The sequence below is a fragment of the Maribacter algae genome (genome assembly GCF_047345745.1).
In the GTDB taxonomy this organism is placed as follows: domain Bacteria; phylum Bacteroidota; class Bacteroidia; order Flavobacteriales; family Flavobacteriaceae; genus Maribacter.
Genome location: NZ_JBLFES010000002.1, coordinates 1 through 57671 on the forward strand (window position 1 = coordinate 1; position 57671 = coordinate 57671).

A 57671-nucleotide genomic window follows, 5' to 3' on the forward strand; every position below is an offset into this window, starting at 1 on the left:
GGACAACGAACTGACGACCACTGTAGTGGAAGGATCGGGAACGGACGTAACCACGAGCGTGGTAGGGAACAACACGGAATATACGGTATCGGCAGAGATCAGCAGTACGGCGGGCAATGCGCTCAGTGTAGATGCGAACGGACTTTATGTCTCTGACGTGGACAACGACACGCAGTACACTGCAGGCAATGGACTGAACCTTGACGGAAGCAACGAGTTCACGGCAGCTATCAGTGGTAATGCAGGCAACGCACTATCATTGGTTGGCGGTGAGCTTTTCGCCACGGATACGGATACGCAGTATAGTGCAGGAACTGGACTTACTTTGAGTGGAACTACATTTTCTGTAGACGCATCGAGTGTTAATACAGACGATCAAAATGCTACAGAAGTTGCGATTTTTCCATCAGAAGATACTAATGCAGACTCGAATATAGACAATCTTGATACTGTTACTTTAGATATGGATGGCGATTTTGGAGTGGATCCAGATGGTGTAGGACCTTTGGCAGCTGGTGTGAGAGAAACGACAGTTCAAGAAGCACTTGTAGCGATAGAACCTATAACATCAAAGGCGGCAAGAATATTTTATCCACCGTCAATTGCTATAGACGTATCTGCATATTCAGGTACTAATATTACTGGAGAAACTAAAGATTTATATCAGGAATATATAAATCAATATGCACCAACTGCACCACCTTTTACAGCCACTTTTGTTGCCAGTACGAATGCACCAACGGCAATACCTACTTATGAAAAAGAAGAATTATATTACTATGTTACTTTTTATGATGACACTGTTTTTGATAATGTGAGTATAGATGCCGATGGTGTAATGACTTACGATATTATTGGTTCACCAGCAGATTATAATTCATTGATTAACGTAGTATTTGTTGTAAAATAATTAAAGCCTACCCAAGTCGATTTGAAATATATTAATCTACATAAAAAAACATTCTTAAGTATTGTTCTTACATTGCTTGGGATTGTAGCATCCAACGCACAGTTTTTGTTACAGGCCCCAGATAGCACCGATGAAAACAATTACAGATGGTATGAGGCTTCGGATACTGCTACAGTCCTTGGAACAGATTCCTTTTATGAGGTAACGGCACCGGGTATTTATTTTGCGACCTATGACGGTACTTTATGCGGCTCCAATGCTACAGGGTACTTTATTGTAACGGATTGTAATGCTCCGGACAATGAAGTGATATTAGATATTTCAGCAAATGTAACATCAGGTGCATCGGTAAACTGGACTCCGGCAGTGTTGGGAGACACATTACAGCCCACGGTTACGGCTACCGAAACGGTAGTACGATACACCGCTACGGTTACCAAAGCCGGTAATGATAAAGCATTGCCAAATTTTACGGTAGTTTGTCTGCAACAAGCTGCTACTTTAATAGATGATATCGTTACTACGGACGAAGATGTCCCCGTTACCGTTGATATTTATGGAAATGATTCCGGTTTGCCAGCTATAGGTACGCTTACGGCAACAGATCCTACTAATGGTTCGGTCTCAATAAACGATAATGGTACTCCTAATGACCCTACCGATGATATGGTTACCTATACCCCAGACGCAGATTATAACGGACCCGATAGTTTTGATTATACGGTTTGTAATGATTCCGGAGCGTGTAGTACTGCAACCGTGGATGTGACAATTCTACCTATTGTTGATGCCTTTGATGATGCTATAGCTACCAATGAAAATACGCCAGTGGATATTGATGTGCTGGACAACGACAATGATATTCCTATGCTTGGAACATTGACTACATCAAATCCAACGAATGGAACAGTTTTAATTAATAATGGCGGTACGCCAAACGATCCGTCTGATGATACGGTAACGTATACTCCTAACCCTGCTTTCATAGGTACGGATACTTTTACCTATACCTTATGTGATGATACAGGAAATTGTGAAACAGCGACCGTTACGGTCATTGTGAATCCTGTGGGTGCCGATTTGGATAGCGATGATGATGGAATTGTAGACAGTTTTGAAGATTTGAACCTTGATGGCGATAATGATCCGTCTTCAAACATCACGGATTCCGATGGCGATGGAATTGCCGATTATTTGGATATAGATAGTGATGACGATGGTATACCTGATAATGTGGAAGCGCAGACCACTGAAAATTACATTGCCCCTAGTGGAGATGATGCCAACGGAAATGGCTTGGATGATGCATATGAAGGACCGGGTGTTCTGGGTCTCTTCCCAATAGATACAGATGGTGACAGTCTTCCGGATTATCTGGATGATGATAGCGACAATGATAATGTACCTGATGCTACCGAAGCACATGATTTTAATCGAGATGGAATCCCGGATGTAGTTTATATCGGTTCAGATAAGGATGATGACGGTTTGGATGATGCCTATGAAGGAGCTATCAGCGTAGATATTGATATCAACGATGAAATAGATGACCCAATCAACCAGTTACCAAATACTGATGGTGATAATGAATCCGATTATAGGGATACGGATGATGACGATGACGGAATTGATACTATTGATGAGGATTCAAACGGTGATGGTGATTATGCCAATGATGATTTTGATGGTGATGGTATTCCTAATTATTTAGACTCGGATCTAGGAGAAGAACAGCTAGAGGAAATAGAGGTATTTAACGTAATTACGCCAAATGGCGATGGCGTTCACGATGTTCTTCAGATTGTAGGCTTGGAAAATTATCCGAACAATACCTTAAGAATCTATAACAGATGGGGTGTTTCTGTCTACACTACTAGGGCTTACAATACAGAAGGAAATGTTTTTGATGGTACTTCAAATGGCCGTGTTACAATAGAGGTAGACAATAAATTACCTGTAGGAACGTATTTCTATATTTTGGACTATGAAATTCCTAATGGCCAAATGAGAACCCGTTCAGGATATATTTATATAAACCGATAGAAAGTAATGTATAACATAAAATCAGTTTTATTAAAATATGACCAACTGCCTAAAAGGCTGTTACTTCTATTGTTTTTTGTAGGCATTTCGGCCTATGGGCAGCAAGATGCTCAATATACCCAGTATATGTACAACACAGTGAGCGTGAATCCGGGGTATGCCGGTTCTAGAGGTCAGATGAGTATTGCTGCCCTGCACAGATCTCAATGGCTAGGATTAGAGGGTGCTCCTGTAACGCAGACCCTAAATGTACATTCCCCTATAGGCTACCGGGGTATGGGACTTGGAATTTCTATCGTAAACGATAAAATTGGACCTACTTCCGAGACTAATTTTGATATCGATTTTTCATATACCATTCCGTTATCTTTTGAAAGTAAATTAAGTTTTGGACTAAAAGGGAGTGTAAATTTATTGGATATTCGTTTTTCAGAGCTAAATCAGTTTGCGCCAGATCAAACGCTACAACAGGATATTGATAATAGACTTTCTCCTAATATTGGAGCAGGTGTTTATTATCATACGGATAGATTTTATGCAGGTCTTTCCGTTCCTAGATTTTTGGAAACCTCCCATTTTGAGGAATCTACGCTTTCAACGGCCAAAGAGCAGATGAATTTCTATTTTATCACGGGATATGTTTTTGAACTGAACCCATTATTGAAATTTAAACCGACCTTATTAAGTAAACTAACGCAAGGTGCTCCGTTACAGGTGGATGTATCGGCCAATTTCATGTTCAATGATAAGCTTATACTGGGCGCAGCTTACAGGTGGGACGCTGCAGTCAGTGCCATGACAGGATTCAATATTTCCAATAAATTCCTTATTGGGATAGCCTATGATCGGGAAGTAACGGAATTGGGTAGTGCGGCCTTTAACAATGGTTCTTTTGAAGTGATTTTAAGATACGATTTCATATCGACCAAGAACAACCTAAAATCGCCTAGATTCTTCTAGTTTTTAAGCCCTATTATTCTCAATTATTTTAAAATCGAACTCACTTAAATTATGTAAAGGTCTTATTTTTACATAATGAAGGAAGAGAGAGTTATACTCGTCAACGAACAGGACGAGCAGATAGGTACCATGCCCAAGATGGAAGCCCATGAAAAGGCAAAACTTCACAGAGCGTTTTCCGTATTTGTTTTAAACGATGCAGGTGAAATCATGTTACAGCAGAGAGCCGGGCACAAATACCATTCTCCATTGTTATGGACAAACACTTGTTGTAGCCATCAAAGAGTGGGAGAGACCAATATTGAAGCCGGAAAAAGACGCCTTCAGGAAGAGATGGGTTTCTCGACCGAACTAAGGGAGTTATTCTCTTTCATTTACAAAGCGCCTTTTGATAATGGCCTAACGGAACACGAATTGGACCATGTAATGATCGGTTCCTATAACTCTGAACCCAACATCAATAAGGATGAAGTTGAAAGTTGGAAATGGATGAAACCAAATGCCATTAAAACGGATATGGAAAATAATCCACGAGAATATACAGTATGGTTCAAGATAATCTTTGAAAAATTCTACCAGCATTTGCTGGATAATATTAAATCCAAATGAAAGTAAAAGTCAGTAGAAGAGCACATTTCAATGCTGCCCATAGATTGTACAGAAAAGATTGGGACGATGATCAAAACAACGCTGTTTTTGGCAAGTGCAACAACCCCAATTTTCACGGCCATAACTATGAACTGGTAGTAAGCGTTACTGGAGAAATAGACAAGGAGACGGGTTTTGTCATTGACGTTAAGATTCTAAAAGATCTTATAAAGTCAGAAGTAGAAAACGCATTTGACCATAAAAATTTAAACGTTGAAGTTCCCGAGTTTCAAGATCTGAATCCTACTGCGGAGAATATCGCTGTAGTCATATGGAATAAATTGCGACCACATATTAAAGCTGAGAATGATCTGGAAGTAGTCCTTTACGAAACACCACGTAACTTTGTAACCTATACCGGATAAATGGGGCTGAAAGTTGGGGATAAAATTCCTTTTTTCTCATTACCGGATACGTTTGGTAATACCTTTTCAATAGAGGATATCATTGGTAAAAAGAATCTGGTTATTTTCTTTTATCCAAAGGATAATAGTCCGGGTTGTACAGCGGAAGCGTGTAGCTTTCGAGATCATTATGAAGATTTTCTGGAAAAAGGAGCGGCAGTCATTGGTATAAGTGCAGATTCTGCTAAAAGCCATGCAAAATTCTCAAAAAGAAATAGGCTTCCCTTCGTACTTCTTTCTGATGAAAACAATAAAGTCAGGAAACTTTTTAAAGTGAAAAATAACATGTTCCTACTTCCTGGAAGGGAAACGTATGTGATCGATAAAGAAGGGAAAGTGGCTATGGTCTTTAATAGTGTAAATGCATCAGGGCATATGAAAAGAGCTTTAAAAGCACTATTAAAACTCTAAAACAAACCAGTAAAACTATCCTTATGAAGTACTATCCGTTAAAGTTCAAACCTATTCTTAAAGAACGTTTGTGGGGAGGAACCAAATTAAAAGAGGTTCTGGAAAAACCAATAGAGAGCAATATTACTGGAGAGAGTTGGGAGCTTTCCACAGTCTCGGGAGATATTTCTGTAGTAGCTAACGGAGCATTGGAAAATACTTCTTTGCAAGAATTGATAGACAAAGATGCAGAGGCTATTTTAGGTAAAAGTGTTGTAGATAGATTTGGAAAAGATTTCCCCATCCTAATTAAATTTATAGATGCAAAAAAAGATCTTTCCATTCAATTACATCCTAACGATGAATTGGCCAAAGAAAGACATGATTCTTTTGGGAAAACAGAAATGTGGTACATTATGGATGCCGACCCTAACGCCGAATTAATCGTAGGATTCAACAAGGACGTAACCAAGGAAGAATATTCCAAAAGTCTCGAAGAGGGCAAACTTATGGAATTGTTGAACTACGAACCGGTCAAGGAGGGCGATACGTTCTTTATAAACACAGGTAAAGTTCATGCCATTGGTGCCGGGGTATTACTGGCGGAAATTCAACAAACATCAGATGTCACCTATCGCGTTTTTGATTTTAACCGAATGGATAAAAACGGAAACTTAAGGGAACTACACACGGATCTTGCTCTAGATGCCATTGATTATAAAAAGAAAAATGATTTTAAGGTAAGTTACGAGAACAAGGAACAGACTTCCAATATCATGGTAGACTGTCCCTATTTTAAGACTAGTTTTCTCAACTTGGAACGGGAATATCTAATAAACACTATCAAAAGGGATTCATTTTCCATTTATATCTGCGTAGCTGGAAATGCTAAAATAATGGCATTAAATGGCGAGGCAGAAATCAAAAAAGGGGAGACTATTTTGGTGCCCGCCTGTACCGAATCCATATCAATCATTACGACCGGAGCAAAATTACTGGAGGTTACAATTTAATGTAGCCCCTTGTTCACAAGGCCAATTGAAAATTGTATTTTTGACAAAAATAAATAGTAATGGCAAGTATTAGAGATTTAAAAAAAGATATCAATAACGTTCTTGGAGATATTATAGAGGCGGTCTATATCGTGGAAGCTGCCAATGGTAAGCAAGACTCAAAAGAGGGTTCTAGAATTATTGATAGTGCAATTGCCACTTTTGATGATTTAATAGCCAAGGTAAACCAAGATGTTGAAAATAGAAAAGCACATTTGAAAGGAGTTCGCGCAGAATTAGAGACCAAAGCAAAAGGCTTGGTCGAAGAAGTGAACAAGTTAAGTTAACGTAAAACGAATTCAATAAAAAGAGCATTCCGAGAAACCTTGGAATGCTTTTTTTATACGCTATTTTTCAAGATAGGCCTGTAGCCCCCTTCCATATTTTGATGCCGCTACTTCCGGAGTAAGTACACTTAAAATAGAGTCCAGATATATGGTGTTGGCATCGGGAATCTCTTTTAGTGCAATATATGGTGCCACATAAGAATCTTTGTTGTTCAAGGCAAAGTTAATCGCAAAGGCATATCCTCTTTGTGTATTTCTGGCACCTAATCGTTCTAGAGAGTCAATAGTTGCTTGATCGAGCGCTTCTTTAGTTTGCGAAGTACCTAACAGAATTTCCAACCCCTTTTTATTGATGTTGGACATCACTTCTTTGTATTCCTCAAACTTTTTATGACTTTTTGAACCTGATATTTTTGCATTCGCATCAAAGGTGTTCCAATTTGTCTGTATGGTAATGGTTCCGGGTTCTCCAAAAAAGGGTATCCGATCGTTAACATCATTGTTGTCTTTTTTGTTCAGATACAGATAAAAGAGTTCTGGGCTTTCAATTTCGGTTTTGAACATAAAGTTTCCATCGCCCTCAATTTCCAAAGAATCCAATGCCACAAGCAATGTATCCGAAACATGTTGTAAGTATAGTTTCCCTTTTTTTAAACCTTTGATGTTCCCGGTAACCGTCATGGTTTTTTCTGTGTCGCTTTGACAAGAACTCAAAAAAAGAACAATACCCGTTAAAACGATCAACTTTTTCATAGTATAAATTTAGGAGGCAAATATCATTATTTTTTCGGAAAAAGTACTATGGATTTTTCTTTCAAATAAAAGAGGATGTCAAAATTCAAAAACCGCTATACCTTGGATGCAATTTCCATGAGGATGGCACAAAAATATGCACCAGCAGTACCCACCACGTAGCCGAACACGGCCAATAGAATACCCACGGAGGTCAAGGAGGGATGAAATTCCGCTGCAACCACGGGTGCGGAGGCAGCTCCACCAACATTTGCCTGACTTCCAACGGCCAAGAAAAAATAAGGTGCCTTGATCAATTTGGCAATGAGTATCAATAAACCGGCATGAACGGAAATCCATATGAGCCCTACGGCGATCAATCCCGGATTCTCAAGGACTTTACCCAAATCCATTTGCATTCCAATAGTGGCTACTAAAATGTAAATGAACATTCCACCGATTTTACTTGCACCCGCTCCTTCATAGTTTTTCGCTTTTGTAAAGGATAGCGATATCCCAATGATGGTAGCAAAAACCACCATCCACAGGAACGTGGAACCTAAAGAGGATAAAATTTTTGTTTTGTCTCTTATAACGTCAAAGGTATCGGTCAAAAACGCAGCAAAATGATTGCCCAAAAAGTGTGCAGCTCCCACGGCAGTAAAGGCCAAGGCCAACAATATCATGTAATCGTGCAATGTGGCAACGCGAGTGATTTTTGCGGTATGCTCGGATACTTTTTTCTTTAAGGTTTCAATTGAGGAAGTATCCGCTTTTAACCAAGCATCGATTTTTTTGCTTTTGCCCACACCTAAAAGAATGATGGCCATCCAAAGATTGGCAATCACGATGTCTACCAGTACCATTCCACCAAATTTCTCGGGATTGTATTCAAAAATCTCGAACATGGCCGCTTGGTTCGCGCCGCCACCGATCCAACTTCCAGCGATGGTCGAAAGGCCTCTCCATACTGCATCCGGGCCAACGCCACCAACAGTTTCCGGCGAAAAAATAGAAACTAAAAGAATGGCAATAGGTCCCCCAATGATAATACCAAAACTACCCGTTAAAAACATGATCAATGCTTTTGAGCCTAAATTGGCTATCGCCTTTAAATCGATACTCAGCGTCATTAAAACTAACGCTGCCGGGAGTAGGTATCTACTGGCTACAAAATATAAATTGGAGGTTTCGTCAGAGATAATACCCAAACTGGTTAAAATACCGGGGAGTAAATAACACATCAGTACCGTAGGGACTACACTATAGAATTTTTTCCAAAAACCGGTTTTTATAGCGGAGGTGTAAAAAACAAACCCAAGACATAATGCGAGCAGGCCAAAGACTATGGTATCATCTGAAATTAGTGGTGTTGGCTTAATTTGTTGTAGTAAGATCATGAAAATTGCTTCTGCTCAAATATAGTCAAAACTCCAAGTGATTGTTTAAAAAGTGCGCCACACCATTGTCGGTATTTTTTAAGGTAATTTCATCCGCTATAGCTTTCACTTCTTCCCTTGCGTTCCCGACCGCAACCCCTAGACCGCAATGTTGCAACATCTCTATATCATTGTAATTATCGCCAAAAGCAATCACATCTTGCAAGGTTTCTTTCTCTTTTAAAAGGAGTTTTATAGCGGATAGTTTAGAAACCGTTTTTGGGGCTATTTCAATCAACGTATCATTGGACCGGTATAAATTGATTTGTCCCGAGAATTTTTCGGACAAAATGGGCATGAGACGGTCCGCACTTTCTTGAGTACCCATAAGCATAATTTTATGGGCACCCACTTTTCTTTCTTTCCAATTGGACAATGTCTCGTTAGTAGCTTTAAAAACAGGCTTCGTTTTAGTATATTTTGTTTCTTTCCGTACCCGTTCGGAATCCTTTGGAACATACCATTCGTTGTTATAGTACAGTCCCAAATCCGTTTTTAGGGCTTCTGAAATTTTATGTATTTCCTGAACGATGTTAATGGGGACGGTTACCGAGAATTTTTTACTCTGGCCATCCAAGATCAATGCGCCATTATAACAAACTATGGGTTCTCCAAAGATATGCAATGCCCTTTGTAGGTAAAACATTCCATTGGGCATTCTAGCGGAAACCAAAATTATACGTCTTGTTTTTTTCAGTTTTTGAAAGGTTGAAATCGTTTCTTGGGAAACGTCACTTTTTGTGGTCAATAAAGTTCCGTCTAAATCAGAACAGATTACCTTATATTTCATATTAAATATTTAACCAATATGTAAGTTTCAAATTTATGGACCTGAATTTTGGTTCGAACAGATTTACGGCGTAATTGTCATTATACACAATAAAAAGGTCGGAAAGCGGGGCAAAACGCCATTGTAATCTTGAATTGATGCCCAAGTTATCCCTTTGATTGCTGTATTGGATAAGTGTGGACCAAAAAACCGATTTGCTAAAGGTTATATCTATTTTTGGGCTGATCAACCAAATATTGGCACTAGGATAAGGTTCCGGTAGATGAATCTGATCATAATTGACCAAAACCGAAACGAAGGCTTTAGGCTGAAAGCGAACGGTCATGTTTCCTTCGACCGAGAATCTATTCCCATTGAAAAATCGGCCTATGGATGATTGTAAATTATAGGAGAAAAGTTTTCGTTGATCGGCGTCGTAACTAAACTCAACACTGTTGTAATGGTAGCCCTGGTTTCCCGGTAGTTCTATGGCTCCATCAGTGCCGGTAGGGTCAAACGAGTCAAATAGGAAGGTGAAACTGTTGGCGAACTCTATTCTTGCTTGGGATTGATTGTTGAATTGAACTTCATATCTGCCAAAAAGGTCATAATCCGTGGTCTTGAAGTCTCTACTTGGACTCCAAAGGACAATCGGTAGAAATTGAAAGGAATGGTTTTGGACCGGTCCTTTCTTGGGCCAAACGACCCGCTCCACGCTTATGATACTTTTTACAATATTAGTCCTCCTTACAAAACCTAAATCTGACCTAAAATCCTCATCGATATAGATTCCTTTTAAAAATAGATTAAACTTTCTGGTATTGTACCGTAAAGTGGAACCTGCGGCCAAATTACCTATATTATCGTCCGGTTGGATGGACTTATGCGCAAAAAACTGCCCTGTCCAAGTATTGTCACGCGAAGCCAAATTGTAATCCATACCTAAAACACGGTTGTATTCATCTTCCCGATCAACAAAATCATAGTCTTTAAAAGATTGTTTGTTGATGAAGAACATACCGATATTAGAACGGGAAAAGACACGTTGTTGTAGGGCCAACATGGTATTATTGTTAGAAGGTATTTCATTCTCCAGATCTTCTGCAGTTTGAATGTTCAAAACACCGATCCTTAAATCCTTGGTCAGTTTTCCACTGAGTCTTACCCCACCAATAATTTTGTTTTCAATGGTATTGCCAGCGGTATCCTGAGCGATTCCGATACGTCGCGAAAAAAAAGCACTTGCATCGCGTTGATCCCCAAAGCTTGCGAACAAATCATTATTATCAATAAAAAACTGTCGTTTTTCTGGAAGTGAGACCTCAAAACGGGTGAGGTTCGTGACTTGGTCATCCGCTTCGACTTGAGAAAAATCAGGATTTATAGTGACGTCTAGATTAAGCGTATTTCCGATGGATATTTTTGAATCCCCTCCAAATCCAAAAGTATTTATGCTTTCGTCATTTTCATAGTCTTTTTGTGATAATCCGTTGATATAGGGAATGAGAGCGAGGGGAGTGCGAGATTTACCGAGGGGTTTTTCAAAGACCATTTCCCCCATAAAGGCCAAGTTATAAATCAATTGGTTCTGTGGGATTTTAGTCCATGTGCTCCGTTCATTTGATTGTGTTTCAATGCGATAGCTATTAAAACGCCATTTAGTGCTGCCTTGTTCAAATTTCAGGGAAGTAAGGGGGATAATCATTTCCGCAGTAAAATAATCGTCTTGAATTTTGGCATCCCCTCTCCATTTCACATCCCAAGAAAGATTAAAATCTTGCCGAGTGGTTCCCCCGTTTGCAATAAGGGCCTCACGTCTTACCCCATACGGATTTATTCCAAATAAAAACGCATTGGTGCCATCGTTAAAAGTGTCAAAAACCAGTGAAAAACTATCACTTCCGCTGCCTCTAAAATCTCTTTTTAATGACTGTGTAGCATAGTTTTTACCGCTTGAGTACGCCTTTATTCCTATGTAGAGATTTTTGTCATCATAAAGCATCTTGATGTGGGACTGTTTTCTCGCCTGAATGGAATCCAAGGGAAAATACTCCCAAAAATCGTCGGCACTTTCTGCTATTTTCCAAATGGCTTCGTTCAAATAACCATCAGGGACAATGATTTCAGAAATATATTTTACATTAAAGGATTTGGTTTCTTTTTGCGAAAAGATATTTGATACAATAAGACAGCACACAAATACGCAAAAGGCTCTTGCCATGAATTGACTTTTATCTACAGATTTATGGCGCTGCGTCTTGGACAACTCCAAAAACCTCTTTCTATTCTGAATCTTACTATGAACTAAATATTTAACCAGTATGTAAGCTTTAAATTTATGGACCTGAATTTTGGTTCGAACAGATTTACGGCATAATTGTCATTATACACAATAAAAAGGTCGGAAAGCGGGGCAAAACGCCATTGTAGCCTTGAGTTGATGCCTAAATTATCCCTTTGATTGCTATACTGGAACAAAGTTGACCAAAAGAGCGATTTGCTAAAGGTAATCCGTACCCTTGGGCTCACCAACCATAAATCCGCGCTAGGGAAAGGGTCTGGTAAGGAAATTTTATCATATCTGACATTAAGGCTGAGCAGTGCCTTGGGTTGTATACGTAACGTAGCTTGACCTCCAATGGAAAAACGGTTACCGTTAAAAAATCCGCCAACAGAACTTTCGGTCTCAAACGAAAAGACTTTTGCCCGGTTTGACTCATAACCAAAAGCAACGCGATTAAAAGAGTAGCCTTGGTTTCCGGGAAGTTCAATACCTCCTTCCGTACCCGTGGGGTCAAAAGAATCCAAAAGGAAAATAAAGTTGTTGGAGAATCCAAAACCGAACTCGGAAAGATTCTTCATATTAAAGCGATAGGCAACTTCATATTCATGATCGGTCTTTTTATAACCTAAGTCACCTTTCCAGGTCACTTTTGGGAAAATCTGCAACCCATGACTGTTGATAGGGCCTTTTTTTGGCCAAAAAATACGTTCAATAGAGGTCACTGCTTTCAAGATATCTTTTCGCCTGATAAACCCAAGATCAGAATTAAAATCTTCATCTACGTAGACCAAGTCTCCGAAAACACTCCAATTTTTTGTATTTTTCCCAAGATTGGCCCCAAAAGAATAATTTCCGGTCTTATCGCCAGGTTGAAAGGATTTGTGCGCGTAGAACTTTCCGTTCCATGTATTGTCCTCGCTTGCCAAATTATAATCCAGGCCCACCACGCGGTTGTACCTTTCTTCGGGCGGACTAAAATCATAATCTTCAAATGTTTCCCTATTGATGAAGAAGAAACTTATGTTGGATCTGGAGAAAAGTTTTTGTTGCAAAGCGAGCATTGTATTGTTGTTCGAGGCAATTTCTTGATCGAGGTCCTCATCGGTCTGGATACTCAAAAAGCCCAAACGTAGGTTTTCACTCAATTTACCGCTCAACCGCAGTCCGCCAATAATTCTATTTTCTACTGAATTGCCTGCGCTATCGGTGGCAATGCCTATTCGTCTGGAAAAAAACGGATTGGCATCCCTACCACCTCCAAAATCCCCGAAAAGGTCATTATTGTCTACAAAAAATTGCCTCCGTTCGGGAAGGGAGATCTCAAAACGGGTGAGATTGGTGAAAATATTATCTACTTCTACATTGGAAAAATCAGGATTTACGGTAATGTCCAAATTCATGGCATTACCAATGGCCAATTTTGCATCACCTCCCACTTTGAATTTGGTTTCACCTTGGTCTATGGTAAAATCCTTATCCGCTAAGGCGTTTACATAGGGAATAATGGTAATAGGGGTTCGTGATTTTCCCAACGGCTGTTCAAAGAACATATCGCCCATAAAGGCAAGACTAAAAATAGATTGATTTTGCGGAACAGGATGCCACACACTGTTTTCATTGTTCTGTTGGTCAAACCGATAACTTTGAAACCGCCACTTGGTCTCCCCTTCACTAAATTTAAAAGAAGTTAATGGGATAGCGAATTCCGCCGTATAATAATTCTCATATCGTTTTACATCGCCCTTCCATTTCACGTCCCAAGAGGTTGTGAACCCTCCTACGTCGCCACCTCCACCGGAAATAAGTGCCTCTCTACGAACACCATAAGGATTTATACCAAAAAGAAAGGCATTGGTCCCGTCATTAAAAGTATCAAAGAGTAGACTTATGTTGTCGTTTCCACCGGCCCTAAAATCACGTTCTAAAGAAGGAATGACCCAATCATTTCCTTTTCCATACACTTTTAGTCCTATGTACAGCGTGGTTTCACTGATGAGCATACGTATTTCCGTCTGATATTCGGCATCTTTACCATCCGCGGGAAAGTATTGTTGAAAAGGGCTGGCCAGTTCCGCCTTCTCCCAAATGGGTTCGTCCAGAACTCCATCCGGAATGATTGTCTCGTTAATTTGTTTTACCTGAAAAGAGGGAGTCTGCTGTGAAAAAAGAGAAAATAATGTAAATGAAAATATAAAAACACTAAGTGTCTTGGTCATTGTTAGCTGGAATTAGTCACTACAAATTTAGGAGATTCTTGCGTTAAAAAAATCCTAAGAAAACACTTTTAAAATAGGAGGATTTATTTTTCTAGAATGAATTGAACAATAGTATTTACCAGTTCATTAGATAGTGGAAAACCTTCGCTGCTATAGGACTTTTGATTTTCTTCCAATGAATTTACCTCTTTTAAAACGTGGTTCATCTTTGGAATAATATGCAATTTGCTCTTGGGATTTGAGCTACTTAAACTACGCGCATCTTCAACCGATACCTGTAAATCAGAATCGCCCTGTAGGATGAGTATGGGAACGGTGATTTTTTGTATTTCCTCGGAAGGCGTAAACTGCATCCAACTCGCCATAAATTTTTGATTTTGCGGAGCGAAAAGCGATAACAAGAATGGATTAACTTTTTGAATCGTATCGGTCTCTTTCAGTTCCTTAAAATGATTTTTGGCTATTTCCGCGACTTCCGCACTTTGTTTAGTTAATTGGGATACTATAACCGTATTAATTGCATCGCTTGGCCCTGCCAAAGAAATATAACCATCTACGTTCTTGTTCATACTGAGCATGGCCACTAACGAACCTTGGCTATGGCCAATAAGGTAAATAGCATTAAAGCGATCATCCTTGGCGAAACGGGTAATTGCTACCTTTACATCATCTACAAAGTCAGCAAATAAAATGCCCTCCAAGTGAGGCATATTTGAAGGGATACTAGTTCTTTTATCATAACTGTAAAAAGCAATTTTCCTATTGTTTAGGCTATCTCTTAAAGCCTTTATATAATTCGCTTTGATTCCTACTCCGGCCTGATTTCCATTTCTATCCACATTGCCAGAGCCATGGACAAAAATGATGAGCGGTACTTTGCCAGATGTTTCCGGATAGGAAAGTGTGCCGGGAATTTGGATTTTACCATTTGTAAGTTCAATTTCTTCGGAAATAATTTGTTGGGCAGAAAGAAACGATGATGAGAAAATCAATGCGTAGATAATTTTTTTCACAGTTAAGAATCTTTCTTTTTGGGTTCCCTTTTTGCTTCTTTTAAGGCTTTCATAAGCATCCACTCTATTTGACCATTGGTACTACGAAACTCATCTGCCGCCCACTTTTCAATAGCTTTCAACATATCTTCATTTACCCGCAATGCGAATGCTTTTTTCTTACTCATTACCTATTTTAGAATATCGCTCAATAACTTTTGACGCGTCTTTTTCCTTTTGAGTACCGAGCAATAGCTTTTTTCCGGATTTTAACGCTATTTGAATACCTTGATTGCCCTTTACATTTATTGCCTTATTTTTTCCAAAGGGATTTCTGTATCCCCAACCACCATATTCTTTTAAAGGATTATACTCACGAACATAACACCTATGGATTTCATTCCAACGAATGATCTTTGGTGTAAAATGTAAAGGAAAAAATTGGTAATGTATACCTGCTTCGTCAATTATAGTTTTTACTTTGATACTATACAAATACAATACAGGAAGAACAAAAGATATAAAAACGGTTGCCTGCCCTATGTAATTATTCACTTCAACATTCCCAACGGACTTTTTTAAGAAATACCAATTATAGGCGCAATAAATTAGAAATGCCAATAAACCAAAGTTGACAAGTTTTATCCACCAATGATCAAATCTTTGCTCTTCCTTGAAGACACGCATTTTAATGGTTTAAAGTACCTGTATTTACTATGGGCGAAGCATCTTTGTCCGAGCATAAAACCACCATAAGATTGCTCACCATTGCGGCTTTACGTTCTTCGTCCAAATCTACCAATTCTTTTTTACTCAGTTCCTGCAGGGCCATTTCTACCATACTTACTGCACCTTCCACGATTTTGTGGCGTGCGGCAACAATAGCGGTAGCTTGTTGTCTTTTTAACATGGCGTTCGCAATTTCCTGTGCATAGGCCAAATACCCTATTCTGGCCTCCAATACTTCTATGCCGGCCATTGATAAACGCTCTTGAACCTCTGTTTCCAAAGCTTCGCTTACTTCATTGACACTGGAACGTAACGTTATGTCTTCGTCCAAGCCTTCATCGGCAAAATTATCATAGGGATACATGCTTGCCAGTTTTCTTACTGCCGCATCTGTTTGCACGCGAACAAAATTTTGGTAGTCATCAACATCAAAAGCTGCCTTATAGGTATCCGTAACACGCCAAACTAAAATGGTGCTGATCATGACCGGATTGCCCAGTTTATCGTTTACTTTAAGGCGCTCACTATCAAAATTACTGGCTCGTAAAGAGATTTTCTTTTTGGAATATAATGGATTAACCCAAAAGAAACCGTTTTTCTTAATGGTACCCACATATTTGCCAAATAACAATAGGACTCTTGAACTGTTCGGGTTTACCAAAACGAACCCCATGACGGTTGCCGCTGCTGCAAAAATCAGGAGTACCCCAATATAAATTTTTAAAAGTGCAATACCTCCAAAAAGAAGTATCAAAAAAACCAAAAGCATAACGTAGCCGCTTATGGGTTTGTAATTTTTTTCGGTTGACATAATATATGATATTAAAATGATATCATAAATATATCATTTATTTTTTAATGATGAATTGTTTTTTTATTTTTCTCCTAATTCAAGAACGAAATTTCTTGCTCTTTTTCTTCTTAGGATTTTTGAATAATCGCTTAAAGAAGCCATCTCTTTTGATAGGGTCACAATCCAAGGCTTCAATCACTTTGGAATTTGGCTTGGGAAATTTTGCCTTAGTAATCGTATCAAATCCGACATTTTTATTCAATTTTTGATACCACAACGCAAATAGGGGCAGGGCCGCACTGGCGCCTTGTCCTAAGGCCGTGCTTTTAAAACCTATTTCATGATGGTCCGATCCCACCCAGCTAATATGGACCACTTTGGGCGTTAAGGCTACGAACCAGGCATCTTTGTTATTTTGGGTGGTTCCGGTTTTTCCAGCGATATCATTTCTCAATTTATAGGAATTCCGTATTCGGGATGCCGTACCGGAATTTATGGTCGCTTTCATCATTTCTAACATTATTTGACCATTTTCCTTCGAAAACGCTTCGTTTTTATTCTTTTTTGGTTCAAAATGGGCCAAAACAGAATCTTTTTGATTCGTAATTTGTTTTATCATAAAAGGTTCTAAAGCTTTTCCTTCGTTCAGATAACTGGTATAGGCTTTTGCCAGTTCCAGGATTTTTATTTCTGCTGTTCCCAAAGCAATGGAAGGCAGCTTTGGTAGTTGTTCCGTAATCCCCATTTTATTGGCTTGTTGAATTACGTTTTCTATTCCCGTTTTTTCCAACACTTTTACCGCTATCGTATTGACCGATTTGCTCAACCCTTCTTCCATGGAATAGTTGAGGTAGGCTTCGTCCTTATCTCCCGAATTGCTGGGAGACCAACCTTCTAAATTTTTATATTCCACCTCTTGGGCAGAAAAATAGGAGCAAGGTTCAATCCCGTTTTCCAGGGCGGCGGTGTAAACAATTGGCTTAAAGGTGGAGCCTACTTGACGTTTGCTTTGCGAGATATGGTCATATTTAAAATGTTTATAATCAATACCGCCAATCCAGGTCAGCACCGCTCCGGTCTTCCCATTTACGGATAGCGAACCTGTATTCAGAAATTTCATAAAGTGTTGCAGACTATCCAAAGTACTTGTGCTCTGTTCTTGGTTACCGTTCCAATCGGTCAGTGTCATTGGTTTTTTATCCCTGCTCAAACTATCCAAGATTTCGGTCTCGGACAGCCCATCAGCTTTTAGTTTTTTATAGGGTACGGTTCTTTTCATCAATTTAGCGATCAATTTTTTGTCCCTTAACCAAGGTGCCGTCTTACCGTAGCTTTTTTCAAAACGGGATTGCAATTGCGTCATGTGTTGTACCATGGCCTCTTCCGCCAATTGCTGCATTTTGTGATTTAAGGTGGTATAAATTTTTAAACCGGAGGTGTAGATATTATAATCCTGTCCTTTTTCATTTTGTTCGGCTACCCATTTTAAGGTTTGTTTTCGTACTTCTTCCCTAAAATATGGGGCAATACCAGCATCGTGGTCGTATTCCCGGTAGTCTAGTGCCAATGCTAGCTTTTGGAGGCTATCTTTTTCCTTTGATGTAAGAAATCCATTTTTTTCCATGGCCGAAAGCACCAAATTTCGCCTGTTCAGGCTTCTTTCCGGATAAACCCTTGGGTTATACCCATAAGTAGCTTTTAGCATGCCAACGAGAACGGCAACTTGTTCTATGGAAAGGTTTTTGGCCCGCGAATTGAAAAATTTCAATGCCGCGCTTTCTATGCCAAAAGTATTGTCTCCAAAAGAAACGGTATTTAAATAGTGCGTAAGAATTTCCTTTTTATTGAAGGTGCTTTCCAGTCGGCGTGCAATGATCATTTCCTTGATTTTGTCCACAACGATATTGGTCTTGTTCCGGTCCCTTCTTGGGTATAGATTTTTGGCGAGCTGTTGCGTAATGGTGCTACCACCACCTGAAGAATCATCCCCAAGCAATATGGTTTTAATGCCCACACGAAATAAACTGGGATAATCTACCCCGGAATGTTCATAAAAACGTTCGTCTTCAATAGCAACCAATGCCTGTAGCAAATGTTCTGGAAATTCAGCGTAAGTGACAGGTTGCCTATCGTTCAAATAATATTTACCGATGAGAATACTATCGGCCGTAAAGACTTCGGATGCTACTTGATATTGAAAATTGGAAAGTTCCTTTTTATTGGGAAGTTTTCCCCATGCGCCCAAGTTTATACTTAAAATAAATAAGGATAATAAGACGGTGGTTCCCGCAATACCAACGATTGGATAGCGTAAAAACTTAGGTTTTATCTTATTTAAGATCGACTTTATCCAATTCATTCGCGCAATATCCTATTTTATAAGGTAGTCCAACTAAAGTTTAACAATACCTTAAAATCCGATGTTCTATTTTTGCCAAAAATATTGGAATGAAAAGATTAACCTTACTATTATTTCTTATAGTTCAAACAACCTTTGGCAACGATGTGTATTGGTCCAAAACGGGCCATAGGGTAGTGGGTGAAGTAGCGGAACATTATTTGAGCAGAAAGGCAAGGAAGGAAATAGCAAAACTATTGAACGGGCAAAGTTTGGCCGCTGTCTCCAACTTTGGCGATGAAATAAAGGCCGATAATAAATACCGGAAGTTTAGTCCTTGGCACTATGTGAATTACCCGGCCGATAAAAAATATGGAGACGTACCCCCTAGTGAACACGGCGATTTGGTCATGGGAATCAATGAATGCATCACCATCGTTAAAGACGAAAATAGCAGTAAGGAAGACCGGGCTTTTTATCTGAAATTCTTGGTGCACTTGATCGGAGATCTACACCAACCCATGCATGTGGGAAGATTGGAAGATAAAGGCGGCAACGATTTACAGGTGCAATGGTTCGGTAATGGGAGCAACTTGCACAGGGTTTGGGATTTGAACATGATCAAGGATTACGGGATGAGTTATACGGAACTGGCCGAAAAGCTGCCCGTCATCAACAAAGAACAAGTGGAGGAGTTGCAAAAAGGGGATGTTTATGATTGGGTGGAAGAATCCCAAGATTTGGCTAACAGCCTTTATGAATCTGTTGAGGTGGGTGAAAAGTTGGGATACCGATACAGTTATGAATGGTGGAACACCGTGGAAACACAATTACAAAAGGGAGGCATACGGTTGGCCGTGGTTCTAAATCGGATTTTTGCGTAAACTATCTTTTTGAAATCTTGTTTCCACTGATATTACGTTGGCGGGAACACTTAAAGCGGTTTACGTCATCCGTTCTTAGTTTTGCGTGTTTGGTAGCTCTGCCCTGAACCCGCTTACGCCACATCTTAAAGCTACTGGTTTTCATCTCACGGCGCATGATTTCAATGGTTTCCTGTTCCGAAATTCCAAACTGAAAAGTGATGGCGTCAAACGTGGTGCGGTCTTCCCACGCCATCTCAATAATACGGTCCAGTTCCCGTTCTGTAAATTCTTTTTTCATAGCATAGCAAAGATACGAACCAAATTAAAAACAGGCTTTGGCACGACATTTGAAATGATATAAATTGAAGTTGGATATGAGAACATTAAAATAATAGCCAATATTTTAAAGATAGTATCGGCTTTTGGTAAGGCATAAAAAAATCGGGTACCACAGCCGATTTTTTTATTTGATGACCCTAAAAGTAAGATTGATGCGCTCTCCGATGGGCCGTGCAGTTTTTGGGATTTGGTGTTTCCAAAAATGTTGTGTTTCCCCCTTCATTACAAGCAGGCTTCCATGTTCCAGCAAAATTTTATGTTTTTGTCCAGCAATTTTATTGTGTTTTAAATGAAAAAAACGCTGCGCTCCTAAACTAACCGAAGCGATGACCGGATTTTTGCCCAGCTCTTTTTCATTGTCGGCATGCCATCCGTTACTATCCTTCCCATCACGATATAAATTCAAAAGACAGGTGGTGAACTTTACGGAAACAAACGTTTCAATCTTTTCTTTTATCGTTATTAATTCCGGACTGAATTCCTGCGGATGCATGGTAATGTTAGAATAACTATATGGTTTTTTATTATTGGCATAAAGTGCAGTAAGCCGTGGTTGGGGGTACACTTTTCCAAACACTTTAATTTCATCTTCTTGCCAAGGGGTACGCTCTCTCAGAACCTTAAAATAATAATCCGCTTTTTCTGGACTTAAAAAATTAGGGAAATATTGAATATCGCTATTGGGTAAGTTCAATTGTTGTTCCGGGAATAGCGTATTCATTATTGCAGCACCGTTTTTAATTGGTTTCTGTATTCACTTGGATTTTGACCGGTAAAATTTTTGAACGATTTATTAAAGTGCGAAAAATTATTGAATCCGCTTTCAAAACAGACTTCCGTAATGCTCAAGGGTTTTTCCGCCAGCAGTTTGGAGGCGTGTACCAACCTGTACTCATTTACAAATTGCGTAAAGGTCTTGTTCGTTATCTTCTTAAAGTACCTACAAAAAGAAGGTACGGTCATGCTTACCATATCCGCCATTTCCTGAAGGCTTATTTCATCCTTGAAATTATGCTTCACAAAATTGAACACCACATTAATACGGTCATTGTCCTTGATATCCGTCTCCATGGAGAACCCTTCTGCATTCAATAAGCGAAACTCTTGTGAATTTCCTAGTTCGTTTAAAATGTTCAAAATAGAGAGTAACCGTTGAAAATCGGTCTGGTATTCTAAAATTTCCATTTTTTCCCCTACTTTAAGCTTTGTTTTTCCGTGAAAGGCAATTCCACCCGAAGCAGTTTCAAAAAGCTGGCCTATATTCTTCATTTCGGGTATTTTAAAAAAATCGTTTCCCAAAAAATCCAGTTTCATCTGTATGACCGTTTCGCTTGTATTTCCGGTAAGAGCATCTGTAAATCCGCAATGGGGAATATTACTGCCAATAAGAATAAGATCTCCTTTGGTATAATAGGAAACATGACTGCCAATTTGCCTTTTGCCGGTACCACCGTTTACATAGACCAATTCTATTTCTGGGTGGTAATGCCACACATTATTTTTATTGTGTTTGGTCTCGTCAAATTTCTGATAGGTAAAGGAATGACCAAAATTGGGTGCTATTGCTTCAAAAGTAGGTTTTTGTTGCATGGTATTACAAATTCCGTTTTACAGGATTAAAATTAGATAGTATCGGGAATACGCATCACTACAAATTTAACCAAAATCTATGCTAAATTAACCAATGGTAGTTTAAGTAATCGTTAACGGGTTAAAATAGCATATAAATATGAAAATTTAGCGCTAGTGAGGGGTTCAAATGTAGCGTAAGTTTGTCCTGTAAATAATTTATAAATCTTTAAATCAGATTATTATGAAAACAATCTTAAAATTTACAACAGTTATCGCTTTTCTGTTTACAATAACAGTAAGTACGGCAGCCGAACCGAAAATTGATTTGATTACGGACAATGGCGCCAAGGGTTTAATTTTGACATTACAGGAGACCACGGAAAACTTAACCATCCGAATGAAAGATGCCAATGAGTATATCCTATATAACGAGAAATTTTCAAGCGGGTTGTTCCGAAAAAAGTTTGACCTGGAAAACTTGGATAACGGTATCTATTACCTGATCAGTGACAATGGCATCCATAAATATACCTACACGATTGAAATTTCCAAGAATAATGTTGAAGTTATCAATAAGCATAAAAAGGAGATGCCTTTTTTCAAAAAGAAAGATAGAAAGGTTCTTGTACACTTTTTAAACCTAAACGAGTCACAAGTGAATCTTAAGGTATATGATGACTCTTCCAGACTTCTGTTTTCCGAGATTATGGAAGAAATGATCATAGAGAAATCATTTAATTTCAATAATGCATTTCAAGGTAGTTATACAGTAGTTATAGAAGATGATACCGAGGTGTTTTCAGAAGAACTTACTATTGATTAGGTTTGTTTAATTTGAGTCATAAAAAGAGAGCTATTCAGCTCTCTTTTTTTATGGATTTAAATAAGCAAAAGCCCAATAAATAAGCCCAAACTGCAATGGGATTCTTAGGATTAAAATCCATTTGGGAATTCCGGCCGCTTCTTTTTTCCCTTTTAGCATATAAACATGGACTAAAAGAAAAATTACTAACATCGTTATAATACCATAAATAGCAATATTTTTCGTCTGTGGGACAGCAACTCCAATTCCTAATACAATTTCTGCAAAGCCACTCCATAGTACCAGTGCTTTAGGGTTAGGTAAGTAGTTGGGCATTACTCTTAAATACATTTTAGGTCTTATGAAATGCATTGCCCCTGCCATGATGTAGAGTGCGGCCATGAGGTATAAATGCCATGGATTTTCCACAGTTAAACCAGGTATTTTCTAAATCTATCTTTCTTGTATTGCGGCACGGCTAAATTCTCCATAAATAGCTTAAGTGTTGCTTGCGGTTTAGGTCTGGCATATATCAATCTATAAAAATCCTGTACGGTCAAAGGGTTGTCAGATCGTTCCATTAATTTCATTTCATCCCCTTGTTTAACGGCTCCTTCTTCAAGAATTCTCACATAGGTACCTGGATGGCTGTGGTCTACAAATTGCTTTACGATATCTTGATTCTTGAAGCGAATGCCCAATTTATAACAAGGTTCACGGGGTTGGGACACTTGAACCAAGGCAGTTCCAATTTTGTATACATTTCCGATTCTTATGACAGATTCGTCTAGCCCTTCTACAGTTAGATTTTCCCCGAACATACCCCAGTCCCAATCCAAATCTGGATATTTTTCTTTCCAATATGGGTAATGATAAGAAGCAAATAGATAACATGCTTTGTTAACGCCCGCGTGGTGTACCCTGTCTATGACACTATCTCCTTTAACATCTGTTTTTCCCAAGAAAAGTGGTTCGTCAGAAGGATATTTAAAAATACCCGTTTTTTCTGTTTCCCCCTTCCATAATATTGTGGTAGGCTTGCCTAAATTGGTCGAGATAATTTTCATACCCTAAAGATAGAAAATAGAGACAAGCCATAATAGTGTAGTGGTAATTATTAGTTATCCGAAAATTGTGAATTCTGTAGCATCTCCCATTTATTGGACTTTAAATGCTCTACAACAGTAATTTCCAATGGATGTTCACCAATATTTTCTAAATCGCTTATCAAACCTTCATCTTCCAGGTCCAAATATGAAGTGTCTCCTTTATCAAAGCTTAGCAGTGAAATTTTCCCATTTGCATATCTGGAAATTGCCAATCCTCCGGTAAGGCACGTCCAACTAAAACTTCCTCTTTTCTTTCGAAAGGGCAACCGTTCTTGGGGCAAAAGAAAAATCATCCATAATTTTACCAAATTATTTTCAAAGATGAGGTTGTCACTTACCGTATCCGAAATCCTATCGGTTTTTAGCTCTTCTAATTTTGAAGTTTGCCACGTGTCAAAATTACCAGCTTTATTAAGTTCTGCACATTTCATTATTTGATACATTTCTTAATCAAAGTCCAAAGGGAATAAGAAGTAAAAATCAATAGAATAGGTAAAAATAACAGGTCATACCTAAAAATATTCGCTAATACATTTTCTGGCAAACTTTGTACATCCATTTCCCAAAAAAAGAAAACCATCCATAAAAAGGCTAATAAAAATAGTTGTTGTTTGTTTTCTGCATTCATGATTATTGTTTTATTGAATGCAAATATTTATTAAAACCAAACTGCCTTCCTAAGAATTGTACTTTGAATAAGTCCTGATTTCTGAAATCCGTACCAACTTGACATTTAACCCATTATAAAGTTCCTTTTTCAGGAATCAGGACTACGCTTATAGCTTAAACGAAACCTTGATTATGCCGAAATATACTGTTTGTATTTGGTTGGTGTTGTACCGGTTACTTTTCTAAACGCGGAATAAAAGGCACTTTTGCTATGAAAGCCAACTTCATTGCCAATACCTTCAATGCTAAGATGTTCTTCTTCGTTGTTTTTCAGAATTTGTTCTGCCTTTTTGATGCGGAATAAGTTAACGTACGAATTGAAGTTCTGATTTCTTATTGTATTGATGGCCTTGGAAATACGTTTAGGGTGTACATCCACTTTTTCGGCTAGATCTATAATGGTCAATTCTGTATGGACAAAACTTTCAGAAGTATTCATATAACCATCTATTTTTTCTACAAGTTCTTGTAAGTATTCCTTTGATAGTGAAGGCAAAGGAATCACTTCTTGGGATTTTTTAGATGCAACGCTATCATACATTTGTTTCTTTGCCGCAAGGGAGAGAATATTACGTTGCACCACGCCATGATAGGATACCCAATAGATTACGATTAAATCGAAAGCCAAAAAAAAGAACCTTGAAAATTGGTTTTCACTTAGAAAGTGTGCTTGGGCCATGTATAATATGGTACCCGTTAAACTAAAGAAGAGAAAGGTGCGTGCCCATTGTAGTTCCCTTGATACTAACATTGAAAAATGATTCCTTACTTCATTACGGTGATCGCTCAGTAATTTTAAGTTCCAAAAACCAACGATCCAACTGTAAACAGCACCGGAAACAAAGAATGCTCCTCGCCATAAATTGGGTGCAATATAAAGTTTAGTTTCATAAGGAAGAAAGAAAACGATTACCTGAATAATAAAAGCTATGATGCCGGGGAACAATAACCAATATTTCTTTTTGTTAGACGAAAAAACAGAAATTTCTTGGGTGTACAAATAAAACAATGGCATAAGCAGCCAAAAAAAGTTCAAGGGTAACATGTACAGTTCCGGGTAATTATCATATACTTTTAAGTCTCTAAGAATGACAGGTACCCGCTGGCATGCATAAAGAATCAAGAAGAGTCCTAAAAACGTAGTAGTCCTATGTTTCCTTTTATTAAGGACTATAAGCAGAATACCCAAGACCAGACCTTGAACAAAGCCAGCAGTATCCAGTAAAGAAATTATGTTAAAATCCAAGGTCATATTAGTTAAAATATGTCTATACTAATATAAGCGTTTTAATTTATTTATAGGTATTTTCCTTCTATGCAAAGACGCTTTTGCTTACCAACAAATAGTAAAGAATTAGGCCGATTGCCGTTGAAATTATAGTTGTTGATATCGAAAAGTTCTATTCCGATATGATTTTTGATGCGAAGTATAAAAAAATGACCTACCTGCCTATAAAGTCAATCTTGAATAGACGAATTTTTATTAAAATGTACAACGGAGATACATTGGATTTTGAATGTGATGAAAAGACCAAAGACTTTAAAACGAAAAAACCGCTTCATATTTAGAAGCGGTTTTAAATACTTAATAGTGTGATGCGATTACTTCACCATTTCATAACTACGCTTTATGAATTCGGTCAATTCGGCACCTTTGAGCAGCCCTTTTGAAAGTTTTGCCAAATCCAAGGATTGGTTGATCAAACGTTCTTTCTTCTTGGCCGTTTTGGTGTTCAGGATTTCACTGACCAATTCATGATTGGTGTTGACGATGAGGTTGTACATCTCCGGCATATTGCCCATACCGAACATTCCACCGCCACCGGTCTGTTGCATCTCTTTCATTCTGCGCATAAATTCCGGTTCTGTAATGATGAAAGGAGAGGCATCACTGTCCATAGCTTCCAACTGAACGGTGTAACTGCTCTTTTCACCAAAAACAGTTTCCAAATCTGTTTTAAGCTTTTCTTTTTCCTCATCGGAAAGTTTGGAAATCTGTGTGTCCTCTTTTTGGATAAGCTTATCAATATGGTCCGCGTCTACCCTTGCAAAGGATATTTTTTCTTTGGAAGTTTCCAACTTCTGCATTAGGTGACCAATAATTGGGGAATCCATCAACAGGACTTCGTAGCCTTTGGCCTTGGCAGCCTCAATATAGCTATGTTGTGCTTCTTTGTCGGACGTGTAGAGGATAACAAGCTTATCGTCTTTATCCGTTTGGTTTCCTTTTATTTTCTCCTGTAATTCTTCAAATGTGAAGAAAGATTCATCTACGGTTGGGTATAGGGCAAACTTATCCGCTTTTTCAAAGAATTTATCCTCGGAAAGCATTCCGTATTCTATGACGATTTTAATATCGTTCCATTTTGCCTCAAAATCCTCTCGGTTGTTTTTAAAGAGCGAGTTTAATTTGTCGGCCACTTTCCTTGTGATGTAGGACGATATTTTCTTAACGGCACCATCGGCCTGTAAATAGGAACGGGAAACGTTCAGCGGAATGTCCGGTGAATCTATTACGCCACGTAACATAGTCAAAAATTCTGGTACAATACCTTCTACGTTATCCGTTACGAAAACCTGATTTTGATATAATTGTATCCTATCTTTTTGGATGTTCAGATCATTTGTCAATTTTGGGAAGTATAGAATACCGGTAAGGTTAAAAGGGTAATCTACGTTCAAATGAATATTGAACAATGGTTCCTCAAATTGCATGGGATATAATTCCCTGTAGAAACTCTTATAATCTTCCTCTTTTAGATCGGCAGGTTGTTTGGTCCATGCCGGATTTGGATTGTTTACAATATTATCTACCTCTTGCGTAGGAGCCGGGTCATCTTCCTTGGCGCCTTCCGGTTTGGGAAGGGTTTCTGTTTTGGTTCCGAATTTGATGGGAACGGGCATGAACTTGTTATACTTGTTCAATAGCTCACTGATCTTGCTATCCTCTAAAAACTCTTTGGAATCATCTGCTATATGTAAGATGATCTCCGTACCACGCTCCTCTTTTTTGGATTTTTTAATGTTGAAGGTAGGTGAACCGTCACAAGACCAATGTACCGCTGGTTCTTCCTTAAAACTTTTGGTGATTATTTCCACTTTGTCCGCTACCATAAAGGCCGAGTAGAAACCAAGTCCAAAATGCCCTATAATGCCTGAATCTTTGGCAGAGTCCTCATACTTGTTCAGAAATTCCTCGGCACCGGAAAATGCCACTTCATTGATGTATTTTTTCACTTCGTCCTCCGTCATTCCCAAACCTTGGTCAATAACATGAAGTTTTTTTCCTTTTTTGTCCACTTTGACCTCGATCATGGGATTACCATATTCCACTTTTGCCTCTCCGATAGAAGAAAGATGTTTTAATTTCAAAGTGGCATCCGTTGCATTGGATATTAATTCCCTTAGAAAAATTTCATGATCGCTATACAAAAATTTCTTGATCAACGGAAATATGTTGTCTACCGAAACATTTATTTTACCTGTTGTCATAATGCTTATATTCTTTTTATGTATTAAACTATTTTATAAAAAACCATTAACTGTGGTTTGTACGTCCAAGTGACAAAAAAAATACCATACTTGCATTCAATGACAAACTGACATATATACTTATGTAAAAGTTTAACATATTTTTTGTTTAATTAATTTTATTAAAAGTTAAACATTACTTATCTTTACATTGTGATTATAAGAAATTGCTATGAAAAAGATTTCTAAAAGTATAATCACGTTTTGATTATTTATTGGTTAGGTTGTTTGAAAACGTGCTTTCTCTCGAAAGCACGTTTTTGCTAAATAAAAGTCAAACTTTTAGATAACCTGCTCCCTTTCCATAATTCGGTTTAACTTTAAAGATAAAACAATCATATGGCCACAAAAACGAAGAAAATTACAGCTAACGATATCGTTTCCATGTATATGGACTATGTTTTGGAACATGAGATGGTGCCAAAGTCGGTCTATAAATTTTGTAAAATCAATAAAATCAAGGAAGAGGATTTTTATCTCTTTTTTGGTTCGATTTCGTCTTTACAAAAAGGTATTTGGGAACAATTTTTTTCAAACACGATTGCATTAATGGAAAAGAACAAAGAATATGAGTCTTTTTCGAACAAGGATAAAATGCTTACTTTTTTCTACACTTTCTTTGAAATGTTGACATTGAACAGAAGTTATGTATTGTTTACGTTGAAGCACGAGCGTAGCCCGATGAAAAATCTGGAACAATTAAAAGCGCTTAGGAAGAATATAAAACATTTTGCAAAAGATTTAATTGAAGATGGCAATGCCAATAAAACCTATGGAATTACCAAACACAATCCTACAATTTTTTCGGAAGGCGCGTGGTTACAATTTATGTTCATTCTGAAATTTTGGATGAACGACGATTCACCGAGTTTCGAGAAGACAGATTTGGCCATTGAGAAATCTGTCAACACCATCTTTGACCTTTTTGACAATACGCCTTTGGACAATATACTTGATTTTGGAAAATTTCTCTACAAAGAAAATTTTGCCTAATCCTAAAAATAAGATCTATTGAAAACACTGGATAAAATACCTACTGGAAAAATTGAACGCGCTAGTAAGCTTGTTAAAACCGGTGTTAAAATTGGGGGTAACTATGCGAAGTACTACGGTAAAAAACTGGTAAATCCGGAACTTACCAGGGATGAACTTAATGAGGACAATGCCGGGGATATTTATGATGGACTCAAAAGTTTAAAAGGCAGTGCGTTAAAAGTTGCGCAAATGTTGAGCATGGAGAAAAATCTTTTGCCGAATGCCTACGTAGAAAAATTTTCCTTGTCCCAATTTTCGGTACCACCACTATCCGCTCCCTTGGTCCGTAAGACATTCAATAAATATTTGGGAAAGTATCCTGAAGATATCTACGATACGTTTGAGAAAGATTCCATAAATGCGGCAAGCATAGGGCAGGTTCACAAGGCTACTAAAAATGGAAAGGAACTGGCGGTGAAAATTCAATACCCAGGAGTGGCACAGAGTATAAGCAGTGATTTAGCTTTGGTAAAACCCATTGCTATTAGAATGTTCAATATTAAGGGAAAAGACTCCGACAAATATTTTAAAGAGGTAGAGGACAAGCTAATAGAAGAGACCAATTATTTATTGGAAATAGCGCAAAGCCAAGAAATTACCAAAGCTTGTTCTAAACTAGACAATTTGATCTTTCCAGAGTATTACGAGAATCTTTCGAGTGAACGTATTATTACTATGGATTGGATGAAAGGACAACATCTTGGAGAATTCGTAAAAACAAATTTCTCCCAAGAACTAGGTAATAAATTGGGACAGACTTTATGGGATTTTTACATGTACCAAATTCACGGGCTTAGAAAGGTGCACGCAGATCCGCATCCCGGCAATTTTTTGATCAGTGAAACCGATGAATTAATCGCGATTGATTTTGGTTGCATCAAAGAAGTTCCGGATTCTTTTTACAGACCCTACTTTGAACTTGCCCAAAAAGAGAATATTTCGAATGATGCCATTTTTACCGAAAAAATGTACGAGCTTGAAATATTGATGCCCAATGACACTCCAAAAGAGGTTAAATTCTTCAAAGCCTTATTTCATGAGTTGTTAAGCTTGTTTACATCTCCGTTTCATGATGAAGAATTTGATTTTGGTGACGACACCTTTTGGAACCAAGTGGCCCAGTTGAGCGAGCGTTTTTCTTCTGACAAGGAACTTCGTAAAATGAACGGCAACAGGGGCTCTAAACATTTCATTTACATGAATAGAACATTTTTCGGATTGTATAATTTACTCCATGACCTTAAGGCAAAAATTAAGGTGAACCATTTCCAAAAATATTTAGACTAATAATTATTAATGTCCGATGAATCTGTAGGATTCGTTTAAATTACAATGGATTGCAAATAGTTGATTATATTGCAAAGCTAGTTGATTCAAATAGTTGATTAAATCAAAATTATACGAATGTATAACTCAAAAATAATAGGATTAGGCTACTATGTTCCTGAAAATGTGGTCACTAATGATGATTTATCCAAAATGATGGATACCAATGATGAATGGATCCAGGAACGAACGGGAATCAAAGAACGCAGGCATGTCATAAAGGGTGACGGGGATACAACCACTACAATGGGTGTAAAAGCTGCTAAAATAGCTATTGAACGTGCCGGGATTGACAAGGATGATATCGATTTTATTGTCTTTGCGACCTTAAGCCCTGATTACTATTTTCCTGGGCCCGGTGTTTTGGTACAAAGAGATTTAGGGATAAAAACCGTGGGTGCTTTAGATGTGCGCAATCAATGCTCGGGATTCATTTACGGAATTTCTGTGGCAGACCAGTACATAAAGAGCGGTATGTACAACAACATTTTGGTCATAGGTTCAGAACTGCATTCCCAAGGTTTGGACATGACCACTAGGGGTAGGGGAGTCTCGGTAATTTTTGGCGATGGTGCCGGAGCAGCAGTTTTAACAAGGGAGGAAGACACCCATAAAGGAATACTTTCCACACACTTGCACTCGGAAGGACAACACGCGGAGGAACTTTCTTTGATCGCTCCTGGAATGGGCAAAAGATGGGTGACGGATATTATTGAGGAGAACAACCCAAATGATGAGTCTTATTTTCCGTATATGAACGGTCAATTTGTTTTTAAGAATGCCGTTGTTCGTTTTAGCGAAGTCATTATGGAAGGTTTGGCCAAAAATAAATTACAACCCTCGGACATTGATTTGTTGGTACCGCACCAGGCCAATTTGAGGATTTCACAGTTCATTCAAAAGAAATTTGGCTTAGAGGATAATCAGGTATTCAATAATATCATGAAATACGGAAATACAACTGCCGCTTCCATACCTATCGCTCTGACCGAAGCTTGGGAGTCCGGAAAGGTAAATTCTGGGGATTTAGTAGTTCTTGCAGCCTTTGGCAGCGGATTTACCTGGGGCAGCGCCATTATACGTTGGTAAGGAACAAAATATAAAAACCCGTGGCAAAAACCACGGGTTTTCAGATGAATTCCAAACAAGAAAACCAACCAATTCATAGTCTGGGTTCATCCTTATACAATAGACTACTTTTAAAGTACAATTGTTACATTTCAGTAGTTTTTTAACGCAAACTTAACGTGCTAAAAATTAAACAAAATGTCGGTTGGACTAGATATGGCCAAAAAACGAAACCCGAACAAAGTCCGGGTTTCTTGTGCTGATAGGCTATACTAAACACTAACCATTAACTATAAATATATAGCGTTATCAACAACATTTATAATTTATAAGTACGTTAGGGGAAACTTCTTTGCCATTACTAAGAGACGAAATTTTTATGAAATAGTTACAGTTCTGTTTAAAGTTTAACATCCTTCTTAACAAATGAAAAAGACACTTGTGTTTGGAGCTTCCTTAAAACCAAATCGTTATAGTAATATTGCCATCAATCGTTTATTGGATAATGAAATTCCTACGGTCGCTTACGGACTTCGGTCGGGTAAGGTTCGGTCTGTTGAAATAATGACGGATTTGACGGATTACAAAGATTTACATACCGTTACATTGTATTTGAACCCCAAACGGCAGGAGGAATATTATCGGGCAATTATTGATTTAAGACCGGAAAGGGTCATCTTTAATCCAGGTACGGAAAATCCTGAATTTTATGAGTTGTTGCGTCAACATCATGTTCATGTTGAAGTCGCCTGTACGCTTGTCCTTTTGGCTACGGGACAATATTGATAAAGTGGCCGGGATTTTATTTATTGTTTGAGGCTATCATGGATTCTTTTTCTTTCAATGCCCACGCTTCCTCAAAATTAGTTTCCAATAAGTTTTTCCCTTTTAATTTGGAATGCATCACTTTGTTCAACCAAATAAGTTGTTTAGGGCTTAGATACTCATATCCGGACCTTCTGCTGCCCAAAGCACTATTTATTTTGGTCTGCTGCAATTCCGTCAAAGGAATGTACCTATAATCGGTATGTCTTAAATAATAGTGGATATCATTTTTCGCCGGCCTATAGGTTCTACTGGCATCAATTGGCTTAAAGCTGTTCTTTTGGGCATAGTTTTCTAAAGTAGCCTTGTCTACAACGGTCGGGTCATACTTAACTTTTACAACTTCGCTATGATCGGCGAAACCGGATTTTGTACTTACCACGCCATCTACTTTACCAAGTTGTTTTTCCCCGGTCCAAAAACAGTACATTTTAAAATGTGCTTCTTCCAAATTTCCTCTTTCAGAAGTAGAGAGCTCTTTTTCCAGTAAATTGATGTAGCCGGGAATCTCAGCATTCCTACTTTCCAAAGCCTCTATAATTCTTTTACTCAAGGTAGATACTGAATAATCTCTGTTAATAGGCTGTACAACATCCTTGCCATTAAAATCAACGATTCTGACGACTGGATTGTTCCAAGTAGGTTCATTGAATTTATTCAAAACCTCCCTATCCTTTCCACCTTTATTATTAAATATCGCTAATGGAATAAAAGAGTTTTCAATGGCTTCTACCATAAGTGGACTACTCAATACATTATGTCCGTAATTACGACAGGTGCTGCATCCCGGAACCTCCTGAAAAAGAATTAAAATATCCTTGTTCTGTTTTTTTGAAAGTGCAACTGCTTTGTCATAGTCCCTATACCAATGTACTTGGCCTAATTCTTCGCTTTGCTTTATGATAGATTGTGCACTGCTATATGTTACACCACATACGAACACTAGTATTGCTATGATTTGAATATACTTTTTCATGTGAAATAATTTTAGAACAAACATAGAAGCTAAACATCACAAAAGCATAACAGTAAAAAGTTTTAGAGAATTTTAACGCATCAATATAAAAAGTTCTCCAAAAAAATGTCGTTGAATGGTCATAGGAGAGATGGTGAAATTATTTCAAAAGTTGCTATAAATCCTTTTCATCTTCTGGTTTCAGTCTGATGAGCTTTCGTATCAAAATAAAATGACTCAATACTACAACGGGAACAATAAAGGTTGGCAGCAAATTATATGGAAAGTATAAAAGCGCAACATTTGGTTGGTCAAATGCAAACTGTTGTAAGGGGAAAGGAGCGGAGAGCACAGCGATGATAAAAATGATTGCTAAAAACAGAATGCCGATACCGTTCCAAACCAAAAGAAAATGACGTCGAAGCAATTTCCCCTTAAAACCGAAATAAAATATCAATGGTGCCGTAAGTCCCATGATGATATCAAAATTCCATCCTTCAAAAGTCATAATAATGGGGATTACTTTCTGCTGAAACAACCAGAGCAATGTAAATTCCACGGGAATGCGAACAAGATGAATTATCGTTAACTTTTTGATGCATAGACTATCTATAAAACGTTTTCCTGTTTTGGTCAGAAAGAGCAAAAACATAACAGTGATGACAGGAAGAATACCCAGAAGAAATATTCTTGGCGGCAGTACCTCAAGATTTTCGTAAAAAACGCCCTTGGCGGCCAGAACTTCCTGTACCGCTATCCATGCCAGTAAAAATAACAAGATAAGATTCGCTTTTTTTCTGATTTTAGGAACGCTGGCATTTTTTACGATCCAATAGAAAAGTGCCAGCGTCAGGAATACGGTCAAACAAAAAACTATTGGAATGTATAATGGTAATTTTTCCATTAGCTCACTTTTTTCTGATAAGAAATAGACCCAAGAAAGTCAGCAATCCGTTCAGGGGCAATAATTCATATCCAAAAATATAACCACCTAATGATTCAGATGGTATTTTGGCGAGCAATACAATGAGGGTTACGGATGCAAGCGCCACCAACCAAACATAATTATCCCTCACTTTATACGTGGTGAAAATACCGAAGGAAAAAAGTCCCAATAAAGGCCCATATGTATAAGACGCTACGGTAAGTAGACCGTCAATCACGTTCTTATCTAGAATGTATTTAAATGCAATGACCACAACAATAAGCAGTAAGCTCATACCTACATGGGTAAACCGGCGTATGCGTCTGGCCAAAGCTCTTTCCTTTTTTTCGGTACCTAAAAAATCCACACAGAAAGAGGTGGTCAAAGAAGTGAGCGCACTATCCGCGCTACTATAGGCCGCAGCAATGAGGCCAAGCATGAACGTAATGGCTACCATGATGCCCAAACCGCTGTTCAAGGCTATTTCTGGGAACAATAAATCAGATTTGGGTTTGCCGTCCATCAACGGTAACGCTATTTGGTATTTGTTGGCATAAATGAACAGTAAGGCTCCCAACAGCATGAATACAAAAGTCACTATGACCAGGACCACACTAAAAGAAACCATATTTTTTTGTGCCTCTTTCAGGTTTTTGCATGTGAGGTTTTTTTGCATCATATCTTGGTCAAGACCTGTCATGCAAATAGTAACGAACATGCCCCCTAAAAACGATTTCAGGAAATGGTTTTTGGCGAAAAAATCATCCGTAAAAAAGGTTTTACTATAGTTAGATAGTTCATCGGAGCCTAAAAATTCACCAAAAGTCCAATCCAATTGGTCTAGAATAAAATAGATGGATAGCCCTACGGATAGTAGCATGAACAACGTTTGTAACGTATCTGTCCAAACAATGGTTTTTATCCCCCCTTTAAAAGTGTATATCCAAATAAGGAGGATAGAAAGCGTAACGGTAACTTCAAAAGGTACACCCCAAGCATCAAAAACAAATTGTTGTAGCACAATAGCGACTAAAAACAATCTGAAAGCAGCACCCAAGACCCTTGAAACAAAGAATGAAATTGCACCTACCTTATAGCTCACAAAACCAAAACGATTGTCCAAATATTCATAAATACTGGTTACATTCTGTTTGTAATAGATGGGCAAAAGCACAAAAGCAACAATAAAGTACCCTAGAAAATAGCCTAAAACCACTTGCATATAGCTAAACTGGGATGCTTCTACCCAACCGGGAACGGAAATAAAGGTAACTCCGGACAGGGAGGCACCCACCATTCCAAAAGCGACCAGATACCACGGCGATTGTTTTCCGGCCTTAAAAAAATCTTCGTTGGAATCGTTTTTTCCGGTGAAGTAGGAGATAATCAACAATACCAAAAAATATCCACCGATTAGGAAGAGAATGTGTGCACCGGACATGAGAAATAATTTATTGGCAAAGTACAAAAAGTAAAAATAGTACGTAATTTTATGCCCAAACGCTACGGAATGGATTTTTCTTCAAAATTATTGGAAAACGCGGTCTATGAAATGTCCCAATTACCGGGCATTGGTAAGCGTACGGCACTCCGTTTGGTATTACATTTGTTAAAACAGCCAGAGACCCAAACAGAACACCTTTCCACGGCAATCTCTAAATTAAGAAGCACGGTCCGTTACTGTGATAATTGCCATAATATTTCGGATATGCCCACTTGTGAAATATGCGCCAACCCAAAAAGGGATGCCAGTTTGGTCTGCGTGGTAGAGGACATACGGGATGTAATGGCCATTGAAAATACAGGTCAGTTTAGGGGATTGTACCATGTTCTTGGAGGTAAAATTTCTCCAATGGAAGGTATTGGCCCCCAGGATTTAAAAATAATGTCGCTTGTAAATAAGGTAAAAGAGGGCGAAATAAAGGAACTTATTTTTGCGTTAAGTTCCACGATGGAGGGCGATACCACCAATTTTTATATTTACAAACAGATTGATGGGATGGAGGTACGTACATCAACTATTGCCAGAGGAATAGCTGTTGGTGATGAATTGGAGTATGCAGATGAGATTACCTTAGGCCGGAGCATCTTGAACCGGGTGCCTTTTGAAGGTTCCCTGAAGTCTAACTGATGATTCTTAAAAGTATGGTAAAATCAGTTAAGCGGTCTAAATTTTATTATTTTTGCAAAAAATACTGCCAGATATGGCTTTAAATTATTGATATGTCAAAATTTGAATTAAAACTACCACGTATGGGCGAAAGTGTCGCGGAAGCGACTTTGACCTCATGGTTGAAAGAAGTGGGAGATACTATTGAAATGGACGAGGCGATTTTTGAAATCGCTACGGATAAGGTAGACAGTGAGGTTCCCAGTGAAGTAGATGGTGTTTTGGTCGAAAAACTTTTTGACATAGACGATGTGATAAAAGTGGGTGAAACGGTAGCTATTATTCAAACGGATGGTGATGCTGTAGAGGAGAAACAAAAAACTACGGAAACTGTTGAGGAGGAACCTTTTGAAGAGGAAATGGTAGCGGCTGCGGAATCTGCCATGATAAAAGCAAAAGAAACGACTACGACATCGGTACAGGATTATAGCGGGTCTGAACGCTTCTATTCCCCTTTAGTGAAGAATATTGCAAAAAAAGAAGGTATTTCCCTTGATGAGTTGGATGCGCTTTCCGGTTCTGGCAAGGAAGGTAGGGTTACCAAAAACGATATTATCGCGTACGTGGAAAGTCGCGGTGAAAATGGGACCACCCCTCCGAAACCTAAAGAAGCGATATCGGAAACTAAAAGTGCTCCCGCCCCAGAACCCGTTAAACCAGCGGCTGTAGAGAAGGTAACTGCAAATACTCCAGTACAATCTGCTAAGGGAGACGAAGTCATTGCCATGTCCAGAATGGGGAAACTCATTGCAAAACATATGACGGATAGTGTCGCTACATCGGCACATGTGCAGAGTTTTATTGAAGTGGATGTGACCAATATCGTGAATTGGCGTAATAAGATGAAAGACCAATTCCAAAAACAAGAAGGCGAAAAGTTAACGTTCACGCCCATCTTTATGGAAGCTGTGGCAAAGGCCTTGAAAAAATACCCAATGATGAATATTTCCGTAGATGGGGATAACGTCATAAAGAAGAAGAATATCAATATCGGTATGGCGGCAGCCCTACCGGATGGAAATCTCATTGTCCCTGTCATCAAAAATGCGGACCAGTTGAATTTGGTCGGCATGGCAAAAGTGGTCAATGATCTGGCCGATCGTTCCAGGAACAACGCCTTGAAACCAGATGAGGTTCAGGACGGCACCTACACGGTGACCAACGTGGGTACTTTTGGCAGTGTTTTCGGCACACCTATTATCAATCAGCCGCAAGTGGGTATATTGGCCTTGGGCGCAATTCGTAAGATCCCCTCGGTGATAGAGACTTCGGAAGGAGATTTTATTGGTATCCGTAGCAAGATGTACCTCTCGCACAGTTATGACCATAGAGTGGTCAACGGTGCTCTGGGAAGTATGTTCGCCAAAGCGGTTGCCGATTATTTGGAAGCTTGGGATGTGAATCGCGAGATTTAAACCACTTTTACTGTTTAACGAAACAAGAGGTTTTTAGTTTCTCTGCTAGAGGCGAACACTTATATTTGCTAAAAGTCCCAAAAAAATGGAATTAAAACTCACCCGACCCATTTGTTTTTTCGATTTGGAAACTACAGGTGTCAATGTTGCCAAAGACAGGATCGTAGAAATTTCTATCCTAAAAGTTTTCCCCAACGGAAACAAAGAAAGTAAAACGTGGTTGGTGAATCCAGAAATGCATATTCCTGAGGAAGTCGTTGCCGTTCATGGTATTTCCAATGAGAAAGTCGCCAATGAACCCACCTTCAAACAGCTGTCCAAAGAGATTTATAAGATGATAAAGGATAGTGATTTGGGCGGATTCAACTCGGACCGATTTGATATTCCCTTATTGGCCGAAGAAATGCTACGTGCGGATATCGATTTTGATATGAAGAATACGGTTTCGGTAGATGTGCAGACCATTTTTCATAAAATGGAGAAACGTACTTTAGGTGCGGCATACAAGTTTTATTGTGATAAGGACCTTACGGATGCCCATAGTGCGGAGGCGGATACCTTGGCCACTTATGAAGTATTGCTGTCCCAATTGGACCGCTATCCAGAATTGGAAAATAATATCAAGAAGCTTTCGGAATTTTCAAGAAGAAAACAATTGGTAGATTTTGCCGGGTTTATCGCTTTGGACGAGGAAGGCGAAGAGATTTTTTCCTTCGGGAAACACAAAGGTAAGAAAGTACATGACGTACTCGAAAAGGAGCCAGGTTATTTCGGTTGGATCTTGAATGCCGATTTTCCATTGTACACCAAAAAAATATTGACACAAATTAAGCTAAGTAAACTAAACAATAAACTAAGCTGATAATCCGCTAAAAGCGTATGAAACTTATTTGCATCGGTAGAAATTATACGGACCATATTACCGAACTACAGAATGAAAGACCTTCGGAGCCCGTTGTGTTCATAAAACCGGATTCTTCCGTACTTCCCAAGCAGCAAGATTTTTATATACCCGATTTTTCAGATGATATTCATTACGAGGTAGAAGTGTTGGTGAAGATCAAAAAGGTAGGCAAGCACATTGCACAAAAATTTGCGCCCTCGTATTACGATGAAATAGGTTTAGGGATAGATTTTACGGCCAGAGATTTACAGGCTCAACTCAAATCAAAAGGATTGCCTTGGGAAAAAGCCAAGGGTTTTGATGGCGCAGCGGTCATTGGGAAATGGCTACCAAAAAATAATTTTAAAAATTTAAACAATCTAAATTTCAATCTAAAAAAGAACGAGGAAATCGTTCAAGAAGGAAATACAAGTCTGATGCTGTGGAAAATAGATGAAATAATAAGTTACGTCTCTACGTTCTTCATGTTAAAAAAGGGGGATGTCATTTTTACGGGCACACCGGCAGGCGTTGGTAAAGTAAGTGCGAATGACTATCTTAGGGGAAGTTTGGAAGGTGAAGAACTATTTACGGTAAAAATAAAATAATGATTTATAGCTTAGATAAAATTAATGAAATGGCAGATGGTGATGAGGATTTTATAAACTCTGTAATCACTGTTTTCCTTGAAGAAGTTCCTGATGATCTAGAAGCTTTGGAAACCGCTTTGGAAGAAAAAAACTATGAGCAAGTCTACAAGATGGCGCACAAGATAAAACCCAATGTGGATCTATTGGGGATGGAGCAGACTCGTGCAGTGGCCCTAGAAATAGAAAACTTGGGGAAAAACGAGGCGAATATGGGCGATATCCAGACACTTTTTCCGATTTTAAAAACAGACATTCATCAGGTAATCGGAGAGTTAAAAAACGATTTCAATCTATAATGCTTGCCGAAATCATCACTATTGGCGATGAGATTCTCATTGGTCAAATAGTGGATACCAATTCTGCCTTTATTTCCAAAGAACTTAACAAGATTGGTGTTTCCGTGTACCAGATTACATCAATTCAAGATGATAGGGAACATATACTCAAGGCACTTGCAGATGCACAATCTCGAGTTGATCTAGTGATTGTTACCGGAGGTTTGGGCCCTACCAAGGATGATATTACCAAACACACCTTTTGCGAATATTTTCAAGATTCTTTGGTGAAGAATAAAAAGGTATTGGAACATATTGAAGCACTCTTTGCCAAACACATTACTACCCCAATTTCGGACATGAATAGGCTACAGGCCATGGTACCGAGTACCGCCGAGGTATTGTACAATGAGTTTGGTACCGCTCCGGGAATGTGGTTCCAAAAAGACAATACGGTTTTTGTGTCCTTGCCGGGCGTTCCTTTTGAAATGAAAAACCTGATTACGAATCGTGTAATTCCTAAAATTACCGAGTTTTATGAACGTCCTTACATCATTCATAAGACCATAGTCACGTATGGGTTGGGAGAAAGCGCCATAGCGGAACGTATAGAAGCTTGGGAAAATGCACTGCCGTCTTTTATAAAACTGGCATATTTGCCGAGTTTGGGAAGAGTTAGGTTACGAATGTCCGCGAAAGGGTTTGAGCGTTCCCTATTGGAGGATGGGATAGCCAAGGAATCCAAGAAATTGGTTTCATTGATTGGGGATATCGTTTATGGTATAGAGGATGAAGAAACTTTGGAGCAGTTGATCGCTAAATTACTGACCGAAAAAAAGCTGACCTTGGCCACGGCCGAAAGTTTTACCGGAGGAAAAATAGCCAAGACCATGACCGCTATTCCTGGAGCTTCCGCCTATTTTAAAGGCAGCGTGGTAAGTTATGCTACGGAGGTTAAAATCAACGTGCTTGGCGTTCCTAAGGAATTGGTAGAAAAACATTCCGTGGTAAGTGAAGCGGTTGCTGTAGCGATGGCCAAAGGAGCTCAAAAATTATTAAAGTCAGATTTTGCTATTGCTACCACAGGGAACGCCGGTCCAACAAAAGGAGATTCGAATGCTGAAGTGGGTACGGTTTTCATTGCCATTGTCACTCCAAATAGGGTTTTTGCCGAAAAATTCAACATGGGCAATCACCGGACAAGAATAGTGAAAAAGTCCGTAAACAAGGCGTTTGAGCTGCTTCAGAAAGAAATTTTAAAAATGTGAAGTAGATTGTTGGCTGAAAGATAAAAATGATATAAATTTGCACCCTGTTTAAAATAAAATTCGACACAATGTCAAAAGTTTGTGAAATTACGGGAAAGAGGGCTATGTTCGGGAACAACGTATCGTTCTCTATCAACAAGACCAGAAGGAGATTTGACGTAAATCTTTCCAAGAAGCGTTTTTACATTCCTGAAGAAGACCGTTGGATCACTTTGAAAGTTTCTGCAAGAGCTTTAAAGAGTATCAACAAGAAAGGTATTTCCGCAGTGTTGAAAGAAGCAAGGGCACAAGGGTTGGTAAAGTAATCCTTTAAAATTAGCGTAAGATGGCAAAGAAAGGCAACAGAATTCAAGTTATTTTAGAATGTACCGAGCATAAAGAGTCAGGACAACCTGGAACTTCTAGATACATTACTACAAAGAATAAAAAGAATACTCCTGAGCGTATGGAATTGAAAAAATTCAATCCTATCCTTAAGAGGATGACGGTTCATAAAGAGATAAAATAAGAAGTCATGGCAAAGAAGACGGTAGCGAGTTTACAAACAAGCTCAAAAAGATTAACAAAAGCTATAAAAATGGTAAAGTCTCCTAAAACAGGGGCTTACACTTTTGTAGAATCCGTAATGGCACCGGAAATGGTGAACGAGTGGATTGCAAAAAAATAAGATTCTTTTCTTTTAAGAAGTAAAAGCCCCTTTCATACGAGAGGGGCTTTTTTAATTTTTATATTTGATGAACTATTGATTACAGCATGAGTTTATTTAAAAAGATTTTTTCATCGGAGAAAAAAGAGACTTTGGATAAGGGCTTGGAAAAGACCAAGACGAGCTTTTTTTCCAAACTGGGAAAAGCCGTTGTAGGGAAATCCAAAGTGGATGATGACGTATTGGATAATCTGGAAGAGGTATTGGTTTCTTCTGACGTTGGCGTGAGCACAACGCTCAAGATTATAGAACGTATAGAAGCTAGGGTCCAAAAAGATAAGTATGTAGGTACGGATGAATTAAATAGTATTCTCCGGGAAGAAATTGCGGGTCTATTATCTGAAACGCATACCGGGGAAGCAGCAGAGATTCAAGTGCCCAAAGACAAAAAGCCATATGTGATTATGGTCGTTGGCGTTAACGGTGTCGGTAAGACCACGACCATAGGTAAGTTGGCATATCAATTTAAGAACCAAGGCCTTAAAGTAGTTTTGGGGGCAGCGGATACCTTTAGGGCAGCAGCAATTGACCAATTACAGGTTTGGGCGGATCGGGTAGATGTACCCATCATAAAACAACAGATGGGAAGCGACCCTGCGTCCGTAGCTTTTGATACGCTAAGCTCCGCGGTTACGCAAGATGCGGACGTAGTGATTATAGATACGGCCGGGCGTTTGCACAATAAGGTCAATTTAATGAACGAGCTGACCAAGGTAAAACGGGTGATGCAGAAAGTGGTGGAAAACACGCCGCACGAAGTGCTTTTGGTATTGGACGGGTCTACCGGGCAAAATGCATTTGAGCAGGCCAAGCAATTTACGAAGGCGACCGAGGTAACATCACTGGCGGTGACCAAATTGGACGGTACGGCAAAAGGGGGTGTGGTCATCGGTATTTCGGATCAGTTCCAGATTCCCGTAAAGTATATTGGCGTAGGGGAAGGTATCGAAGACTTACAAGTATTCAATAAGTATGAATTTGTAGATTCTTTCTTCAATATTAAAAATTGAAACTAGCTGTATTATTCTGTATACTTTGTTTTTGCACCGTGAGTTGGTCCCAAATCGAGCATCCCAAAGCCAGCCCGTTTTCTAGTATTACACAAAACGTAGGGCTTTCTGAAATCACTGTAGATTACTCAAGGCCAGCTACCAAAGGGCGAAAAATTTTTGGTTTTCGTACGGAGGGTCAACCGGGCTTGGTACCTTATGGTCGTATTTGGCGTGTGGGTGCCAATGAATCTACAAAAATCACGTTCGATTCCGATGTGACCATTCAAGAAAAAACACTTCCCAAAGGAACCTATGCACTATACGCTTTTCCCGAAAAGGACACTTGGGAAATTGTATTTCACAAGAATACCACTCATTGGGGCGATGGAAGAAATAACTATGACCCGCAGGAAGATGCATTGCGCATCAAAGTAAAACCAATAAAAACACTGTCTTTTCAGGAAAATTTTCAAATCGATTTTGACAATATTACCCATAATTCCCTAGATATGGTCTGGCATTGGGCGCATACAAAAATTACTGTACCTATGTATTTTGACACCAAAGCGATGATGACGGCACAAATAGTCGAAAAACTAAAGACCGATCTATCCGCACAGACACTCTATGAAATCGCAAGGTATTATCAAGAACAAGGCATCGAATACCCAAAAGCACTTCAATTATTGAACAATGCTATAGAAAAAGGCGGCGATACATATTATTTCCATCGCGTAAAATCATTGGTCCAAGCGGCTTTGGAAGATTATGAATCGGCTATCGGCTCTGCACAAAAATCATTGGAGCTAGCAGAGAAACAGGGTAAAGATGAATTCGTTCGTATGAATCGGAAGAATATAAAAAAGTGGCAAGCCACTCTAAAAAACAATTGACTAGGTTTTTTACCGAAGGGGAGAAATCTTATATTTAGAATTCACAATAACAAACCCTTCAAAATGCTAAACTCATTTAATTTTGTCTTAAGAAAATTATCATTTCCCATCTTTTTAATACTATTTGTAGGTTGTAAACAGGAAAAGCCTGTCGAAGAGGTAGTATTATGGCAACCGTATAATGATTCTATTGAAGTTGCCGCAAATGCCGACCATGAAATTGGCAGAATGCAGTACAAACTTATCCAATCCAAAGTTTTGGATAAAAATGATGTTTTTCTCCCGTTATACGATGAGGTTTCCAAAATGACGGATGACGAATATGAAACTTTAAAACCGCTCATTTTAGAGCAGAATATCTTTTCATTACAGCAGTTAATTGATGAAGATAAGCTGAGTTATGAGGAATTGACCCTTTTTTATCTCTATAGAATTTATAAGTATGAGTTGGATAATGCCACAACCTTAAACACGGTCATTGCCTTAAATGACGAGGTAGTGGAACAAGCTAGGGCTTTGGACAAACTGAAAAGCGAGGGAAATCACCCGTCATCCAAACACCCTATTTACGGAATGCCTATTTTATTAAAGGACAATATCAATACGGCCGGTATGAAAACAACGGCAGGTGCTATTGCGTTGATGGACAATGATGTGGAAGACGCTTTTATCGTAAAACGATTAAAAGAAGAAGGAGCATTGATTTTAGGGAAAGTAAATTTAAGCGAGTGGGCCTATTTCTTATGTAGCGGCTGTCCCGTGGGCTATAGTGCCGTGGGAGGACAAACGTTGAATCCTTATGGAAGACGTGTTTTTGAAACCGGAGGTTCCAGTTCCGGTAGCGGAACATCAGTAGCGGCCAATTATGCTGTTGCCGCGGTAGGAACGGAAACATCGGGCTCTATTTTGTCACCAAGTAGTCAAAATTCTGTAGTGGGCCTAAAACCAACCATAGGTCTTTTGAGCAGAAGTGGCATCGTACCCATTTCCAGTACGTTGGATACGCCGGGCCCCATGACCAAAAATGTGTTGGACAATGCTTTGCTATTATCCGCAATGACAGGTTATGATGGAACGGACAGTAAATCCGTACAAGAACAATATCCTGGAATTATCTCTGCGGGAATGCATCCAACGGATTTCAGTCAAATGCGATTGGGAGCTTTTAAAAATTTGATGGAGAGCGATTCCATTTACAGAACGACCATAGAAAACTTAAGGGCCAAAGGAGCGGAAATCACTGAATTTACTCCTCCCGAAGTGGCAATGGACGGTTTTTTAAGTATCCTGAATATTGATATGAAAAATGACCTGCCAGCCTATATTGAGACGCACACAAATCCTGAAAAAGTAAAGATTAAGTCCATTTCAGATGCGGTAACATTTAATGCGGCCGATTCATTGACGCGTATTCCCTATGGGCAAGCTTTGTTTGAAGGAATTTTGGCAGATTCCACCACTACCGAAGGTCTGGAGGAAGTCAAAACCACGCTAGAAAACAACGGGCGCACTTTCTTTGATACCGCTTTGGATGCACACGATCTGGATGCTATCCTTTCCATTAATAATTACCATGCCGGGTATGCCGCCGTTGCGAAATATCCTGCACTTACCATTCCTATGGGCTATAAAACCAGCGGCGAACCCATTAGTTTAACCTTTATTGGAAAACCATTTAGTGAAGCTGATCTATTGCGTTTAGGCGCTGCTTATGAAAAAGAATTCCCCAACCGAAAGATGCCTAAAGGGTATGAGTAATAGTCAATAACAGTATTTAATTATTGGCAATTTTTAAAACAAAAATTTGAGAAAAAAGAATTCCATAGATGCACTAGTTGAAAACCTACAAACGGATTTTTCTAAAATTTCAAATTTTCATTTAACCCAAACTGACTCATTAGGAAAAAAACTATTCAATTTTGTAGTTAGACTTGCTGCTGAATTTCAAGCATTTCAGAATCTATTTGTTCAATATTATTTACCTGCTTCCCTGAAATCCGTGCAGGATTTCAAAAGAGAACTAAAACACTCAAAATATAAAAGTTCTTTTAAATTGACGGAGGAAGAGTATATGGAAAACTACTATGAAACTGTGCGGTTAGGCTATGTTGGTGCTTATCATAAATATGAAAGCTTTCTAAAAAACGTAGTTCCTTTAATGGATGAATTTTTTGAAGAATTGGATTTTGAAGATGATTTTCTACCTATGAATGAATATCTCAAAAAAGAGTTCGATTTAGAGCTTAATAAAACTATCTATAATTTTAAGATAACAAAGAAAATAAACTGGATTTCAAATTGCGTAAAACATTATGACGGATATCCAATTAAGGAGCCAAGACCAAAAAGCATTTCCAATCTAGATGAAACTAAAAAAATTCAAATAGACTCAAAAGAGTTTAAAGCAGATATGCAGGATTTAATAAAACATAATCAAATTATCTTAAGCGCTCTATTCTATGTTGGATTTCATCAGGTTTTCGGAATGAAATTTGAATCATTAAAAAGTCAATTAAAACCTGAAAATAGAAAACATAATAAAGTAGTAATTGAAAGGGCACTCCTAAAAGTTTCAATTCAGGGCATGTTTAACGCAGAAAAAAACGTTGCCTAACAAAACCTCGCCATGCAAATCCCTAACCAAAGATTGGATTGAAAAACTTCTGGAACATATTTTTAATATCAACTGCGGCCTTGTCGGTTGGTATTTTCCTTTCGGTACGATATTTTACTAAAAACAAAATAGAATCCATTACCTACGATTCGAAGATTGATAAAACCGAACTAAATCTGTGTGACAAAGACCAAATTGGACAGTATTATATGTTTTCAACCGATTATAATGGTGGAAAAAAAGCAATAAAAAATATACTGTTACCAAAAATTAGAAAAGACGAACTCTCATTTGGAAAAAAAAGTGGTACCATAACAATACGCTTCATAGTCAATTGTAAAGGCGAAACGGGAATTTTTAGAGTAAAAGCTATCAATAAAAAACTCATAGCGACAGATTTTGATAATGCCAAAACGGAACATCTAATATCGCTGGTCAAAGAGTTGAAAAATTGGACAGTTGAAACCAAGAACGGCAAAAAATACGATAGTTATTATTTTATCAATTTTAAAATAACAAATGGACTTGTATCCGATATCTTTTAAGGCATGAAACTGTTTTTTAAAATTCTAAAAATAGTATTCTCATCAATATTCCTAATGTTCATATTGTGCATAGTATACTTTGTTTTCTTGGCCCCAAAAGAAGATAGGTTTTCGATGGCGGAACATATGCAAGGTTCTCTGTTATCCCAACAAGTTTTCGATTTATTAAAAGCTCAGTATCCGGACTATTCCAATGCCTATTTTGAACAATCAGTTGCCTTTAATAAATATGGAAATCATGCAAGAGGTTTTGAACTTTTAAATCAATCAGTTGAAATTGACCCTGTACTTCATTTAGGCTATCGCGGTTATATGAAACTTCGTTTTCTTAGGGAATATGATGATGCGTTGGAAGATTTTAAAAGGTTGGACAGTTTGACACCAAATGTTGTGGACGCACCTTGGGGAGAAAATATTGACTTTCTTAGAGGAGAGTGTTATTTTGGCAAGAAAGATTTTTCAAAGGCGATAGTATGTTTCAATCGCTACATCAAAAATGAAAAAGAAGATTGGGCGGATATTCAAACTTTTGTTTACCTGGGCCTTTGTGAGTATGAGCTTGAACATTTTGAAAAAGCTATTTTAGAGTTCAATAGAGCATTGTCACAATCGGAGCATATTTGTGAAGCCTATTTTGGTCTTGCGAAAACCTATACAAAATTGGGAAAACTAGAACTAGCAAAAAAGCATATCGCAAAAGCAGAAGAAAACATTACTTACAAAAGAGATAATGAATACAACGAGTATCTTAACGAAATATATTTATGGGAGATACGGGAGTTTAAACAAGAATTGGAAAAAGTAACTGTAGACGACAGATTTTCCCATTAAAAACTATAGTCCAATAAAGTGAATTAATACTTTACGTTTTATTTTTCTTTGTAAGGAGAAACAAAAAGTTATATATGAAATTTACTCGAACAAGGCTCCTTCTATTATCGTTTTAAAATAGCATTTAACAAGTTCCAAAGTTCGTTGTCAAAGTTGGAAGGCCCCAAAAATGTTTCTCCAGAGTCCCCTCCCATTCGGATAATGACCAACTTTTCACTGGGGACTACATACATTTTTTGGTCATTTGCGCCCAGACCCGCATAAAGGTCTTCCGGAGCGTTAGGGATCAACTTACCCGAAAATGCAACCTCCAAACTGGGAACGCGATAGTTTTCCTTTCCGTTCAACCAATAGAGATAGCCATAAGCTTGGTTCAAGTCTTGCGAGGTATTGGTCATTTCGGCAAAATAGTTTTTATCGGTTAAAATAGCTTCACCGTCCCACATGCCTTCATTCAAGTTTAAAATTCCATAACGGGCCATACTTCGGGCGGTACTAAAATAATTGTTATTGAACCCCAGTTTTAACCAGAGCCCTTGCATTCCTATTTTGTTCCTGATTTTGTTGGCAAAATAATCCTTGAAATCCATCCCCGTAGCATTGGAAATAATATCGGTCACCAACGTATAAGGTGCATTATGGTAATACCAAAAATCGCCCGGAGCATTTTTATAGGTCAAACACTCGGGATCGGTACAATAAAAATCATCGACCGTATAATCTAATCCGGTGGTCATGGTCAGATGGTTCCAAACTGTAATGTTCTGTTCCTGTTCCGTAGTAAGGTTGGACCAGCCCGCTCCCAAGTAATCGGCGGAAACATCGTCCAAGGATAAAAACCCTTCCGACTGTGCGATACCAGTGGTCATGGCAGTCAGGTTTTTTCCGGCGGAGTTCCATACGTGATTGTCATTTTGGGTAAAATCGCCAAAGTATTTTTCGATTACAATTCGCCCGTTCTTCAATACCAAAAAAGCATCCGTATTCCTTTCTTCCAAAAAGTTGAACAACGGCTGTTCGGCATCCGAATCCCAACCAAGGAAATCCAAAGAAATTGTTTCCCATTCATCGGAATCGATTGGTGGAAAGTAGGCTTCTAGCATCGCCGGGTCATCCATTGGGTTTTCTATTGGCTCGGAGGTAGAATCCTTTGAACAATCCAACAGAAACAGACCCATGGTAATATTTAGTAGAATGAACCGCTTTTTCATGATACTGGTTTTAAGCTTAGACATCTATTTGATGTTATGGTTTAACGCGAAACATCAAGAAATCGTGTAAGTTGTGCATACTTCATAACCCTTGTTGTATTTTTGCGCCTGCCCCGACGTATTGCCAGACGGGAACCATTTTATAGTTATGAGAACAAAATCCCTTAAAAAGAACAAAATCAATGTAGTCACGCTCGGATGTAGCAAGAATGTGTACGATTCCGAGGTGCTCATGGGCCAGTTACGGGCCAATGACAAAGAAGTGGTCTATGAGGAGGAAGGTAATGTGGTGGTCATCAATACCTGCGGTTTTATAGCGAATGCAAAGCAGGAAAGTGTAAACACTATTTTGGAGTATGTAGAAAAGAAAGAGGCCGGGATAGTGGATAAAGTATTTGTGACCGGTTGTTTGAGCGAGCGGTATAAGCCGGACCTACAAAAGGAGATTCCCGATGTGGACGAGTATTTTGGGACCAGTGAATTGCCCAACTTGTTAAAAGCGCTAGGGGCCGATTATAAACACGAACTGATCGGGGAACGATTGACCACAACACCAAAAAACTATGCCTATTTAAAAATAGCCGAAGGATGTGACAGACCTTGTTCTTTTTGTGCCATCCCCTTAATGCGCGGAAAACATAAAAGTAAACCGATTGCCGATTTGGTCACCGAAGCGGAGAAGTTGGCCGCCAAAGGTGTTAAGGAATTGATATTAATCGCACAGGACCTTACCTATTACGGACTGGATTTATATAAAAAACGAAACCTTGCCGAGTTATTGGAAGCACTGGTTAAAGTAGATGGGATTGAATGGATACGTTTGCACTATGCCTTTCCCACTGGTTTTCCGATGGATGTTTTGGAGGTTATGAAAAGGGAACCCAAAGTCTGCAATTATCTTGATATTCCGTTACAACATATTTCGGATTCTATTTTAAAAAGTATGCGCAGAGGGACCACGCAGGCCAAAACCACCAAACTATTGCAGGATTTTAGGACCGCCGTTCCCGAAATGACCATCCGTACTACCTTGATTGTCGGATATCCGGGAGAAACCGAAGAAGATTTCCAGACACTTAAAAATTGGGTCATGGAGACGCGCTTTGAGCGGTTGGGCTGTTTTACCTATAGTCATGAGGAAAACACCCATGCCTATCATTTGGAGGATAACGTTCCTGAAGAAGTGAAGCAAGAACGTGCCAATGAAATCATGGAAATACAGTCCCAGATTTCTTGGGAACTCAATCAGCAAAAAGTAGGGGAGACCTTTAGGTGTATTATAGATCGAAAAGAAGGAAACTATTTCATCGGTAGAACCGAATTTGATTCGCCCGATGTGGATAATGAAGTTTTAATCGATGCTGCCAAACATTATGTGAAGCAGGGCGAATTCGTAAACGTGAAAATTACCGAAGCGGCCGATTTTGATTTGTACGGGGAGCCTGTTTAGTGATAAACGTGTTCTTCCATAATAAATCATATACCGTTACGAGTCCTTCGTGTTTCTTCGGAACAGGCTTTAAAAGATTTTTCATTTAGATATCTCGTCGCGCTTCAGTGCTTTGTCTGAATCGCTCTGTCGATATGGCGCACTTCACCAGAAAAATATTTTAGTGAATAAGGAGTATCATTTCGAGCCAGGAACGAGGAGGAATCTCAAATCATTAAATTTTTTGTCTCACCTACAGATTGGTATATGAAAACATAATCGATATGACTAGTTATCCAATATTCAGGCTTTCTTCTGCATCATTTTAAAGGTAAAGCCACCCAGTACTACAATAGTGAGTCCCATAATGGCCCAAAGCCAGATTTTATTTTCAAACAGTGGAGCGTTTTTCACTTGTGGTGTTTTGGGAATAATTTCTTCCTTCCCTAAACTTAAAAGAGGAGCTTCCGATAGTTTTATGGACACTAAATCCTCAATATCGTATTTGGGAAAATCCGCATTTTCATTACCATAGACCAGATAGTAGTTCGCTGGTTTGGTAAAGCGGGCTATCAAATGATATTCGTACCCTTTTACTTCGGCATTATTAATATACAAAGCTTCGTTATCCCTGTTGGTTATGACTAACCTAAGTTTCTGGGTTAATACTGTATTAAACGTAAAATTGTTTTTTGTATCGGAAGATAAGGTTGTAGAAAGCACATTTCTATAACGGTATTGCCAGCCTTTTTCGGTCTGTACACTATCCGAAAGGTATGATAGTGTTACTGGTCTTTTGTAAGATATGGTACTATCTATATGGAGCTGAACAAGACTAACGGGTACACGCTTTTTTAAATCGATTTCTATGATAGTGGATTCCCCTTCTTCCCGCTTTTCATATTCGGAAACTTCATAGTTTACATATTTGGCAGGTCTTTTTTTACGGGTGTAGACCTTGGAGTCCACCAATGTTAACGCATCATTTGTTTTTATCAAGACCCTAAAGTATCGGTATTTGGAATTTGCAAAATTTAAATCCGTGAACTTATAATCGGTATCCTTATTGCGTACGGAAAGAATTCTATAGTCCTCTAGAATGGTAAACCATTCCGATTGATCATTACTTCCCTCAAGATTTATTTTCCAATCAAAATTGGTATTCGCAAAATGAAGTCCAATTCTATCAATGGTGAGCGGTTCTTTTAATTGAAAGGTGTAGTATTGTCCTTTTGTATTGGATACTTGATTGATGAGGTTAAATTCGATGGGCGTCTGAACTTTTTTTTCCGCCGAGACGTCCAACAGGTAAGGTGCCTGTAGGGTATCCGTTGCTGTCTCGCCATAAATGCGTATATCCGAAAAATCATCGTTTATATCGGAAAAGATTGTCTCGGGCAACCGTATGGAATGCCATTTTTCGGTAATACCGCTCAAAGGAATCTTCTTTTCGTATTCTTTCAGTTGACCAAATAGAGAACTTACGCCAACACTTACGAACAAAAATGCAATTTTAAGCTTCGTTTTCATCTTCTGTAATAACGTGTTTATATTTATTATAAAGGAACGAGATAATTAATAATAATACCCCGAGCGATACAAAAACGATAGTTTTTGAAATGGTATTAAGGGACGCAATATCGTAGAAAAACAGTTTTATCAGGGTGATTCCGAATAAAGATATGGCAGCAACACGCAGGTATTTTTTCTTTTTCCAAATACCCAAAACTATAAGTAATAAAGCATAAACGCCCCAAAGAATACTAAGTCCCAGTTTATAGGTCTGGTTGGAGCCGGAGATATCCATCCAATTTAATAACTCGCTGCTGGCAACCCATAAAATGGCGGTGTGCATCAACAATTCAAACGGAATTTTAAAGTTGATTCTAAGGAAAGCTTGCCGTATGAGTCTATGCATAGTGAACAAAAGCAGACCGAAGAACACCAAGGCAACGTATCTGATGCCAATGTTAAAGAAGTCGATATTATAGTATGCCGCTAGTTCTTGGTTCAAATAGCTTTCCCTAAGCTCGCTAAGTATGTACAGACCGTTGGTCAAGAATATTAGGCTCGTCAATAGCCCTAAAACCAAAGTTATGATACCCAAGACCCTGCTTCTTATTTTTTTCATATTGATGAAAGCGAGTAGCGTCACAAACAAAAGCGAATAATTGATAAGCCAGATAGCTTTAAATTCTCTTAAGTCATAATTATGCTGCGGATATGAATAATTATCCGGATTGTCTATTTCTATCTCGGAGACAAAAAACAAACTATCCCAATAGTAATTAATTTCTAGATAGAACGAAAAATAGAGGGTCACAAGCAGCAAGGCGGGCATACCTACCCACATCATTTGAGATAATATCGTTTTCCGTTGTATGGGATGTTTCGTATGAATCCAATTGACGAAAGCATAGGAAGCTATCGTTAATATCGATGTCAATAAAGTAATGTTCAAAAAGGGGCGAACAGCATCTGCTTCATCTTTAAAACCGGCATCGTTATAGCTTAATCCCCAATCGTGCATAAGACTTAGAAAGGCAAGTCCCATAAGGGGATAGGAAAGGTGCTCGTATACGGCTACGTTCTTTGTACGCCCGATCCAAAATAATAATACAGCTTCCAAGGCCCATAAAAGTGTTACCCAGTTGCCATCCAACTGCACAGGTATAGCAATGGTTATAAAAGTCAGTACGAGACCGGAAGCCAAAAAGAATAGGTTACGGTCCGCCAGTTTACGTTTGTATATAATAAGACTCACAACAAAATGGACCACGGCATTTGCCAATGTAAACAATCCCAACAATTCCTTACCTATTTCATGTCCGCTTAAAAATGCATAACCGATGGCATAGAATATAAAGGAATTGGACAATAATAAAGCAATGTCCGATATTTTGAATTTTTCCGACTTGATCAATTTATAGGCAAGGAAAATGGTATAAAAAATGAAGAAAAATACACTTAGAAAAATCAATGCCATGGAAAAATGCTCATGTCTCTCATATGAGAAAACGGCCCAACTCCCATAAATAAGCCAAGTAAAAATAAAAGCGACGTAGTATAAGGGTTTCCAATGTTTTTTAAAGGCAATGACCAAAATACCGATATTGATAATCGCCATGTATCCAAAAAGCACAGCTGCATTACCAGAATCGTTACTTAATAAAAAAGGTACGGCATAGGCACCTACCAAGCCAATATGGGCAATAATCTGCTTGTTGTAATGAAGTGCCGCTACCACTCCAAAAACGGTAAAAAACAGCATGATGACGAAAGCCATGGTTTGCGGAAATAATTCATAAAAACTATATCCAGCATAGGTTATAAAATACATTATGGCCAAAGCGCCACTAACCAGCACGGCACTGTAATTCTCGTATTTGGCTTTTAGTTTTATGCCAAAGCCAATTAAACCGAGCCCAACAACATAACCTAGAACAATTCGCGTCAGCGGGCTGATCAGATTATTTTCAATGGAATATTTTGCGCCTATGACTACCCCGATTATCGTAATCAGGATGCCTATTTTATTGATAAGGTTTTCACCAATGAACTTCTCTAGGTTCGATTTTCCTTTAGGTTTTACTGGGACCGTTGGTTTCGGTGGTTCTTTTTTTAAGGTGGGTGCCACAATAGTTGCTGCATCTACCTCCTTATTGGTATCGGACGCTTCCCTCTCCGCTACTATTTTTGCTATTTCCAATACAGGTTTTTCAGGAGTCGCTCCGGTTTCCAATGGTTTTTCTACCACAGTTTCACTGCGAAGAAGTTGAATTTCCGTTTTCAGAGCTTCCAGTTCAACATCAAAATTATGTTGTTTTCTTTGTAATAGCTCTAATTTCGCCACAAGTTGGGCTATCTTATCCTGATTTTGGTCCATCTTGGTCTGTTTTTATTCCATTCTTTTGGGTTAACCAACCCATAAAGAACGGTATAGTCACGGATTTGTTGGCAAGATAACGGGATTTATACCAATGTAACACCCTGAATACAGTGTTATGGCTTTTGTATCGGTTTAGTTCAACATAAAGAGTGCATTGGCAAAAAAGAGTTTGCCATTTTCCCAAAATCCTCTAAATAGGGGATTGTCTACCATATATACGACCTGGCCTTTTCCTATTTGCTCCATACCGTAAATAAGGGTTTCATCGATTTTTTTCTGCGCTTCGCTCCCCGCAAAACCGGAAATGGGTACGTTGGCTTTTTTGTCTAAATACACCGCATTTCCCTTTTGCAGGTAGTTATAGGCCCTGTCCCCCAATTTAAGCGTGAAGTAAGTGTCATCATACCCGTAGGCCAACGGATTAGTATTGTCTACCGTTGCTTTAAATATAGCTCCCGTAATGGCAGATTTTATACGTTCTCTTTGGCTGCCTTCAAACGATTCCAAGTTGGGAATAGTATCTTTTTCGGTTTCCTTTTTCGAAATACCAAAAGCATCGTCCTTTGCCAGACCATCTATAGCGCCCCCTAGGGCAATGAGCCTACCACCATCTTTCACCCAATCTTTTATTTTCTTAAACGTATTTTCCTTTAGGAAGTCATGATACTGGTAACCATCGGGGAATACGAGTACATCATACTGGGAAATGTTTACCTTATCAAAATAGGAGGCGTCCAGAACCGTTATCGGATAATTTAATTGTTGCTCAAAGAAATGCCATATTTCACCAAACCGCAGTGTTGAGGTCGGTTCGCCGGAAAGAACGGCAATCTTTAAGTCGGGAATCATGGCTACGGAACTGGAACCAAAATCCTTACCACTATCCACAAAACCGGTTTTGGCCACGTGGAGTTTTTTTGTGGGATAGTTTTCCGAAACTTTTTTCAAAGCACCGGTAAAATCCAGATGCATTCTATTATCGCTCTTAGTGATTATTAAACTTCCCCTTTTATGGGACACGCCTTCCAAGACAAATGGCTGGTTGGCAAACCGTACTTTTATTTTTTCCTTTAATAGCGTGGCTAGAAATTTAGCATCTTCCATACTGTTCCAATCGGTGATGTAGGCGTATGCATCAGTGGTGATATTATTTAAGATAGATGAATCTGGTCTATTGGTTTGGGAAATAATGATATTTTCAGTCGCTATAGCATCTAACCCATATGCGTAAGGTAATGACCAAGCTGTAATATCATAGGTAACGGAATCGCTCAACTTGGCCTGAGGTTCAAATAAAACCTTCACTAAAGTACTTTTCGGTTGGTCCGAAGAAATAATCATGGTGTTATCTGTCATTGCAGTATAACCCGGTTTATTCCTGAGGTAACTAAAACCCTTCGCATTACCGCTTTGACCGTAACCATATTCAATTTCGTGTGCCGAAAGCAGTTTTTCCAAGGCCCGGAGTTTGTCCGGATTTCCGTTTAAGACATAGGTCTTGTACTTGTATTTTTTATCCTCATAGAATTTTTTGAATTCGTTATTTAATTTTTCAACATTTTTGCTGGCCACTTCCACGGTTGAAAGCCCTGTAGTATGGTGATGGGCAATCCGGTCTTTTAAGGTGAGGGTATCCCCGATTCTTGTTGTGATTCCCAAACCGGCCCTTCCACTTCCACCTTGTTCATAGGTCATGCCAATGCCACCATTATAAGTAGGGTAGGTATCGCCATAACTGGGATATAACAGGTCAAAAACTTCTTTTGTAAAGTAGAACCATCCATTTTCATCAAAATATTTTGCATGGTTTTTTCCAACGGTTTCTTGAAATTCGCGTTGAAAGTCAGTAATGACCTCATGAAAAGGTTCCGCCGCAGGCGCAAAATAATAGGGATTGTCCACTCCCTGCTCATGAAAATCCACATGGATATGGGGAAGCCACCTATTAAACTGTTTTAAACGCTGTTGGCTTTCTATCTGGGTAAGCCAGGCCCAATCCCTGTTTAAATCGAACATATAATGATTACTCCTACCGCTCCACCAACCTTCATGATGTTCCTTGGAGTTAGGGTCAATATTATACTCGGTATTTTTATATTGATTATACCAGTTTACGTAACGGTCCCTACCATCAGGGTTTATGCATGGATCAATGATTACGACCGTTTTTTCCAAATAGTCGCTTTTGGAAGCCAACAGGTCATAAATAGTTTGCATGGAGGCTTCCGTGCTTACGCTTTCATTGCCATGTACATTATAGCTCAACCATACAATAGCGGTTTCGGATTTTCCTTCACCAGTGGTATTTTTTAAGTGTTCCGAACGAATTTCTTCAAGATTTTCAATATTGGCTTTAGAGGAAACATAAGCCAAAAGCAAAGGCCTGCGTTCATTGGTCTTTCCGTATTCCATCAATTGAACCCGATCCTGTTCCTGCTTTGCCAAATAATTATAGTAATCCACTACTTGATGATGTCTGGTAAACTGGCTTCCCAATGCGTAGCCTAAAAACTCGGAAGGAGATTGAAGTTGTGCGGAAAGAAAAACCGGGATTAGGATAAGTAGTGCGCGTAAAACTTTTTTCATAGGTAATTTTTCAAATCGGGATACTGTCAAATCTAACAAATTATCCTCAAAAAAATTACGCCATCCTGTGTATTTTGACGAATAAACAGGTATTTAAAAAGACCATCTAATTAACGTATTTTTAGGAATTTCAAAAATAGGAGAGTTTTATATTTACCCACATTTTATCTTATATGGATATTGACTGTTTGCCCTTTAGAAAAACCGGTTATTTCTCAAAATTTATTTGTGATTATATAGAAGGAGATAAAAAACTCAGACCGTTTTATAATCACTTTCCGGACATCACGGGCTTTAAAAATCAGCTTAAAGAAAAGAGCGAACATTTCCCATCTGTGAACAGGTCTATTTTGAGCAAATCGTTATCAGAACAATACAACGGTTTTGACACAACTGAGTTGACATTGGAAAATATAAGTTTGCTAAAGGACGAAAAGACCTTTACCATAGTAACGGGCCATCAGTTGAATCTATTTACGGGCCCCCTATATTTTTTGTACAAGATCATATCTACCATAAACCTTAGCGAACAACTCAAAAATGAGTTTCCGGAGTATCATTTTGTGCCCGTGTATTGGATGGCAACGGAGGACCATGATTTTGACGAAATAAATTACTTTAATTTTCAAGGAAGAAAAATCTTGTGGAACCGGGAGGCAAGCGGAGCGGTAGGCCACCTGAAAACAGAAGGTTTGGAAGAAGTTTTCAAAACCTTTGCCAATGCGCTGGGAAACAGTAAGAATGCCAATACCTTAAAAGCGCTGTTCAAATCGGCCTATCTTGAACATGGCAACCTAACGGATGCTACAAGATATTTGGCCAATAGTTTGTTTGGGGAATATGGGTTGGTCATTGTGGATGGCGATGATAAAGCATTAAAAAAGTTACTCATTCCCTATGCCAAGAAAGATATTTTGGAGCAAAAGGCCTTTAATGCTGTTTCGGATACAAGCGAAAAAATCCAGGAAATTTCATCGGATTATGGTATTCAGGTGAACCCGCGGGAAATAAATTATTTTTATTTGATTGATGGGATTCGCGAACGAATCATAGCACAAGATGGCACTTATTTCGTGAACGATACAAAAATTTCTTTTTCGAAGGAGGCACTGTTGGAGGAATTGGAAACGTATCCTGAACGGTTCTCGCCCAATGTCATTGCACGACCCCTATATCAAGAAGTGATTTTGCCCAATCTGTGCTACATTGGCGGTGGAGGGGAAATTGCCTACTGGTTGGAGCTTAAGACCGCTTTTGAAGGAATGGAGGTGCCTTTTCCCATATTGCTCTTGCGTAATTCCGCTTT

At 38.7% G+C, this 57671-nt stretch carries 56 protein-coding genes (1 of these 56 running past the window's edge); 31 read left to right on the top strand and 25 right to left on the bottom strand.

The window, feature by feature from the left end; translation table 11 throughout:
* The 8 genes from ACKWBX_RS07225 to ACKWBX_RS07260 form a co-directional block, all read left to right on the top strand.
* The coding region (locus tag ACKWBX_RS07225) for a hypothetical protein (RefSeq protein ID WP_413967999.1) at positions 1 to 910 on the top strand (910 nt) is incomplete at its 5' end.
* A gap of 21 nt (positions 911 to 931) precedes the next feature.
* Positions 932 to 2953, top strand: a complete 2022-nt coding sequence (locus ACKWBX_RS07230) for an Ig-like domain-containing protein (protein ID WP_413968000.1) — start codon at positions 932 to 934, stop codon at positions 2951 to 2953.
* A 6-nt stretch (positions 2954 to 2959) separates the two neighbouring features.
* Positions 2960 to 3913, top strand: coding sequence for a PorP/SprF family type IX secretion system membrane protein (locus ACKWBX_RS07235; protein WP_413968001.1), 954 nt, complete (start codon positions 2960 to 2962; stop codon positions 3911 to 3913).
* A 75-nt stretch (positions 3914 to 3988) separates the two neighbouring features.
* A complete protein-coding gene (gene idi / locus ACKWBX_RS07240; protein ID WP_413968002.1) occupies positions 3989 to 4522 on the top strand; it encodes an isopentenyl-diphosphate Delta-isomerase in 534 nt (177 codons plus the stop codon).
* Positions 4519 to 4926 (top strand): 6-pyruvoyl trahydropterin synthase family protein, encoded by a 408-nt coding sequence (locus ACKWBX_RS07245; protein WP_413968003.1) that lies wholly within the window; start codon positions 4519 to 4521, stop codon positions 4924 to 4926. Before idi ends, ACKWBX_RS07245 begins: the two co-directional genes overlap by 4 nt.
* Positions 4927 to 5376, top strand: coding sequence for a peroxiredoxin (locus ACKWBX_RS07250; protein ID WP_413968004.1), 450 nt, complete (start codon positions 4927 to 4929; stop codon positions 5374 to 5376).
* Between the two features lie 23 nt (positions 5377 to 5399).
* A complete protein-coding gene (locus tag ACKWBX_RS07255) occupies positions 5400 to 6368 on the top strand; it encodes a type I phosphomannose isomerase catalytic subunit (RefSeq protein ID WP_413968005.1) in 969 nt (322 codons plus the stop codon).
* A gap of 59 nt (positions 6369 to 6427) precedes the next feature.
* A complete protein-coding gene (locus tag ACKWBX_RS07260; protein ID WP_413968006.1) occupies positions 6428 to 6694 on the top strand; it encodes a hypothetical protein in 267 nt (88 codons plus the stop codon).
* A 60-nt stretch (positions 6695 to 6754) separates the two neighbouring features.
* On the opposite strand, the gene ACKWBX_RS07265 is transcribed toward ACKWBX_RS07260, so the two are convergent.
* The 10 genes from ACKWBX_RS07265 to ACKWBX_RS07310 form a co-directional block, all read right to left on the bottom strand.
* Positions 6755 to 7447 (bottom strand): DUF4369 domain-containing protein, encoded by a 693-nt coding sequence (locus ACKWBX_RS07265; RefSeq protein ID WP_413968007.1) that lies wholly within the window; start codon positions 7445 to 7447, stop codon positions 6755 to 6757.
* 95 nt (positions 7448 to 7542) lie between these two features.
* Positions 7543 to 8826 (bottom strand): DUF819 family protein, encoded by a 1284-nt coding sequence (locus ACKWBX_RS07270; protein WP_413968008.1) that lies wholly within the window; start codon positions 8824 to 8826, stop codon positions 7543 to 7545.
* Positions 8827 to 8851: 25 nt separating this feature from the next.
* A complete protein-coding gene (locus ACKWBX_RS07275) occupies positions 8852 to 9655 on the bottom strand; it encodes a Cof-type HAD-IIB family hydrolase (RefSeq protein WP_413968009.1) in 804 nt (267 codons plus the stop codon).
* 1 nt (position 9656) lies between these two features.
* Entirely contained in the window at positions 9657 to 11855 is a 2199-nt protein-coding gene (locus tag ACKWBX_RS07280) for a DUF5916 domain-containing protein (RefSeq protein WP_413968010.1), read from the bottom strand.
* An 83-nt stretch (positions 11856 to 11938) separates the two neighbouring features.
* The gene (locus ACKWBX_RS07285) at positions 11939 to 14134 is read right to left on the bottom strand and encodes a DUF5916 domain-containing protein (RefSeq protein ID WP_413968011.1); all 2196 of its coding nucleotides are present in this window, start codon (positions 14132 to 14134) and stop codon (positions 11939 to 11941) included.
* 83 nt (positions 14135 to 14217) lie between these two features.
* Positions 14218 to 15147 carry an alpha/beta hydrolase family protein gene (locus tag ACKWBX_RS07290; protein ID WP_413968012.1) on the bottom strand — a complete coding sequence of 310 codons (930 nt, stop codon included), beginning with the start codon at positions 15145 to 15147 and terminating at the stop codon, positions 14218 to 14220.
* A gap of 2 nt (positions 15148 to 15149) precedes the next feature.
* Positions 15150 to 15314, bottom strand: a complete 165-nt coding sequence (locus tag ACKWBX_RS07295) for a type II toxin-antitoxin system antitoxin (RefSeq protein ID WP_413968013.1) — start codon at positions 15312 to 15314, stop codon at positions 15150 to 15152.
* Positions 15307 to 15813 (bottom strand): hypothetical protein, encoded by a 507-nt coding sequence (locus ACKWBX_RS07300; protein ID WP_413968014.1) that lies wholly within the window; start codon positions 15811 to 15813, stop codon positions 15307 to 15309. Before ACKWBX_RS07300 ends, ACKWBX_RS07295 begins: the two co-directional genes overlap by 8 nt.
* 1 nt (position 15814) lies before the next feature.
* Complete coding sequence (locus ACKWBX_RS07305; protein ID WP_413968015.1) at positions 15815 to 16666, bottom strand: SPFH domain-containing protein; 852 nt, start codon at positions 16664 to 16666, stop codon at positions 15815 to 15817.
* Positions 16667 to 16745: 79 nt separating this feature from the next.
* A complete protein-coding gene (locus tag ACKWBX_RS07310) occupies positions 16746 to 19007 on the bottom strand; it encodes a transglycosylase domain-containing protein (RefSeq protein ID WP_413968016.1) in 2262 nt (753 codons plus the stop codon).
* 89 nt (positions 19008 to 19096) lie between these two features.
* Between ACKWBX_RS07310 and ACKWBX_RS07315 the strand changes: the two genes are divergently transcribed.
* Positions 19097 to 19870 (top strand): S1/P1 nuclease, encoded by a 774-nt coding sequence (locus ACKWBX_RS07315; protein ID WP_413968017.1) that lies wholly within the window; start codon positions 19097 to 19099, stop codon positions 19868 to 19870.
* Position 19871: 1 nt separating this feature from the next.
* Here the strand turns inward: ACKWBX_RS07315 and ACKWBX_RS07320 are convergent, their stop codons facing one another.
* The 3 genes from ACKWBX_RS07320 to ACKWBX_RS07330 form a co-directional block, all read right to left on the bottom strand.
* On the bottom strand, positions 19872 to 20150 hold the full coding sequence (locus tag ACKWBX_RS07320) for a TIGR03643 family protein (RefSeq protein WP_413968018.1): 279 nt from the start codon (positions 20148 to 20150) through the stop codon (positions 19872 to 19874).
* A gap of 165 nt (positions 20151 to 20315) precedes the next feature.
* Positions 20316 to 20912, bottom strand: coding sequence for an alpha-ketoglutarate-dependent dioxygenase AlkB family protein (locus tag ACKWBX_RS07325; RefSeq protein ID WP_413968019.1), 597 nt, complete (start codon positions 20910 to 20912; stop codon positions 20316 to 20318).
* Positions 20912 to 21781 carry an AraC family transcriptional regulator gene (locus ACKWBX_RS07330; protein ID WP_413968020.1) on the bottom strand — a complete coding sequence of 290 codons (870 nt, stop codon included), beginning with the start codon at positions 21779 to 21781 and terminating at the stop codon, positions 20912 to 20914. The genes ACKWBX_RS07325 and ACKWBX_RS07330 overlap by 1 nt, the downstream gene beginning before the upstream one ends.
* Positions 21782 to 22004: 223 nt before the next feature.
* On the opposite strand from ACKWBX_RS07330, the gene ACKWBX_RS07335 reads away from it, so the two are divergent.
* Positions 22005 to 22586 (top strand): hypothetical protein, encoded by a 582-nt coding sequence (locus tag ACKWBX_RS07335; RefSeq protein ID WP_413968021.1) that lies wholly within the window; start codon positions 22005 to 22007, stop codon positions 22584 to 22586.
* Positions 22587 to 22634: 48 nt separating this feature from the next.
* Here the strand turns inward: ACKWBX_RS07335 and ACKWBX_RS07340 are convergent, their stop codons facing one another.
* The 5 genes from ACKWBX_RS07340 to htpG all read right to left on the bottom strand — a co-directional run bounded on the left by ACKWBX_RS07340 (position 22635) and on the right by htpG (position 27835).
* The gene (locus ACKWBX_RS07340; protein WP_413968862.1) at positions 22635 to 22967 is read right to left on the bottom strand and encodes a DoxX family protein; all 333 of its coding nucleotides are present in this window, start codon (positions 22965 to 22967) and stop codon (positions 22635 to 22637) included.
* 29 nt (positions 22968 to 22996) lie between these two features.
* Positions 22997 to 23632: an MOSC domain-containing protein gene (locus ACKWBX_RS07345; protein ID WP_413968022.1), complete on the bottom strand. Its 636-nt coding sequence runs from the start codon at positions 23630 to 23632 to the stop codon at positions 22997 to 22999.
* A 50-nt stretch (positions 23633 to 23682) separates the two neighbouring features.
* Entirely contained in the window at positions 23683 to 24105 is a 423-nt protein-coding gene (locus ACKWBX_RS07350; protein WP_413968023.1) for a hypothetical protein, read from the bottom strand.
* Between the two features lie 368 nt (positions 24106 to 24473).
* The gene (locus ACKWBX_RS07355) at positions 24474 to 25589 is read right to left on the bottom strand and encodes a helix-turn-helix domain-containing protein (RefSeq protein WP_413968024.1); all 1116 of its coding nucleotides are present in this window, start codon (positions 25587 to 25589) and stop codon (positions 24474 to 24476) included.
* A 356-nt stretch (positions 25590 to 25945) separates the two neighbouring features.
* Positions 25946 to 27835 (bottom strand): molecular chaperone HtpG, encoded by a 1890-nt coding sequence (gene htpG, locus ACKWBX_RS07360; protein WP_413968025.1) that lies wholly within the window; start codon positions 27833 to 27835, stop codon positions 25946 to 25948.
* Positions 27836 to 28213: 378 nt separating this feature from the next.
* Here htpG and ACKWBX_RS07365 point away from each other — a divergent pair, with 378 nt between their 5' ends.
* The 4 genes from ACKWBX_RS07365 (at position 28214) to ACKWBX_RS07380 (ending at position 32089) form a co-directional block, all read left to right on the top strand.
* A complete protein-coding gene (locus tag ACKWBX_RS07365; protein ID WP_413968026.1) occupies positions 28214 to 28867 on the top strand; it encodes a TetR family transcriptional regulator C-terminal domain-containing protein in 654 nt (217 codons plus the stop codon).
* Positions 28868 to 28885: 18 nt separating this feature from the next.
* A complete protein-coding gene (locus tag ACKWBX_RS07370; RefSeq protein WP_413968027.1) occupies positions 28886 to 30196 on the top strand; it encodes an ABC1 kinase family protein in 1311 nt (436 codons plus the stop codon).
* Positions 30197 to 30313: 117 nt separating this feature from the next.
* Positions 30314 to 31324 (top strand): 3-oxoacyl-ACP synthase III family protein, encoded by a 1011-nt coding sequence (locus ACKWBX_RS07375; RefSeq protein ID WP_413968028.1) that lies wholly within the window; start codon positions 30314 to 30316, stop codon positions 31322 to 31324.
* A 405-nt stretch (positions 31325 to 31729) separates the two neighbouring features.
* On the top strand, positions 31730 to 32089 hold the full coding sequence (locus ACKWBX_RS07380) for a CoA-binding protein (protein WP_413968029.1): 360 nt from the start codon (positions 31730 to 31732) through the stop codon (positions 32087 to 32089).
* Between the two features lie 16 nt (positions 32090 to 32105).
* On the opposite strand, the gene ACKWBX_RS07385 is transcribed toward ACKWBX_RS07380, so the two are convergent.
* The 3 genes from ACKWBX_RS07385 to ACKWBX_RS07395 all read right to left on the bottom strand — a co-directional run bounded on the left by ACKWBX_RS07385 (position 32106) and on the right by ACKWBX_RS07395 (position 35449).
* The gene (locus tag ACKWBX_RS07385; protein WP_413968030.1) at positions 32106 to 33104 is read right to left on the bottom strand and encodes a VPGUxxT family thioredoxin-like (seleno)protein, type 2; all 999 of its coding nucleotides are present in this window, start codon (positions 33102 to 33104) and stop codon (positions 32106 to 32108) included.
* 154 nt (positions 33105 to 33258) lie between these two features.
* Entirely contained in the window at positions 33259 to 33987 is a 729-nt protein-coding gene (locus ACKWBX_RS07390; protein WP_413968031.1) for a hypothetical protein, read from the bottom strand.
* A 4-nt stretch (positions 33988 to 33991) separates the two neighbouring features.
* The gene (locus ACKWBX_RS07395) at positions 33992 to 35449 is read right to left on the bottom strand and encodes a sodium:solute symporter (RefSeq protein WP_413968032.1); all 1458 of its coding nucleotides are present in this window, start codon (positions 35447 to 35449) and stop codon (positions 33992 to 33994) included.
* Positions 35450 to 35518: 69 nt separating this feature from the next.
* Here ACKWBX_RS07395 and recR point away from each other — a divergent pair, with 69 nt between their 5' ends.
* The 15 genes from recR (at position 35519) to ACKWBX_RS07470 (ending at position 47250) form a co-directional block, all read left to right on the top strand.
* A complete protein-coding gene (gene recR / locus ACKWBX_RS07400; protein ID WP_413968863.1) occupies positions 35519 to 36139 on the top strand; it encodes a recombination mediator RecR in 621 nt (206 codons plus the stop codon).
* 92 nt (positions 36140 to 36231) lie between these two features.
* Positions 36232 to 37593 (top strand): dihydrolipoamide acetyltransferase family protein, encoded by a 1362-nt coding sequence (locus ACKWBX_RS07405; protein ID WP_413968033.1) that lies wholly within the window; start codon positions 36232 to 36234, stop codon positions 37591 to 37593.
* 85 nt (positions 37594 to 37678) lie between these two features.
* Positions 37679 to 38455 carry an exonuclease domain-containing protein gene (locus ACKWBX_RS07410; RefSeq protein WP_413968034.1) on the top strand — a complete coding sequence of 259 codons (777 nt, stop codon included), beginning with the start codon at positions 37679 to 37681 and terminating at the stop codon, positions 38453 to 38455.
* Positions 38456 to 38472: 17 nt separating this feature from the next.
* Positions 38473 to 39084, top strand: a complete 612-nt coding sequence (locus ACKWBX_RS07415) for a fumarylacetoacetate hydrolase family protein (protein WP_413968035.1) — start codon at positions 38473 to 38475, stop codon at positions 39082 to 39084.
* Positions 39084 to 39422 carry an Hpt domain-containing protein gene (locus ACKWBX_RS07420; protein WP_413968036.1) on the top strand — a complete coding sequence of 113 codons (339 nt, stop codon included), beginning with the start codon at positions 39084 to 39086 and terminating at the stop codon, positions 39420 to 39422. The genes ACKWBX_RS07415 and ACKWBX_RS07420 overlap by 1 nt, the downstream gene beginning before the upstream one ends.
* Positions 39422 to 40669, top strand: coding sequence for a competence/damage-inducible protein A (locus tag ACKWBX_RS07425; RefSeq protein WP_413968037.1), 1248 nt, complete (start codon positions 39422 to 39424; stop codon positions 40667 to 40669). The genes ACKWBX_RS07420 and ACKWBX_RS07425 overlap by 1 nt, the downstream gene beginning before the upstream one ends.
* 68 nt (positions 40670 to 40737) lie before the next feature.
* Positions 40738 to 40974 (top strand): 50S ribosomal protein L28, encoded by a 237-nt coding sequence (rpmB, locus tag ACKWBX_RS07430; RefSeq protein ID WP_413968038.1) that lies wholly within the window; start codon positions 40738 to 40740, stop codon positions 40972 to 40974.
* Positions 40975 to 40994: 20 nt separating this feature from the next.
* A complete protein-coding gene (gene rpmG, locus ACKWBX_RS07435; protein WP_413968039.1) occupies positions 40995 to 41177 on the top strand; it encodes a 50S ribosomal protein L33 in 183 nt (60 codons plus the stop codon).
* 6 nt (positions 41178 to 41183) lie between these two features.
* Complete coding sequence (locus ACKWBX_RS07440; RefSeq protein WP_413968040.1) at positions 41184 to 41336, top strand: DUF4295 domain-containing protein; 153 nt, start codon at positions 41184 to 41186, stop codon at positions 41334 to 41336.
* An 86-nt stretch (positions 41337 to 41422) separates the two neighbouring features.
* On the top strand, positions 41423 to 42385 hold the full coding sequence (ftsY, locus tag ACKWBX_RS07445) for a signal recognition particle-docking protein FtsY (RefSeq protein ID WP_413968041.1): 963 nt from the start codon (positions 41423 to 41425) through the stop codon (positions 42383 to 42385).
* Between the two features lie 38 nt (positions 42386 to 42423).
* The gene (locus ACKWBX_RS07450; protein WP_413968042.1) at positions 42424 to 43260 is read left to right on the top strand and encodes a DUF2911 domain-containing protein; all 837 of its coding nucleotides are present in this window, start codon (positions 42424 to 42426) and stop codon (positions 43258 to 43260) included.
* 63 nt (positions 43261 to 43323) lie between these two features.
* Positions 43324 to 45018: an amidase family protein gene (locus tag ACKWBX_RS07455; RefSeq protein ID WP_413968043.1), complete on the top strand. Its 1695-nt coding sequence runs from the start codon at positions 43324 to 43326 to the stop codon at positions 45016 to 45018.
* 46 nt (positions 45019 to 45064) lie between these two features.
* A complete protein-coding gene (locus tag ACKWBX_RS07460; protein ID WP_413968044.1) occupies positions 45065 to 45874 on the top strand; it encodes a hypothetical protein in 810 nt (269 codons plus the stop codon).
* 38 nt (positions 45875 to 45912) lie between these two features.
* The gene (locus ACKWBX_RS07465) at positions 45913 to 46419 is read left to right on the top strand and encodes a hypothetical protein (RefSeq protein WP_413968045.1); all 507 of its coding nucleotides are present in this window, start codon (positions 45913 to 45915) and stop codon (positions 46417 to 46419) included.
* A gap of 114 nt (positions 46420 to 46533) precedes the next feature.
* Positions 46534 to 47250 (top strand): tetratricopeptide repeat protein, encoded by a 717-nt coding sequence (locus tag ACKWBX_RS07470; RefSeq protein ID WP_413968046.1) that lies wholly within the window; start codon positions 46534 to 46536, stop codon positions 47248 to 47250.
* A gap of 104 nt (positions 47251 to 47354) precedes the next feature.
* Here ACKWBX_RS07470 and ACKWBX_RS07475 read toward each other — a convergent pair whose 3' ends face one another.
* Positions 47355 to 48461, bottom strand: coding sequence for a serine hydrolase domain-containing protein (locus ACKWBX_RS07475; RefSeq protein WP_413968047.1), 1107 nt, complete (start codon positions 48459 to 48461; stop codon positions 47355 to 47357).
* Positions 48462 to 48609: 148 nt separating this feature from the next.
* On the opposite strand from ACKWBX_RS07475, the gene rimO reads away from it, so the two are divergent.
* Positions 48610 to 49911, top strand: a complete 1302-nt coding sequence (gene rimO, locus ACKWBX_RS07480) for a 30S ribosomal protein S12 methylthiotransferase RimO (protein ID WP_413968048.1) — start codon at positions 48610 to 48612, stop codon at positions 49909 to 49911.
* A gap of 282 nt (positions 49912 to 50193) precedes the next feature.
* Here the strand turns inward: rimO and ACKWBX_RS07485 are convergent, their stop codons facing one another.
* From ACKWBX_RS07485 to ACKWBX_RS07495, 3 genes are all read right to left on the bottom strand, one after another.
* Complete coding sequence (locus ACKWBX_RS07485) at positions 50194 to 51420, bottom strand: DUF3999 family protein (RefSeq protein ID WP_413968049.1); 1227 nt, start codon at positions 51418 to 51420, stop codon at positions 50194 to 50196.
* The gene (locus ACKWBX_RS07490; RefSeq protein WP_413968050.1) at positions 51404 to 53776 is read right to left on the bottom strand and encodes a DUF2339 domain-containing protein; all 2373 of its coding nucleotides are present in this window, start codon (positions 53774 to 53776) and stop codon (positions 51404 to 51406) included. The genes ACKWBX_RS07485 and ACKWBX_RS07490 overlap by 17 nt, the downstream gene beginning before the upstream one ends.
* Before the next feature lie 135 nt (positions 53777 to 53911).
* Complete coding sequence (locus ACKWBX_RS07495; RefSeq protein WP_413968051.1) at positions 53912 to 56365, bottom strand: M14 family metallopeptidase; 2454 nt, start codon at positions 56363 to 56365, stop codon at positions 53912 to 53914.
* 173 nt (positions 56366 to 56538) lie between these two features.
* On the opposite strand from ACKWBX_RS07495, the gene bshC reads away from it, so the two are divergent.
* Positions 56539 to 57671 carry the 5' portion of a bacillithiol biosynthesis cysteine-adding enzyme BshC gene (bshC, locus tag ACKWBX_RS07500; RefSeq protein ID WP_413968052.1) on the top strand. The gene runs 472 nt beyond the window's last position, so only the first 1133 of its 1605 coding nucleotides appear in the window; its start codon is at positions 56539 to 56541; its stop codon lies off the right edge, out of view.

Coding starts and splice junctions, on each gene's coding strand:
- ACKWBX_RS07280 (WP_413968010.1), bottom strand. CDS start 11,855: ATGGCAAGAGCCTTTTGCGTATTTGTGTGCTGTCTTATTGTATCAAAT.
- recR (WP_413968863.1), top strand. CDS start 35,519: ATGGATTTTTCTTCAAAATTATTGGAAAACGCGGTCTATGAAATGTCC.
- ftsY (WP_413968041.1), top strand. CDS start 41,423: ATGAGTTTATTTAAAAAGATTTTTTCATCGGAGAAAAAAGAGACTTTG.
- ACKWBX_RS07335 (WP_413968021.1), top strand. CDS start 22,005: ATGAAAACAATCTTAAAATTTACAACAGTTATCGCTTTTCTGTTTACA.
- ACKWBX_RS07315 (WP_413968017.1), top strand. CDS start 19,097: ATGAAAAGATTAACCTTACTATTATTTCTTATAGTTCAAACAACCTTT.
- ACKWBX_RS07425 (WP_413968037.1), top strand. CDS start 39,422: ATGCTTGCCGAAATCATCACTATTGGCGATGAGATTCTCATTGGTCAA.
- ACKWBX_RS07375 (WP_413968028.1), top strand. CDS start 30,314: ATGTATAACTCAAAAATAATAGGATTAGGCTACTATGTTCCTGAAAAT.
- ACKWBX_RS07295 (WP_413968013.1), bottom strand. CDS start 15,314: ATGAGTAAGAAAAAAGCATTCGCATTGCGGGTAAATGAAGATATGTTG.
- ACKWBX_RS07345 (WP_413968022.1), bottom strand. CDS start 23,632: ATGAAAATTATCTCGACCAATTTAGGCAAGCCTACCACAATATTATGG.
- ACKWBX_RS07350 (WP_413968023.1), bottom strand. CDS start 24,105: ATGAAATGTGCAGAACTTAATAAAGCTGGTAATTTTGACACGTGGCAA.
- ACKWBX_RS07265 (WP_413968007.1), bottom strand. CDS start 7,447: ATGAAAAAGTTGATCGTTTTAACGGGTATTGTTCTTTTTTTGAGTTCT.
- ACKWBX_RS07405 (WP_413968033.1), top strand. CDS start 36,232: ATGTCAAAATTTGAATTAAAACTACCACGTATGGGCGAAAGTGTCGCG.
- ACKWBX_RS07310 (WP_413968016.1), bottom strand. CDS start 19,007: ATGAATTGGATAAAGTCGATCTTAAATAAGATAAAACCTAAGTTTTTA.
- ACKWBX_RS07365 (WP_413968026.1), top strand. CDS start 28,214: ATGGCCACAAAAACGAAGAAAATTACAGCTAACGATATCGTTTCCATG.
- rpmB (WP_413968038.1), top strand. CDS start 40,738: ATGTCAAAAGTTTGTGAAATTACGGGAAAGAGGGCTATGTTCGGGAAC.
- ACKWBX_RS07475 (WP_413968047.1), bottom strand. CDS start 48,461: ATGAAAAAGCGGTTCATTCTACTAAATATTACCATGGGTCTGTTTCTG.
- ACKWBX_RS07255 (WP_413968005.1), top strand. CDS start 5,400: ATGAAGTACTATCCGTTAAAGTTCAAACCTATTCTTAAAGAACGTTTG.
- ACKWBX_RS07340 (WP_413968862.1), bottom strand. CDS start 22,967: ATGGCCGCACTCTACATCATGGCAGGGGCAATGCATTTCATAAGACCT.
- idi (WP_413968002.1), top strand. CDS start 3,989: ATGAAGGAAGAGAGAGTTATACTCGTCAACGAACAGGACGAGCAGATA.
- ACKWBX_RS07440 (WP_413968040.1), top strand. CDS start 41,184: ATGGCAAAGAAGACGGTAGCGAGTTTACAAACAAGCTCAAAAAGATTA.
- ACKWBX_RS07395 (WP_413968032.1), bottom strand. CDS start 35,449: ATGTCCGGTGCACACATTCTCTTCCTAATCGGTGGATATTTTTTGGTA.
- ACKWBX_RS07270 (WP_413968008.1), bottom strand. CDS start 8,826: ATGATCTTACTACAACAAATTAAGCCAACACCACTAATTTCAGATGAT.
- htpG (WP_413968025.1), bottom strand. CDS start 27,835: ATGACAACAGGTAAAATAAATGTTTCGGTAGACAACATATTTCCGTTG.
- ACKWBX_RS07250 (WP_413968004.1), top strand. CDS start 4,927: ATGGGGCTGAAAGTTGGGGATAAAATTCCTTTTTTCTCATTACCGGAT.
- ACKWBX_RS07235 (WP_413968001.1), top strand. CDS start 2,960: ATGTATAACATAAAATCAGTTTTATTAAAATATGACCAACTGCCTAAA.
- ACKWBX_RS07495 (WP_413968051.1), bottom strand. CDS start 56,365: ATGAAAAAAGTTTTACGCGCACTACTTATCCTAATCCCGGTTTTTCTT.
- ACKWBX_RS07325 (WP_413968019.1), bottom strand. CDS start 20,912: ATGAATACGCTATTCCCGGAACAACAATTGAACTTACCCAATAGCGAT.
- ACKWBX_RS07275 (WP_413968009.1), bottom strand. CDS start 9,655: ATGAAATATAAGGTAATCTGTTCTGATTTAGACGGAACTTTATTGACC.
- ACKWBX_RS07420 (WP_413968036.1), top strand. CDS start 39,084: ATGATTTATAGCTTAGATAAAATTAATGAAATGGCAGATGGTGATGAG.
- ACKWBX_RS07415 (WP_413968035.1), top strand. CDS start 38,473: ATGAAACTTATTTGCATCGGTAGAAATTATACGGACCATATTACCGAA.
- rimO (WP_413968048.1), top strand. CDS start 48,610: ATGAGAACAAAATCCCTTAAAAAGAACAAAATCAATGTAGTCACGCTC.
- ACKWBX_RS07490 (WP_413968050.1), bottom strand. CDS start 53,776: ATGGACCAAAATCAGGATAAGATAGCCCAACTTGTGGCGAAATTAGAG.
- ACKWBX_RS07300 (WP_413968014.1), bottom strand. CDS start 15,813: ATGCGTGTCTTCAAGGAAGAGCAAAGATTTGATCATTGGTGGATAAAA.
- ACKWBX_RS07330 (WP_413968020.1), bottom strand. CDS start 21,781: ATGCAACAAAAACCTACTTTTGAAGCAATAGCACCCAATTTTGGTCAT.
- ACKWBX_RS07455 (WP_413968043.1), top strand. CDS start 43,324: ATGCTAAACTCATTTAATTTTGTCTTAAGAAAATTATCATTTCCCATC.
- ACKWBX_RS07385 (WP_413968030.1), bottom strand. CDS start 33,104: ATGAAAAAGTATATTCAAATCATAGCAATACTAGTGTTCGTATGTGGT.
- rpmG (WP_413968039.1), top strand. CDS start 40,995: ATGGCAAAGAAAGGCAACAGAATTCAAGTTATTTTAGAATGTACCGAG.
- ACKWBX_RS07320 (WP_413968018.1), bottom strand. CDS start 20,150: ATGAAAAAAGAATTTACAGAACGGGAACTGGACCGTATTATTGAGATG.
- ACKWBX_RS07485 (WP_413968049.1), bottom strand. CDS start 51,420: ATGAAAACGAAGCTTAAAATTGCATTTTTGTTCGTAAGTGTTGGCGTA.
- ACKWBX_RS07410 (WP_413968034.1), top strand. CDS start 37,679: ATGGAATTAAAACTCACCCGACCCATTTGTTTTTTCGATTTGGAAACT.
- ACKWBX_RS07470 (WP_413968046.1), top strand. CDS start 46,534: ATGGCGGAACATATGCAAGGTTCTCTGTTATCCCAACAAGTTTTCGAT.
- ACKWBX_RS07245 (WP_413968003.1), top strand. CDS start 4,519: ATGAAAGTAAAAGTCAGTAGAAGAGCACATTTCAATGCTGCCCATAGA.
- ACKWBX_RS07260 (WP_413968006.1), top strand. CDS start 6,428: ATGGCAAGTATTAGAGATTTAAAAAAAGATATCAATAACGTTCTTGGA.
- ACKWBX_RS07380 (WP_413968029.1), top strand. CDS start 31,730: ATGAAAAAGACACTTGTGTTTGGAGCTTCCTTAAAACCAAATCGTTAT.
- ACKWBX_RS07390 (WP_413968031.1), bottom strand. CDS start 33,987: ATGGAAAAATTACCATTATACATTCCAATAGTTTTTTGTTTGACCGTA.
- ACKWBX_RS07305 (WP_413968015.1), bottom strand. CDS start 16,666: ATGTCAACCGAAAAAAATTACAAACCCATAAGCGGCTACGTTATGCTT.
- ACKWBX_RS07285 (WP_413968011.1), bottom strand. CDS start 14,134: ATGACCAAGACACTTAGTGTTTTTATATTTTCATTTACATTATTTTCT.